The sequence below is a fragment of the Pseudonocardia kongjuensis genome, from assembly GCF_039526905.1.
Classification (GTDB): Bacteria; Actinomycetota; Actinomycetes; order Mycobacteriales; family Pseudonocardiaceae; genus Pseudonocardia; species Pseudonocardia kongjuensis.
Map to the genome: position 1 here is coordinate 1 of NZ_BAAAJK010000036.1, position 56,625 is coordinate 56,625.

Below are 56,625 nucleotides of genomic sequence, written 5' to 3' on the forward strand. Positions count from 1 at the left end.
ACGGTGCCGCCGCGGGCGACCCGCCCCGGCCCGGCGCGGCGGCGGTGCCGCCGGCCGGATTCCCGTGGCCCCCCGGACCCGGCCAGGGAGCGGCGGGCAACGGCGCGCCGCCGCCCACCCGGCCCGGCCACCCGGACGCGGCCGGCGGGGACGGCCCGCTCCCGCCGTCCGGCACCGGCACCGGCACCGGCACCGGCACCGGCACCGAGCCGGTACCGCCCGTCCGGAACCGGCGGCGGCTGCTCGCCGTCGCCGGTGTCGCGACGCTGGTGCTGCTGGCGGGCGTCGTCTTCTTCGGCACCGGCGGCTACGGCCTGCTGGTCCGGGAGAGCGAGGCGATCACCCCGGTGCCGCCGCAGTTCACCGGCACCACGGCGGCCGCCCTCCCGATCCCGACCATCGGCGAGACGATCCCGGCCGGGCAGACGTCGGGATTCGTCGCCGTGTCGCCGAACGGCAGGCTCGCCTACGTGGCGAACCGGGCCGCCGGGGTGGTGACCGTGCTGGACACCGCGGTGGACCGGGTCGTCGCGACGATCGAGGTCCCGGCCGGCCCGCCGCAGTACATCGCGTTCGCGCCGGACGGGCAGCACGTCTACGTCAGCGTGTTCGACGAGGCCCGCACGATCGCGGCGGTCGCCGTGCTGGACACCGGGACGAACTCGGTGGTCGCGACCGTCCCGGTGCGGACCCGCCCGTACGCGCTGGTCGTGACGCCGGACGCGAAGCGGGTCTACGTCCCCAACCACGACTCGGGGACCGTCTCGGTGATCGACACCGCGACCAACGAGGTGGAGTCGGAGATCACGGTCGCGCCGAACCCGCACTGGGTGGCGCTGTCCGCCGACGGGAGCCGGGCCTACACCGCAAACCACGAGTCGAACCTGATCAGCGTGCTGGACACGGCGACGAACGAGGTGATCGCGGAGGTCCCGGTCGGGATCAGCCCGCACAGCATCGCGGTGAACCCGGCCCGCCCGCTGGTGGCCAACGTCAACTACGACTCGGCCTCGGTGTCGATCACCGACACCGACACGAACACCGTGGTCGCGACCGTCCCGGTCGGCCGGAACCCGCAGGCCATCGCCTGGTCGCCGGACGGCCGGTTCGCCTACACCGCGAACGTCGAGGACGACACGGTCTCGGTGATCAGCGCCGACGCGAACGTGGTGACGGCGACGATCCCGGTCGGGGACGCCCCGACGAGTGTCGCGGTGCTGCCGTCGGGCGAGCGGGCCTACGTCAGCAACCTCAAGAGCGGGACCCTGACGGTGCTCGACATCGGCCGCTGAGTCCCGGCCGGTCGGCCCCGGTCAGCCGCCGGCGAACGGCGGCAGCACGTCCAGCACCGAGGCGTCGCGCAGGACGGTGGAGCGGTCGCGCACCGCGTACTCGTCGAGCAGGAAGCTGCAGCGGTCTAGCACGGTGCCGAGCTCCGGTCCGTGCGCCGACCGCAGCAGGGCGACGGCGTCGGCGACGGTCGCGTCCGGCGGGAGCGTGACGGTCTCCTCCGCGGTGCCCGCGGCGGCCTTGGCGGCGGCGAAGTAGCGCACGGTCAGCGTGCGGTGCGCCGCGGTGCCGTCGTCGTGGCTGCCGGTGCGGCCGGTGGTGCGGCTGTCGATGCCGGTGGTCATGCCGGTCATCCTCCGATCGAGCTCATCGGACGGGTGGGCTGCAGGAAGCCGGGATCGTCGATGCCGTGCCCCGCCTTCTTGCCCCACATGGCGTACCGCCAGGTGTCGGCGATCTCGGCGTCGGTCGCGCCGCCGCGCAGCATCGCCCGCAGGTCGGTCTCGCCGGTGGCGAACAGGCAGGTGCGGACCTGCCCGTCGGCGGTGAGCCGGGTGCGGTCGCAGGCACCGCAGAACGGCCGGGTCACCGAGGCGATCACGCCGACCGTCGGCGCGGTGTCCGGCGTGCCGGGGGTGCGCAGCGGTGCTCCGTCGCGCCGGCCCAGCACCTCGAACTTCTCGGCCGGGGCGCCGCCGCGGTCCTCGCCGGACTCCCGGAGCACGAACCGCTCCTCCAGCCGCGCCAGGATCTCCTCGGCGGTGATCATCTCGGAGCGCCGCCAGCCGTGCTGCGCGTCGAGCGGCATCTGCTCGATGAACCGCAGCTGGTAGCCGTGGGCCAGGGCGAACTCCAGCAGATCGGCGGCCTCGTCGTCGTTGACCCCGCGGAGCAGTACCGCGTTGATCTTCACCGGGCGCAGCCCGGCGGCGTGCGCGGCGGCCAGCCCGTCGAGCACGTCCTGCAGCCGGTCCCGCCGGGTGATCTCGGCGAACCGCTCGGGGCGCAGGGTGTCCATCGAGACGTTGAGCCGGTTCACCCCGGCGGCGGCCAGGGCCCCGGCGCGCCGGGCCAGGCCGATGCCGTTGGTGGTCAGCGAGATGTCCGGCCGGGGGTGCAGCGCCGACGCCGCGGACAGCACGTTCTCCAGGCCCTTGCGCAGCATCGGCTCGCCGCCGGTGAACCGCAGCTCCTCGATGCCGAGCTCGTGCACGGCGACCGCGATGAGCCGGTTGAGCTCGTCGTCGGTGAGCTGCTCGTCGCGCGGCATCCAGTCCAGGCCCTCGGCGGGCATGCAGTAGGTGCAGCGCAGGTTGCAGCGGTCGGTGAGCGAGATCCGCAGGTCCGTCGCGACCCGGCCGAACCCGTCGACGAGACGGGTGTCGGCGGGGCGGGACGGGTCCCGGGACGGGCCGCCGCGCAGCGTCGGCAGGCCGAGCTGGGTGGTCATGGGCCCGAGGCTAGCCCCCGTCGCGCCGACCGGCACAGCGCGGATTTCCGCAGCTCAACGCGGTGATCCGCAGCAGCGGGAGCGGTCCGGTGCGGCTCGTCGCAGGTGCGGAACTAGTCGCGCTGTACCTAGCCGAAAGGATAGGTACAGCGCGACTACTCCGGCCGGGACCGCTCGTCCGGTGAGCGCCTCAGGAGTGCGCGGCGAGCTCCTGCCGCGCGACCGAGCGGATGTGCACCTCGTCCGGGCCGTCGGCGAACCGCAGCGCCCGCGCCCAGGCGTAGAAGTAGGCGAGCGGGAAGTCGTCGCTCATCGCGCCGCCGCCGTGCACCTGCATCGCCCGGTCGATCACCGCGCAGGCCGTCCGCGGCACCACGACCTTGATCGCGGCGATCTCGGTGCGCGCGCCCTTGGCGCCGTGCTCGTCGATCAGCCAGGCCGTCTTGAGGGTCAGCAGCCGGGCCTGCTCGATCTCCATCCGGGACAGCGCGATCTGCTCGCGCACGACGCCCTGGTCGGCCAGCGGCCGCCCGAACGCGACCCGCGCCTGTGCCCGCTGCACCATCAGCGACAGCGCCCGCTCGGCCATCCCGATCAGCCGCATGCAGTGGTGGATCCGGCCGGGGCCGAGCCGGGCCTGGGCGATGGCGAACCCGCCGCCCTCCTCGCCCAGGATGTTCGACGCCGGCACCCGCACGCCGTCGAGCACCAGCTCGGAGTGGCCGTGCTGGTCCTGGTAGCCGAACGTCGGCAGGTGCCGCACGATCTGCAGGCCCGGGGTGTCCCGCGGGACCAGGATCATCGACTGCCTGCGGTGCGGCGAGACGGACCCGTCGGAGTCCGGGGAGGTCTTGCCCATCACGATGAAGATCCGGCAGCGCTCGTCGGCGGCGCCGGAGATCCACCACTTCCGGCCGTCGATCACGTAGTCGTCGCCGTCGCGCCGGATCCTGGTCTCGATGTTGGTCGCGTCCGAGGAGGCCACGTCCGGCTCGGTCATCGCGAACGCCGACCGGATCTCGCCGGCCAGCAGCGGCTCCAGCCACTCCTGCTTCTGCGCCTCGGTGCCGAACAGGTGCAGGGTCTCCATGTTGCCGGTGTCCGGGGCCTGGCAGTTGATCGCCTCCGGCGCGATCACCGGCGACCAGCCCGACACCTCGGCGACCGGCGCGTACTCCAGGTTCGACAGTCCCGACAGCGAGGGCAGGAACAGGTTCCACAGGCCGCGCCCGCGCGCCTCCTCCTTGAGCGACTCCACCACCGGTGGCAGGTCCCACTCCTGCGGCGTGCCCCGCCGCTGTGCGCGGAACGCGTCGTACTCGGCCTCCGCGGGCAGCACCCGCTCGTCGAGGAAGGCGCGCATCCGCGCGGTGTAGTCGGTCGCCGCTGCACTGGGTGCGAAGTCCACGGCGCGATCAGAACACACCGGCGCGGCCGGGGCGCGCACACGCCCGGCGGGAGCTGCGTGACATCCGCCGTGGCACCGCCGCAGGCGCGACCTTAGTATCCACGACGTGCCGCACTTCAGGATCTCCGAGGCCGCCCGCCTGCTCGGCGTCAGCGACGACACCGTCCGCCGCTGGGTGGACGCGGGGACGCTGCCGGTGCAGGCCGACGCGTCCAACCGCAAGGTCATCGACGGTGCGGCGCTCGCCGAGTTCGCGCGCGAGCACGCCTCCGCGCCGCCGGACCCCTCGGTCGTCCAGCGGTCCGCCCGCAACCGGATGGTCGGCCTCGTCACCTCGGTCGTCGCGGACACCGTGATGGCCCAGGTGGAGATGCAGTGCGGCCCGCACCGGGTGGTCTCCCTGATGAGCAGCGAGGCCGCCCGCGACCTCGGGCTGGAGCCCGGCGCGCTCGCCGTGGCGGTGATCAAGTCCACCAACGTCGTCGTGGAGACGCCGGGCGGCGCTCTGTGACCACGACCGCTCCCGCTCGCCGGGAGCGGGCGGCCGACCGGCACGGCACCGGCGTCGGGTTGCCGGTCTGGATGTGGATCCCGGCCGGGCTCGGCTTCCTGGTGATCGCGCTGCCGGTGTTCGGCCTGCTGTGGGAGGCCGACTGGGCGGCGATGCCGTCCCTGCTGACCAGCGACGCGGCGCTCTCGGCGCTGCGGCTGTCGCTGCTCACCGCAGGCGTCTCGACGACGCTGTGCCTGCTGCTGGGCGGTCCGCTCGCCGTGGTGCTGGCCCGCGGCCGGATCAACCGGCTGCCCCGGCTGATGCGTGCGGTCCGCTCGATCGTGCTGCTGCCGCTGGTGCTGCCGCCGGTCGTCGGCGGACTCGCCCTGCTGTTCCTGCTCGGTGCGAACGGCCTGGTCGGGCAGGGACTGGATGCCGCGTTCGGGATCTTCATCCCGTTCACCACGGTGGCGGTGATCCTGGCCCAGACGTTCGTGGCGATGCCGTTCCTGATCGTCTCGCTGGAGGGTGCGCTGCGGACGGCGGGGGAGCGCTACGAGGCGACGGCGGCGACCCTGGGCGCGTCCCCCGGGCTCGCCTTCCGCCGGGTGACGGTGCCGCTGGTGCTGCCCGGTCTGGCGTCCGGGCTGGTGCTCGCGTTCGCCCGCTGCATGGGCGAGTTCGGCGCCACGATCGCGTTCGCCGGGAGCCTGGAGGGCACCACCCGGACCCTGCCGCTGCTGGTCTACCTGCAGGGCGAGACCGACGTCGCGGGCGCGGTCGCGCTGTCGCTGCTGCTCGTCGTGGTGTCGCTGGTCGTGATCGTCGTCGGCCGCCCGCGCGGGATGGACGGCCGCGGATGAGTGGCGTCGAGCTGGCCGTCCGGCTGGAGCGCGACGGGTTCGCCCTCGACCTGGAGCTCGCCGTCGCCGACGGGGAGGTGCTGGCCGTGCTCGGGCCGAACGGGGCCGGGAAGTCGACCCTGCTCGGCGTCCTGTCCGGGTTGCTGCGGCCCGACCACGGCCGGTTGACGGTCGGCGGCCGGACCCTGCTGGACACCGGGACCGGCGGGTTCGTCCCGCCGTACCGGCGCGGGGTGGGCCTGCTCGCCCAGGAACCGCTGCTGTTCCCGCACCTGTCCGCGCTGGCGAACGTGGCGTTCGGCCCGCGGGCGCACGGGATGCCGCGGGCCGAGGCGGACGAGCGGGCCCGCGGGCTGCTGGCCGCGGTCGGCGTCGAGCAGCTCGCCGGCCGCCGCCCGGCGCAGCTGTCCGGCGGTCAGCAGCAGCGGGTCGCACTGGCCAGGGCGCTGGCCCCGCGGCCGGGCCTGCTGCTGCTCGACGAGCCGCTCGCCGCGCTGGACGTCGACGCCACCCCGGCGATGCGCTCGCTGCTCCGCCGGGTGATCGCCGACGGCGGGCAGACCGCGCTGCTGGTCACCCACGACGCGCTGGACGCGCTGGTGCTGGCCGACCGGGTCGTCGTGCTGGAGGCCGGCCGCATCGTCGAGCAGGGCCCGGCCCGGGAGGTGCTGGCCCGCCCGCGCAGCGCGTTCTCGGCCCGGATCGCCGGTCTGGACCTGGTGCCCGGCACCGCGGACGGCGCCGGCCTGCGCACCGACGACGGCGTGGAGCTGCACGGGCACGCGATCGAGGTCGCGATCGGCGAGCCTGCGGTCGCGGTGTTCCCGCCCGCCGCGGTGTCGGTGCACGCCCGCCGGCCGGAGGGCAGCCCGCGCAACGTCTTCCGGGTCCGGGTGGCGGCGCTGGAGCCGCGCGGCGACACCGTGCGGCTGCGGGCGGGCGCCCCCGACGGCGGGCCGGACTGGGTGGACGGGCTGGCCGCCGACGTCACCCCGGCCGCGGTCGCCGAGCTGGGGGTGGAGCCGGGGCACGAGCTGTGGTTCGCGGTGAAGGCCGCGGAGGTAGCGGTGCACGGGCGCCTGGGCTGATCCGGCGGCTACACATCCGTCACCCCACGAGTCACACGATTCACCCGGGCCACCATCGTGTCTCTCGCCCCACCGGCAACGCCCGCATATCGTCGCTTTCCGTGAGCCTCCACCGTTCCCGAGCCGCTGTCGCGGTCACAGCTGGTGCGATGACCGTCGCGCTCGGTGTTCTCCTCGCGCCGGTCGCGTCGGCCGCGCCGGACACCTCCGGCGCCGCGAGCAGCGCCGTCAGCAGCACCGGGAACAGCAGCACCGGCAACAGCAGCACCGGCAACAGCACTGCCGGGAACAGCACTGCCGTCGGGGCGGTCACCGGGTACCTGGTGCAGACCGCCACGGCCGGCCAGACCCGGGCCGCGGTGGAGGCGGTCGGCGCGGAGCCGAGCGTCACCTTCGACACGGTGCTGCACGGGTTCGCCGCCCCGCTCGACCCGGCGCAGGCGGCCGAGCTGCGTGACCGGCCGGGCGTCGTCGGGGTCGAGGAGGACCGCACCGTCACCCCGCTGGACCCGCAGGCCGCCCACCAGGCCGCCCCGCTGGACCCGGACGACCCGGACGGCGCCGCCACCGCCGAGCAGGCGCCCGGGAACTGGGGCCTCGACCGGATCGACCAGCCCGATCTGCCGCTGGACGGGCAGTACCGGCGTACCGCGTCCGGCGCCGGGGTGGACGTCTTCGTGCTCGACACCGGGGTGGACGCGCGGCATCCGGAGTTCGGCGGCCGGGCCCGGCTCGAGGTCAACACGATCGACGACCGCGACGAGGACTGCGACGGGCACGGCACCGTCGTCTCCGGCATCGCCGCGTCGAACAGCTACGGCGTGGCCCCCGGGGCGAACGTGCGCGGCGTGAAGGTGCTCGACTGCAACGGCACGGGCACGCTGTCGTCGCTGCTGGCCGGGCTGGACTGGGTGGTGCAGAACAAGCGCGGCCCGTCGGTCGCGGTCATGTCCTGGAGCTACGGCAGCTCGCCGATGCTGCGCCAGGCGGTGCAGCGGATGCTCGACGCCGGGGTGTTCGCCGCGTCGTCGGCCGGCAACACCGGCGGCGACGACTGCACCGCGTTGCCGCGGGCGGTGGACGGCGTGCTGGTGGTGGCGAACTCGACGATCGAGGACCGGCGGGCGTCGAACTCCTCGACCGGGCGCTGCGTGTCGCTCTACGCGCCGGGCACCCGGATCGTGGCGCCGGTGCCCGGCGGGGGCACCGCGTCCTACAGCGGGACGTCGATGGCCGCGCCGTTCGCGGCCGGCGTCGCGGCGCTGTACAAGCAGGCGCAGGGGGACCGGCCCAGCCCCGCCGTCAAGCAGTGGATCATCGACAACGCGGTCGGCGGCCGGATCGACGGCGGCTCCACCGGCAACACGCCGAACCGGCTGCTGCAGACCGGCGGCCTCTGAGCCGGCGGCCGTCTACCGTTCCGGTCATGCCAGGACAGCACGACATCCCGGCGGACCTGCCCGCGCTGGAGGCCGGCTACCTGGTCCCCGGCACCGCGGACTGCCCGACGTTCCGGGAGGACACCGAGTGGCGGGCGATCGTCGACGGCGTCGACTACTTCGCCCAGCTGTGCGAGCTGTTCGACCGGGCGGGCCCCGGCGACTCGGTGCTGATCACCGGACTGAACCTGCAGCCGGACATGGACCTCACCGGCGCCGAGCCCGGCGACGAGGACTACGAGGCGCTTTCCGACCGGCTGGCCCGGCTCGCCGACGACGGCGTGGACGTGCGGGTGCTGCTCACCGCAGCGGTGTTCTCCGGGTCGGTGCCGGGGGTCGCGATCGGGCCGTTCCGGGCGAACGCGTTCGCCGCGCTGGAGCTGCGCCGGCGGCCGTCGCTGCGCGGCCGGGTACTGCTCGACTGGTCCGGCTCCGGCATCGGCTGCCACCACCAGAAGATCGTGTTGGTGCACGTCGGGGGCACGCTGACCGCGTTCGTCGGCGGTCTCGACCTGTCGGCGAACCGGTTCGACGCCGAGCCGCACGACCGGCTCTCGATCGGTGACGAGCGCTGGGGCTGGCACGACGGCGCCGTCCGGCTGCGCGGCCCGGCCGCCGGCCGGGTGTGGGAGGTGTACCGGGCCCGCTGGGCGGAGGCCGCGACGCTGCCGCCGCGGTCGTTCTACCGCCCGCCGGCGCGCTGGGAGCCGATGAACCCGGAGCCGTTCGCGCCGCCGCTGCCGCCGTCGCCGCCGACCCCGGCCCGGGCCGCCCCCGGCACCGCGGTGCAGGTCCTGCGCTCGCTGCGGCCGTGGAAGATCGACCACTTCGGCACGCTCTACCGCCGGCACTGGACGGTGCTGCCGCGGCACGGCGTGCAGGAGGTGTTCCACGGGCTCGCCGCGGCGATCCGCGGCGCCCGGCACTACATCTACCTGGAGGACCAGTACTTCTTCGAGGTCCCGGGCGGCCGGCGGGCGTTCCGGCTCTACGGCCTGCTGCGCGACGCCGCCGCCCGCGGCGTGCGGATCGTGCTGGTCTGCTCCGGCCGCCGGGACCCGGCCGACGCCGGGATCAACACGTTCCGCCGCCGGGTCACCGGGGACGTGCAGCGCGGGGTCATCGACCAGCTGGCGCCGGCCGACCGCGGGAACGTGATCATGCACCGGATCGAGGGGCTCACCGTGCACACCAAGGTGATGCTGGTCGACGACGTGTACGCCGCCGTCGGGTCGGCCAACTTCTTCTCCCGCTCGATGCGCGGCACCGACACCGAGCTGAGCGCGGCGCTGGTGACGACCGGGGACCAGGTGCGCGACCTGCGGGTCCGGCTGTGGGCGGAGCACCTGCGGACCGAGCTGACCGACGAGCTGCGGCCCCGGCTGGAGGACCTGGACCTGGCGCTCGGGATGTGGCGCCCGGAGTGGCTGCCGCCGCAGGCGCCCGCCGGGACCTGGCGGGAGCCCGGCTACCCGGCCGGGTTCGACCCGGCCGAGCGCGTGCTCGTCCCGGTCGGGCCGTGGCCGGAGCCGTCCCCGCGGCCGCTGCGCCGGGCCGCCCGCGGGGCCCGCCGGGGCGCCGCCCGGGTGGCCGAGTCGGGCCGGCGCGCCGGGCGCAGGCTGTCCTCCTGAACCTCGGGTGCACTCCTTACGTGGGTAGCCGGGTGTTGGCAGCGGCCCGGTTCCGGGGACAGGATGTGACGGCCGCCTCCGGGCGCCGCACCGCGCCGAACTGCGCCGCACCCGGCGTCGTCACCAGCACTGCCGAGGAGAACATCGCCGTGACCTCCACCGCCGCCGGAGCCCCCGCCGTCCCGTCGTACGCGTCCGGGGTCTCGGACACCCCGCTGCTCGGCGACACGATCGGCGACAACTTCGACCGGACCGCCGCCGCGTTCGGCGACAACGACGCGCTGGTCGACGTGCCCACCGGCCGCCGCTGGACCTACACCCAGCTCCGCGAGGCCGTCGACAAGCTCGCCTGCGGCCTGCTCGCGGCCGGGGTGGCGACCGGGGACCGGCTCGGGATCTGGTCGCCGAACACCGCCGAGTGGACACTCGTCCAGTACGCCACCGCGAAGATCGGCGTCGTCCTGGTCAACATCAACCCGTCCTACCGGACGCACGAGCTGGAGTTCGTGCTCAAGCAGGCCGGGATCTCCACCCTGGTGTCGGCGTCGGAGTTCAAGACGTCGAACTACGAGAAGATGATCGCCGAGGTCCGGCCGAACTGCCCGGAGCTGGAGCGGGTCGTGATCGTCGGGTCGGACGAGTGGACCGCGCTGGCCGACGGCGGCGCGGCGCCGGACCGGGTCCGGCTGGCGCAGGTGCAGGCGTCGCTCGGCGCGGACGACCCGATCAACATCCAGTACACCTCGGGGACGACCGGCTTCCCGAAGGGCGCGACGCTGTCGCACCACAACATCCTGAACAACGGCTACTACGTCGGGAAGCTGTGCGGGTACACCGCGGCCGACCGGGTCTGCATCCCGGTGCCGTTCTACCACTGCTTCGGCATGGTGATGGGCAACCTGGGCTGCACCACCAACGGCGCCACGATGGTCATCCCGGCGCAGGGCTTCGATCCGAAGGCGACCCTGCGGGCCGTCGAGCAGGAGCGCTGCACCTCGCTCTACGGGGTCCCGACGATGTTCATCGCCGAGCTCAACGATCCCGACTTCGAGTCGTTCGACCTGTCCAGCCTGCGCACCGGGATCATGGCCGGCTCGCCGTGCCCGGTCGAGGTGATGAAGCAGGTCGTCGAGCGGATGGGGATGGGCGAGGTGACGATCTGTTACGGCATGACCGAGACGTCGCCGGTGTCCACCCAGACCCGCGCGGACGACTCGCTGGACCGCCGGGTCTCCACCGTCGGCCGGGTGCACCCGCACCTGGAGATCAAGGTCGTCGACCCGGAGACCGGGAAGACCGTGCCGCGCGGCGAGGCCGGGGAGCTGTGCACCCGCGGCTACTCGGTGATGCTGGGCTACTGGAACCAGCCGGACAAGACCGCCGAGTCGATCGACGCGGCCCGCTGGATGCACACCGGCGATCTCGCCGTGATGGACGACGACGGCTACCTCAACATCACCGGCCGGATCAAGGACATGGTCATCCGGGGCGGCGAGAACGTGTACCCGCGGGAGATCGAGGAGTTCCTCTACACCCATCCCGACGTGGTCGACGCCCAGGTCATCGGTGTTCCGGACGAGCGCTACGGCGAGGAGCTGTGCGCCTGGGTGATCCTGCGCGAGGGCGCGGCCGAGCTGACCGCGGACACGCTGAAGGAGTTCGCCACCGGCAGGCTCGCGCACTACAAGATCCCGCGCTACGTGCTCGTCGTCGAGGAGTTCCCGATGACGGTCACCGGCAAGGTCCGCAAGGTCGAGATGCGCGAGCGCTCGGTCGGCCTGCTCGACCTGGAGGCCGCGGCCGGCGTCCGAAACGCCTGACTCTGGCCGTCCGCGGACGGTACGATGGGCACCTGACGCGTCCGGGTGACCCGAGCACGGTTTGTCACGGTCCATCCGGGCGCGTTCGTCGTGCACGCAGCAATCGCAGTGAATCGAGGAGCACGGTGCCCACCGGCAGGGTGAAGTGGTACGACGCGGAGAAGGGCTTCGGCTTCCTCTCGCAGGACGGCGGCGAGGACGTCTACGTCCGCAAGGCGGCACTGCCGGCGGGGGTGGAGGCGCTCAAGTCCGGTCAGCGTGTCGAGTTCGGTATGGCCGAGGGGCGGCGCGGGCCACAGGCGCTGTCGGTCCGGCTGGTCGAGAAGCAGCCGTCCGCCGTCGAGAACACCCGGCGCCCCGCGGAGGAGCTGCACGGCCTGATCGAGGACATGATGCGGCTGCTGGACAACAAGATCCAGCCCGCGTTGCGGCACGGCCGCTATCCCGACCGCAAGACCTGCAAGCTGGCCGCCGAGGTGGTCCGCGCGGTCGCCCGCGACCTGGACGGCTGACGCCCGCCGGGCGCCCGGAAATGCCGGGCGCCGGCGCGGCGTTCCGGCAGGCGTGCGCCTGTCGTTGCTGGATCGTTCGCGGACCCGGGCCGGCGAGCCCGACTCGGCCGCGCTGCGGCACACCGTGGCGCGGGCCCGGCGTGCCGAGCAGCTCGGCTACCACCGGTTCTGGGTGGCCGAGCACCACGCGGTGCCCGGGATCGCGTCCGGCAGCCCGCCGGTGCTGATGGCGGCGGTGGCCGCGGCGACCGACCGGATCCGGGTCGGCTCCGGCGGCATCATGCTGCCCAACCACCAGCCGATCGTGGTCGCCGAGCAGGTCGCGATGCTCGCCGCGCTGTACCCGGGCCGGATCGATCTCGGCATCGGGCGGTCACCCGGCTTCACCGAGCCGGTCCGGCGGGCGCTGCGCGCCGCGGCCGCCGACGACGACACCTTCCGGGCCGAGCTCGCCGAGCTGCGCTCGTTCCTGGACGGCACCGGCCCGGTCACCGTCCGGCCGCGTCCGGAACGGTCGGTCCCGCTGTTCCTGCTGGCGACCGGCGCCGGACTGCGGCTCGCCGGGGAGCTCGGTCTGCCGGCCGTCGTCGGCGGGCCGGTGCTCGACGACCGCGCCGCGCTGGAGGGCTACCGCGAGCGGGCCGGCGACGCCGCGCACCTGGTCGTCTCGGCCGACGTCCTGGTCGGGCACCCCGATCTCGCGCTGTCCGAGGCGTGGGCGCTCGCCGCCGCCCGGACCACCGGCGAGTTCCCGCCGCTGGAGCCGCCCGACCCGGGCCGCCGGACCACCGCGCGGCAGCGGGACACCGTCGCCCGGTCGCTGGCCCGGACCCTGGCCGGGGATCCCGACACCGTCGCGGAGCTGCTCGACGACCTGGTGGCCCGGACCGGCGCGGACGAGCTGATGGTCAGCTCGTCGACCTGGGACCGGGAGGCGCTGGACGCGTCGGACGCGGCGCTGGCCCGGCTGCTGGTGGGTGGGCGGGCGCACGCCGGGCGCTGAGGGGATTCACGACCGGCGTCGCCCGAGGCCCCTCAGCCCGCCGGCTGCTCCCCGACCAGCACCCAGGTCGCCCGGACCGGGAACTCCAGCTCCTCGGTCTCCGGGTCGATCGCCGGCGCCGCGCCGAACAGCTGCACCTGCGCGGTGACCAGCCGGTCGGTCTCCGAGGGCAGGATCAGCGTGTACTCGCCGCGGCTGCCCGGGGTGGCGATGTCGCTGCGCTGCTCGATCGGGGCCGGGTCGTCGCCGCGGGTGAAGGCGTAGGCGACCTGCCACGGGCCCTCCGAGACCTCCTCCGGCACGGTGATCCGGATCGGGGTGCCGGGCGGCACGTCCGCGGTGACCCGGGAGTTCGGCTCGTCCGAGCAGTTCTCCATCCGGTTGTCGCAGAACTGGGTCGGCGCGGCGGTGAGCGAGGTGCCGTCGACGTCGAACGTGACGGTGGGCCGCGACGTCCCGCAGCCGGCGAGCAGGACGGCGGCGACGGCGAGCAGCCCGGCGAGCGCGCGGCCGGACCGGCGGGATCGGGTGATCACGGCGGCCAGCCTACGTACCGCGGCCGGGCGCCCGATCCGCGACGTCAGCGCACCGCGGCGGCCGCCGGTGGCGCCGCGCGCGGCGCCAGGCCGGGGACCAGGGTGCTGCCGCGGCGGACCATCGCCGCCTGCAGCGCGAACACCGCGATCACGCAGGCGGCGATCACGAAACCGGTCCGGAAGGTGTCGTGCGGGGCCAGCACGCCGATCGCGCCGCCCAGCACCCAGGCCAGCTGCAGCACCGTCTCGGACCGGCCGAACGCGGACGCCCTGGCGTGCTCGGGCAGGTCGCGCTGGATCACCGCGTCCAGGCAGACCTTCGCCAGCGCGCTCGCCGTGGACGCGATCAGCGCCACCACCACCGCCGCCGGGACCCCGGGCACCAGCGCCGCGCCGGCCGCGGCCAGCACGGCCGCACCGGCCGCGGCGAGCACCACCGGCTCGACCCGGCCGAACCGGCTGCGCGCACCGACCGCGTTGCCGAGGAACAGGCCGGCGCCCGCGGCCGTGCCGACCACGCCGATCACGATCACCTGCCGGGCCGGGTCGCCGCCGGCCTGCTCGGTGCCCGCCTTGACGACGAACGCGACGAACAGCGTCAGGAAGCCGGTCAGCACCCGGACCGCGCCGGTGCCCCACAGCGCCACCAGCACCGAGCGGGTCGCCGGCACCCTGGCGCGCCGGGTCCCGGGCCGGGCGGCCGGCACCGCTGCCGGGACCTCGCCCGCGGTCGACTCCACCCAGCGCGGGATGCGCAGGCACAGCACCGCGCCGGCGACGCCGAGCGCTGCCGTCCACCACAGTGCGCCCGGCGAGCCGAACGCCCAGGCGGCGCCGGCGGCCACCGCGCCGGCGACGCCGCCCGCGGCCATCCCGAACGTGGTGAGCCGGGAGTTCGTGGTGGCCAGGGTGATCGTCGACGGCAGCACCCGCGGGGTCACCGCGGCCTTCAGCACCAGGAACGACTTGCTCAGCACCAGGATCCCGAGCGCCGCCGGGTACAGCACCCAGGTGTCCAGGTGGAACACCAGCGCCACGGCGAGCACCGCCCGCCCGGCGCAGGACACCGCCATCGCGATCCGCCTGCCCCGCTGCAGCCGGTCCAGCATCGGCCCGATCACCGGCGCGACCAGCGCGAACGGGGCGACCGTGATCGCCAGGTAGAGGGCGACGTTGGCGGTCGACTCGGCGGTCGCCGCCGCGAAGAACAGGGTGTTCGCCAGCGCCACGGCGACCGCCGCGTCGAGCGCGTAGGTGAACATCGTGGCGTAGGTCAGCGCGGTCAATCCGGAACCGTCGGCGCCGTCCGCGGTCGCGGCCCGGCGGAACAGGCCCACGGCGCGCCCGGTCAGCTCCCGGGTGCGGTGCACCGCGACCCGGGTGACGGTCAGCTTCCGCGGGCCGGTGCGGGCGTCGCCGGCCGGCCCGCGCAGCGACGGGTCCGAGGCGATCGGCGTGGTGCGCGGATCCGGCCGCGCGACCCGCCCGGTGCGCCCGCCGGAGCTGTCGGGACCCGCGGTGCGGTCGCGGCGGCGCCGGAACGGGTTCGGGGCCATGGCCCCATTGTGCGCCGCGGCACCGACGGTTTCGCCGTCCCCGGGCGGTCCCGGCGCGCCGTCACCCGGCCGGACGCACCGGGCTCAGGCCGGCGGCACCAGCCGCACCCGGAACGTCGCTGGCCACAGCTTCCCGGTGATCAGGTACTCGTCCCCGGCGACGTGCGCGATCCCGTTCAGCACGTCGGCGTCCCGGCCGCGGGCCCGGTCGAGCAGCCCGGAGGCGTCCACCACCAGGTCCACCGTGCCGGTGGCCGGGTCGATCCGGACGATCTCGTCGCTCTGCCACACGTTCGCCCACACCCGGTCGCCGACGCACTCCAGCTCGTTGAGCAGCTGCTGCGGCGAGCCGTCCCGGGTGACGGCGACCGAACCGGTCTCGGCGAGATCGTCCGGATCGTGGAAGCGCAGCCGGTCGGTGCCGTCGGAGCGGACGACGCGGCCGTCGTCGGCCAGGCACAGGCCCCAGCCCTCGCCGTCGACCGGGACCTCGCGGCGCAGCGCCAGGGTGTCCCGGTCCCACTCCAGGGCGACGCCGTCGCGCCAGGTGAGCTGCCAGATCGCGTCCCCGACCACGGTGATCCCCTCGCCGAAGTAGGCGGGCGGCAGCGGGGTGGCCGCGCGCAGCGCCCCGGTGTCCGGGTCCAGGGCCCGGATCTCGGACTCGCCGACCCGGCCGGTGCCCTCGTAGAGCACGCCGTCGTGCAGCTCCAGGCCCTGGGTGAACGCCGTCGGGTCGTGCGGGATCTCGGCCAGCACCTCCGGGCGGACCACCGGTGCGGATCCGGGTGCCGGTGCGGCGGCGCCGCACGCCGCGAGCACGAGGACGAGGGGGAGCAGCAGCGCAACGGGCACCGGCCCAGGATGCCCGGAGCCGGGTGGCACACTGGTGAGGTGACTGCTGGTGACGACACCTCCTACCCCGAGGGGGCCACGGTGCCGGAGGCGCCCGCACCGGGTGCAGCGCCGGGGGCGCCCGCACCGCTTGCAGAGCCGGGGGCGCCCGCACCGGGTGCAGCGCCGGGGGCGCCCGCACCGCTTGCAGAGCCGGGGGCGCCCGCACCGCTTGCAGCGCCGGAGGCGCGGGTCGCGCCGCCGGAGCTGTTCGACGCCGTCGAGGTCGCCCGGGCCGCCGCCGTCGAGGAGGCGGCCTACGAGCTGGGCCGCGCGGACGCCGTCGCCGCGGTGGGCCTGCACCTGGGCGCCGACGCCGAGGACGACGGCTCGGTGACGCACTCGTTCGTCGCGGAGCTGCCCGGCTACCGCGGCTGGCGTTGGGCCGTCACGGTCGCCAGTGCCGGGCCGCACGAGCCGGCGACGGTCTCGGAGTCGGTGCTGCTGCCCGGTGACACCGCCATCGTCGCGCCCAGCTGGGTGCCGTGGGACCAGCGGGTCCGGCCCGGCGATCTCAAGCCGGGCGACCTGCTGCCGCCGCCGGCCGACGACCCGCGGCTGGTGCCCGGCTACGTCGACAGCGGCGATCCGGCGTTCGAGGAGCTGGCCCACGAGGTCGGGCTCGGCCGGGAGCGGGTGCTGTCCGCGGACGGCCGCGCCGCGGCCGCCGAGCGCTGGCAGCACGGCGAGCGCGGCCCGGCCGCCGACCTGGCCAAGGCGGCGCCCGCGTCCTGCGGGACCTGCGGGTTCATGCTGCCGATCGCCGGTTCGCTGCGCGGGGTGTTCGGCGTGTGCGCCAACGGCTCGGCCCCGGCGGACGGGCAGGTCGTCGCGGTCGGTTTCGGCTGCGGCGCGCACTCGTCGGTGACCGAGCCGGCCGGGTCGCCGGTGTACGTCTCGGCCCTGGTCTACGACGACGGCGTGGACCTCGAACCGGTCGGTTCCCGCTGAGCGGACCTCCCGCCGACCCGTTCGGCACCGCGGCGCTGCGGGCCGGGGTGCTCGCGGCGTGGTCGTCGTCGCCGACCCGGTTCCGGGAGGACGTCAACGCCGAGGACGACCTGCGCCGCGGCGGGTACGCCCGGACCTGGGCCGCCGAGCTGCTGCAGAACGCCTCGGATGCGGCCGTCGCCGCCGGGGTGCCGGGCCGGGTGCTCGCCCGGGTGCACGACGGCGAGCTGCGGATCGCGAACACCGGCGCCCCGCTGGACGCCGCCGGGGTCGCCGCGCTGGCGGCGCTGCGCGCGTCGGCGAAGCGCGACGCCGCGGGCGCGACCGGCCGGTTCGGCGTCGGGTTCGCCGCGGTGTCCGCGATCTGCGCGCAGCCGCGGCTGGTCACCGCGGACGGCGGGATCGCGTTCTCCGCGGAGCGCACGGCCGCCGAGGTGGCGGCGCTGGGCGGTGCCGCGGCCGAGGAGCTGGCCCGCGATCCGCGGGTGCCGGTGCTGCGGCTGTGCTGGCCCACGGACGAGGAGCCGCCGCCGGTCGGTTACGCCACCGAGGTCCGGCTGCGGCCCGACGCCGCCGATCCGGCGACGCTGCTCGCCGAGCTCGCCGGGCTCGCGGCCGATCTGATGCTCGCGCTGCCCGCGCTGGGTGAGGTGGTCGCCGGGGACACCACGCTGATCCGCACCGAGCGCGGCGCCGGGCGGGTCCGGATCGGTGACCGCGAGCTGCTGCTCGCCGGTGATCCGGCGCGCTGGGCCCTCCCGTACGACGACGACGGCCGCCCGGTCCCGTACCCGCCGGACGCCGGCGAGGTGCTGCACGCCCCCACCCCCAGCGCGGAGCAGCTGTCGCTGCCGGCCCGGTTGCTCGCGCCGTTCCCGCTGGACCCGGACCGCCGCCGGATCCGCGCCGACGACCCGGCCACCGGCGAGCTCGTCGGGCAGGCCGCCCGGGCCTACGCCGAGCTCGTCGGTGCGGTCGGGCCGGAGTTCCGGACGGCCCTGGTGCCCGAGCCGGGCTTCCCGCGCTCCCCGCTGGACGGGCTGCTGCGCACCGCGATCGACGCCGAGCTCGGCTCCACGCCGTGGCTGCCCGCGGCGGCCGGTGGCGGGCCGCTTGCCCCGGACCGCGCCGAGTACCTCGATCTCGGCGGCGACACCCCGGCCGGCCTGCCGGAGCTGCTCGCCGCCGCCGGTCCGGCGTTCGACCGGCTGGTCGCCTCCGGCGTCGTCCCGCCACCCGGCCTGCACGTCGACCGGCTGGGCCCGGCGGGCCTGGCCGAGCGGCTGACCGGGATCGACACGGCGCCGGCCTGGTGGCGGGAGCTCTACGCGGCGCTCGCCCCGGCCGTCGACCGGATCCCCGGCCTCGCCGCGGAGCTGGGCGCGCTGCCGGTCCCGCTGGCCGACGGCCGCCTGGTGCCCGGCCCGGCGTCGGTGCTGCTGGCCGACGCCGCCACCCCGGAGCTGCCGGAGCTGCGGATCGCCCATCCCGATGCCGCGCACCCGCTGCTGCGCAGGCTCGGCGCCGCCGACGCCGACCGCGAGACGCTGCTGGCCGCGCCCGCGTTGCTCGACGCCGTGGAGCGCTCGGTCGACGACGCCGAGGCCGGCCTGGACACCGAGCCGCTGGCCCGGGCGGTGCTCGCGCTGCTGGACACGCCGTCCGCGGCGCGCGATCCGCGGTTCGGCGCGCTCGCCCTCACCGCCGACGACGGCGCCCCGGCCCGGGCCGACGAGCTGGTGCTCCCCGACGCGCCGCTGCGCGCGCTGCTCGACCCGGACGCCCCGGTCGGGATCCTGGACTCCCGCTGGCTGGACGCCGGCCGGGACGCGCTGGTCGCGGCCGGCGTGCTGGACCGGTTCGCGGTGGTCGACTTCGATCCCGCGGTGCTGCACGACGCCGACCGCTACGACGGCGGCGGCTACGAAGCCGACCGCTACGACGGCGGCGGCGCCGGCGGGGCCGGCGGGGCCGGCGGGGCCGTGGGCCCCGCCGTCCGGGATCTCGATCTCGTCGACGACGACGCCTGGCCGGCCGCACTGGCCCTGCTCGCCGCCGACCGGGACACCCGGGCCGCGATGCTCACCGGGTACACCGCGTGGTGGCTGTCCCGGCACGTGCGGATCGGCGGGCGGCTGCCGTCGACCTGGCGGCTGCCCTCGGCGTCCACGCTGGCCGGTCTCTACGATCCGCTCCCGCCGCTGGACGGTCTCGGCGGTCCCGCCGACGACGCCGTCCTCACCGCGATCGGCGTCCGGGCCGGGATCGTGATCGGCGGCGCCGACGAGGCGGTGGAGCTGCTGGACCGGCTCGCCGACCCGGCCCGCCCGGTCACCGGCGACGTCGCCGGGATCGCGCACACCGCGCTGGCCGCGGCGCTGCGTGCCGGTGTGTTCGAGCTCGACGATCTGGACCCGCCCGATCAGGTCCGGACGCTGACCGGCGCGGTCGTCCCGGCCGATCGCGCGGTCGTCGCGGACACGCCGTGGGTGCTGCCCGCGCTCGGCGACGTCCCGGCCGTCCCCGGCGGCGACGACCCGGACGCGCTCGCCGAGCTGCTCGACCTGCCGGTCGCCTCGGCCCGGGTGACCGGCACCGTCCGCGGCGCGGGCGAGCCGCTCGGCTGGACCGCGGACGCCGAGATCGTGCTGGCCTGCCGGGCGATCGGCGCCGACCCGCCGGACGGGGAGCTGCGGCGGCACGACCGGCTGGTCGTCGATCTGGACGGCGGCGGTGCGGTCACCGTCCCGGCCTGGCCGGGGCCGGACGGCGGGTGGCACGCGTCGGACCCGCTGCGGGCGCTGGTGGCCGCGCTCGCCGAGCGGCGGCGTGTCAGGATGATGCCGTGACGTCAGAGCTTCCGCGCCGGGTCGCGGTGCTCTCGGTACACACCTCCCCGACCGAGCAGCCCGGCACCGGCGACGCAGGCGGCATGAACGTCTACGTCGCGCAGACCGCGATCCGGATGGCCCGGCGCGGGGTCGAGGTGGAGATCTTCACCCGCGCGACGTCGTCGGAGCAGCCGCCGACGGTCGAGCTCGCCCCGGGTGCGACCGTCCGGTTCGTCGCCGCGGGCCCGTTCGAGGGGCTCGGCAAGGACGACCTGCCCGCCCAGCTGTGCGCGTTCACCGCGGGCGTGCTGCGGGCCGAGGCCCGGCACGATCCCGGCTGGTACGACGTCGTGCACTCGCACTACTGGCTGTCCGGCCAGGTCGGGTGGCTGGCCCGGGACCGGTGGGGGGTGCCGCTGGTGCACACCGCGCACACCCTCGCGAAGGTGAAGAACGCCGCGCTGGCCGCCGGGGACACCCCCGAGCCGCGGGTCCGGCTGATCGGCGAGGACCAGGTCGTCGCCGAGGCGGACCGGCTGGTCGCGAACACCGAGATCGAGGCCAAGCAGCTGATCGACCTCTACGACGCCGATCCGCGGCGCACCGTCACGATCCCGCCGGGTGTCGACACCGACCGGTTCCGGCCGGGTGACCGGGCCGCCGCCCGGGCCGCGCTGGACCTCCCGGCGGACGCCGTGGTGCTCGCGTTCGTCGGGCGGATCCAGCGGCTCAAGGCGCCGGACGTGCTGCTGCGGGCCGCCGCCGAGCTGCTCGCGCGGACCCCGTCGCTGCGGGACCGGCTGGTGGTGCTGGTCGCGGGCGGGCCGTCCGGGTCGGGGCTGGCCGAGCCGACGTCGCTGCAGGAGCTGGCCGCCGAGCTGGGCGTGACCGACGTCGTCCGGTTCCTGCCGCCGCGCGGCGGCGAGGAGCTGGTCACCGTCTACCGGGCCGCGGACGTGGTGGCGGTGCCCAGCTACAACGAGTCGTTCGGGCTGGTCGCGCTGGAGGCGCAGGCCTGCGGCACGCCGGTGGTCGCGACCCGGGTGGGCGGGCTGCCGGTGGCCGTCGCCGAGGGCCGGTCCGGGCTGCTGGTCAGCGGGCACGACATCTCCGACTGGGCGGACGCGCTCGGTGAGCTGGCCCTGGACCGGGCCCGCCGCGAGCGGATGGCGGACGTCGCGGCCGGGCACGCCCGCCGGTTCTCCTGGGACCGCACGACCGAGGCCCTGCTGGGCGCCTACGACGAGGCCCGCGCCGAGTTCCAGGTGCGGGAGGGGGGCAGGCGATGACCGATCTCGATCCGGTGGTGGCCGACGCGCTGTCCGGGATGGGCGTCGAGCACGTCCACCGCGGGCCCGGGCAGTGGCTGGTGACGCTGCCCGGCGAGGCCCGGCTGCAGACCCAGACCTGGCTGCTGGTGCGCGAGCAGACCGTCGGGGTGCAGGCGTTCGTCTGTCGTCGTCCTGACGAGAACGCCGAGGGCGTCTACCGGTTCATGCTGCTGCGCAACGCCCGGCTCTACGGCGTGCACTACTGCCTGGACCGGGCCGGCGACATCCACCTGGTCGGCAGGCTGCCGCTGCACGCGGTCACCGCCGAGGAGATCGACCGGGTGCTCGGCCAGGTGCTGCAGGCCGCCGACGGCGACTTCAACACCTTCCTGGAGCTGGGGTTCGCCTCCTCGATCCGGCGTGAGTACGCCTGGCGCAGCGAGCACGGCGAGTCGACCGCGAACCTGGCGGCGTTCGCGCACCTGATCGACGGATAGCCCCGAGGGGCCAGTACCGCCCCGACCGCTCAGTACGGCACCGGGTCGCGCAGCAGCGGGCAGGTCATGCAGTGCCCGCCGCCGCGGCCGCGGCCCAGCTCGGACCCGACGATGGTGTGCACGGTGACCCCGGCCCGGCGCAGGATCTCGTTGGTCTGGGTGTTGCGGTCGTAGGCGAACACCACGCCCGGCTCGACGGCGACCACGTTGTTGCCGGAGTCCCACTGCTGGCGCTCGCTGGCGTACACGTCGCCGCCGGTGGGCAGCACCCGCAGCTCGGGCAGGCCGAGCGCGTCGGCGACGACGTCGACGAACGGCTCCTTCTCCTCGGTCGCCTCCGGCCCGCGGTCGCCGGGGCGCAGCGAGAAGGTGCGGATGCCGTCGACGATGCCGCCGTAGGCGGTGGCGACGTCCCGGTCGGCGAAGGTGAACACGGTGTCCAGGTGCATCGCGGCGCGCAGCTTCGGCATCCCGGCGACCACCACCCGGGTGGCCGCGCCCGCGTCGAACAGTGCGGCGGCCAGCTGGGTGATCGCCTGCCGGGAGGTGCGCTCGCCCATCCCGACCAGGACGGCGCCGTTCCCGACCGGCATCACGTCGCCGCCCTCGATCGACGCGGCACCCCAGCCGAGCTCCGGATCGCCCCACCACACGCGGGCGCCGGTGAACTCCGGGTGGAACGTGTAGACGGCCTTCATCAGCAGCGTCTCGCCGTGCCGGGCCGGCCAGAACAGCGGGTTCAGGGTGACGCCGCCGTAGATCCAGCAGGTGGTGTCGCGGGTGTAGAGGGTGTTCGGCAGCGGCGGCATCAGGTACTCGGGCGGGCCGCCGGTGCCGCCGGCGAGCGCGATCCACGGCGAGCTGAGGTCGCCGGGCAGGTCCGTGGTGGACAGCCCGCCGATCAGGAACCCGGCCAGCTCGCGATCGGTCAGGCCGTCCAGGAACGCCCTGGTCTCGGCGAGCAGCCCGAGCCCGACCTGGTTCGGGACGATCTTGCGGTCGAGCAGCCAGGCCCGCGCGCCGGGCACGGCGAGGGTCTCGGCGAGCACGTCGTGCAGCTCCAGCACCTCGACGCCGAGCCCGCGCATGGCGGACACGAACGCGGCGTGGTCGCGCCGGGCGTTCTGCACCCACATGACGTCGTCGAACAGCAGCGCGTCGGAGTTGGACGGGGTGAGCCGCTCGTGCGCCCGGCCGGGCGAGCAGACCAGGACGCGCCGCAGCCGTCCCACCTCGGAGTGCACACCGAACCCGGACACCGGCATCAGCTCCTCGAACTCAGGTGCGGCAGGACCAGCACCGGCACCGGTGCGGCCCGGATCAGCCTGGACGCCCGCGAGCCGAGGAACACCCTGGCCAGCGGGCCGGAGTCCGACGATCCCACGACGAGCAGCTCGTCGGGGCGCCAGTCGACGGCGGCGACCGCCTCGTCCCAGCCGGTGCCGGTGCCGATCACACAGGGCACGCCGTCGTCGACGGTGCCGTCGGCGACCAGCCTGTGCTGCGCCTCGGCGGCCTGGTCGGCCCACGACTCGAGGATCGAGTCCTCGGCGTGCAGGCCGACCTCGGGCGGGTACATCGTGGCGTTGCGGACGCCGAAGCTCGCCACCCGCAGCGGGGTGCCGAGCCGGGCGGCGAGATCGGCGGCGGCGGCGACGGTGCGCACCGAGGAGTCGCTGTCGGAGAAGGCGACGGTGAGCCGGCCGAACGGCGCGTCACCGGGATCGGGGGAGTCTGGTGAGCCGCCGCCGCGCGGGGCCAGCGCGACGCCGACCGGCGCGGCGTGCAGCAGCTTCTGCGCGGTCGTGCCGAGCCCGATCCGGCCGTCCGGCCCGCCGGCCGCGGAACCGACGACGAGCACCGTCCCGCCGGCGTCCTGCACCACGTCCACCAGGGTGGAGGCGACGGACCGGCCGGGCACCGCGCGGTGGCCGACGGGCACGGTGGTCCCGGCGAGGTGCGCGCGGGCGGCGGCGGTCGCCTCCTCGCCGACCCGCCGGGCGTACTCGCCGAACTCGGCGTCCACCTTCGCCGGTGACGGCGTGGACCACTGCCGCGGCACGACCGTCACCACCAGCATCGGTTCGCCGCGGGCGCGGGCGAGGCGGAGCCCGAGATCGAGCGCCCCGGGCCCGCCGCGGTGCGGGAGGTACCCGACGACGACCGTCATGCGTTCTCCCGGGCCAGTGCCGAGTGCCGGCGTCCGTACAGGGCGTAGAGCAGCAGGAACAGCGCGACCCAGGCCGCGAACACCAGCCAGGTGATCCAGTGCAGGCTGATCAGGATGTAGCCGCAGACCAGCACCGACAGCACCGGGACCACCGGGTAGCCGGGCACGGTGAAGCCGCGCGGCAGGTCCGGCTCGCGGCGGCGCAGCACGATGACGCCGACCGAGACCACGATGAACGCGGTCAGGGTGCCGATCGAGACCAGGTCGACCAGATGGTCCAGCGGGACGAACGCGGCCAGCAGCGCGACCACCGCGCAGACGATGACGGTGTTCTGCACCGGCGTCCGGGTCCGCGGGCTGACCCGGGAGAACACCGGTGGCAGCATCCCGTCGCGGCCCATCGCGAACAGGATGCGGGTCTGCCCGTAGAGCACCACCAGGGTCACCGAGAAGATCGAGATGACCGCGCCGACGGCCAGCACGGTGCCCCACACGGTGGAGCCGGTGACGTTGTTCAGGATCTGCGACAGCCCGGCCTCGGACTGGCCCTCGAAGTCCTGCCAGGGCTGGGTGCCGACCGCGGAGACCGCGACCAGCACGTAGAACGTGATCACGACGGCGAGCGCGATCAGCAGCGCCCGCGGCATCGTGCGCTGCGGGTCGCGCACCTCGTCGCCCGCGGTGGACACCGCGTCCAGGCCGATGAAGGAGAAGAAGATGACCCCGGCGGCGGTCGCCACCCCGGCGGTGCCGAACGGTGCGAAGTCGGCGAAGTTGTCGGCGTCGAACGCGGTGAAGGCGATGACCACGAACATCGCCAGCACGGCCAGCTTGATCGCCACCATGATCGCGTTCAGCCGGGCGGACTCGCTGGCCCCGCGGATCAGCAGCACCATGCACAGCCCGACCAGGACGACGGCCGGCAGGTTGACCACGCCGGGATCGTCGTCCCAGGGGGCGGCCAGGATCGCCTGCGGCAGCTCGATGCCGGTGATGTTGACCAGGGCCTCGTTCAGGTAGCCGCTCCAGCCGACCGCGACGGCCGCCGCGGAGACGCCGTACTCCAGCAGCAGGCAGGCGGCGACGCCCATCGCCACCACCTCGCCGAGCGTGGCGTAGGCGTAGGAGTAGGTGCTGCCCGACACCGGGACGGCCGAGGCCATCTCGGCGTAGCAGAGCGCGGAGAGCCCGGCCGCGACCCCGGCGAGCACGAACGAGAGCACCACGGCGGGCCCGGCGTCCGGGACGGCGGAGGAGAGCACGAAGAAGATGCCGGTGCCGACGGTGGCGCCGATGCCGAACGCGGCGAGCTGGAAGGTGCCGATCGTGCGGCGCAGCTCGTCCGGCCCCGATCCGCTGCTCGGCGGCCGGATCGGCTTGCGGCGCAGCAGCTCCGCCCGGAGCGTGGACGGCTCGCGCGGTGTCGTCATGCGTGCCGCCTCGGGATCGGGGACCGTTGTGTCCTGACATGGTGGCCGACGCCGCGCGATTCGTCACCGGCCGCGCCGGGTCCCGCGGTGACTCGTGGGTAACTTTTTCCGACCGCGCGGCGGCGGGGACGGCCGGCAGTGCCTAGCATGTTGCGGAACACCGGGCGCGCCTCCCGCCGCCCGGCTTCCCGATGGACCTCGCGAAGGAGCGACGCCTTGTCGATGCGCAGCCCGTACCCGGACGTCGAGATCCCGGATGTCTCGCTGACCGAGTTCCTGTTCGCCGACGGATTCGGGGACCGGGCCGACGCGCCCGCGTTCCTCGACGGCACCACCGGCGACCAGCTGACCTTCACCGAGTTCCACGGCCTGGTCGAGAAGATCGCCGGCGGGCTGGCCGCCCGCGGGATCGGCAAGGGCGACGTGGTCGCGCTGTTCGCGCCGAACCTGCCCCAGTGGGCGGCCCTGTTCCACGGCATCCTGCGTGCGAACGGCATCGTGACCAGCGCGAACTCGATGTACACCGGCGGCGAGCTGGCGCACCAGCTCACGGACTCGGGTGCGACGACGCTGATCACGGTGTCGCCGTTCCTGGACCGGGCGCTGGCCGGGGCGAAGGAGGCGGGCCTGTCCGCCGACGCCGTGCTGACCATCGACAAGGTCGAGGGGCACGACTCGCTGGCCGATCTCGTCGCGTCCGGGGCGCCCGCCCCCGAGCTCACCACGACCGCGACCGACACCGCGGTGCTGCCCTACTCGTCCGGCACGACCGGCCTCGCCAAGGGCGTCGTCCTGACCCACCGCAACCTGGTCGCGAACCTGCTCCAGGTGCAGGTCATGGGCGAGGTGACCGACCAGACCAAGATCATGGCGTTCCTGCCGTTCTTCCACATCTACGGCATGACCGTGATGATGAACCAGGGCCTGCACGCCCGCGCCACGGTCGTCACGATGCCGAAGTTCGATCTCGAGCAGTTCCTGTCGATCACCCAGAAGTACTCGGTCGACCGGCTCTACATCGCCCCGCCGGTCGCGGTCGCGCTGGCGAAGCACCCGATCGTCGACTCCTTCGACCTGTCCTGCGTGAAGACGATCTTCTCCGGTGCGGCGCCGCTGGACGGCGAGCTCGGCCGCGCGGTCGCGAAGCGGCTCGGCTGCACGGTGCTGCAGGGCTACGGGATGACCGAGCTCTCGCCGGTCAGCCACTGCATGCCCGACGACCGCGGCGATCTCGATCTCAACTCGTCCGGCTTCGCGCTGCCCAACATCGAGTGCAAGCTGGTCGATCCGGAGTCCGGCCAGGAGGTCGGCGTCGGCGAGCGCGGCGAGCTGTGGGTGAAGGGCCCGAACGTGATGGTCGGGTACCTGAACAACTCCGACGCCACCGACGCCACCAAGGACGCCGACGGCTACCTGCACACCGGTGACATCGCCGTCGTCGACGACGAGGGCGTGTACTCGATCGTCGACCGGGTCAAGGAACTGATCAAGTACAAGGGCTACCAGGTGCCGCCCGCCGAGCTGGAGGCGCTGCTGCTGACCCACGACAAGATCGCCGACACCGCGGTGATCGGCGTCAAGGACGCCGAGGGCGAGGAGGTGCCGAAGGCGTTCGTGGTGAAGCAGGCGTCCGGCGCGGACCTCACCGAGGACGAGGTGATGGCCTTCGTCGCGGAGAAGGTCGCGCCGCACAAGAAGGTGCGGGTCGTCGAGTTCATCGAGCAGATCCCGAAGTCGGCCTCCGGGAAGATCCTGCGCAAGGACCTGCGGGCCCGGGAGAACGCCGCGGGCTGAGGTTCCGCCACGGCCGGGACGGCGTCGTGACCTGCAGCGATGCAGGGACGGCGCCGTCTCGTCGTCTGTGGGGGTGCGGGTCGTGCCGGGCGATCCGGGGGGTCCACGGAACGATCATGAACGTTCGTCTCCACTGTGGACGATGATCGGGTCGTGACCCGAGCAGCCCGGAGATCCGGTCGTGGTAGGTGTCCTGCTGGTCGGCGAGGCACTGGGCGTGGACCGGGAGCAGCACCGTGACCGGGTTGTCCGCGCGGGTGGCGACCTCGGTGGGTGGCACCCCGGCGGCCGGCCAGCTCGACAGCGCCGCGTGTCGGAGGTCGTAGGGCCGACGGGCCAGCGGTGAGGCCACGCTCCCACCGCTCTCGACGGCGACGCACAGCCCTCCGTCCGGGGCCGGCGGATACGCGTCGAGGTGTGCGCGCAGGATCCCGACGAGGGCCGGCGGGACCGGACGGACTTCCTCCGCGCTGCGCCGCTTCAACGGCCGGTCCTGGTACCGGGCGCCGGACCGGGCGTAGGACGACGCGCTGACCTCGGTCCGCGAGCCCGAGAGCAGCAGGCGACCCCACCCCTCGGGGTGGAAGATCGAGGTCGTTCGTCCGGAGGTTCTGCGCCTCGCCGGGCCGTGGACCCCCGTAGTACAGGCAGGCGGAGTACGCCGGCAGACGGGCTCCGCGGTCCCGGCGTCGACGACCGCCCACGTAGGTCACCGCAGCGAGGAGCTGCCGGGCCTGCGCCGGGTTGACCACCACGCGCGGATCGATCGGCCGATGACTCCGCACGATTCGAGCGGTCGACCCTCACATGACCACTGCACACAAGCCGGGCCACAGCCGCACGCTCGTGATCGCCGGACCGGTCTACGTCGACCCAGGTCAACAGCAAGCCTTCGTCGACGCCCACAAGGACCTCATCACTGCGGCCCGGGCCTTCCAGGGTTGTCTGGACATCGCCGTCACGCCCGACCCCGTCGATCCCGCCCGGGTCTATCTCTTCGAGCTGTGGGAGTCGGACGAGCGACTGCAGGAATGGCGGGCAATGGCGCCTGTGCCGGCCGACGTGCCCCCCATCGTCCGCGACGAGGTGCAGCTGCACCAGATCTCAGCGTCCGGGGCGCCGTTCTGAACCTGTGGGCTGCGCCCACACCCGACACCGCTCGGAGATCACCAGCAGACCAGGTGCGGGGGAAACCCCCGCCGGTGCAGCTCACGGACGATACGCGGACGCGGGCGGGTGGGTGCCTGCGCGAGCTGCCTCGTTCTCGCAGGTCAGGGCCATGAGTCGCACTCGGGCTGGAGATCCTGCGCGAGGACCTGCGGGCCCGGGAGAGAAGACCGCGGGCCGAGGTTCCGGCTGCGGGGCGGTCCCGGCTCTGCCCGGCAGCACGGGTCAGGGCCGATCCGGGAGCTGCTGGTCGGACCGCCTGAGCGACGACGGTCCCCAGGTCAGCGCCTCCAGAACAGGTGGTGGACGACCCCGCTCGGGCTGGGCACGACGTCGAGGTGGAAGCGGTCACGCAGCTCGTCGGGGGACTCCCAGAGCCGCGTCCCGGAGCCGAGTGTCACCGGCGCGACCGCGACGTGCAGCGTGTCGACCAGGTCCGCGTCGAGGAACTGGCGGACCACGGAGGCGCCGCCGCCGAGCCGGACGTCCTTGCCGCCCGCGGCCTGCCGTGCCCGGTCGAGGATCGCGGCCGGTTCGCCGCCCACGAAGTGGAACGTCGTGTCGCCGAGGGTGAACGAAGGACGGTCATGGTGGGTCAGCACGAACACCGGGGTGTGGAACGGCGGTTCGTCGCCCCACCAGCCGCGCCATTCCAGGTCCGGCCAGGGACCGCGCTGGGGCCCGAACTTGTTGCGTCCCATGATCTCGGCGCCGATGTTGTGGGTGAAGTCGCGGGTGAGGTGGTCGTCGATCCCGCGGCTCCCGCCCGGGTCGGTGCGGCCGGGCCAGCTCGCCGTGGCGAAGGCCCACGCGAACAGCTCGCCCGGGTCGGCGTGGCCGAACGGCCGTTCCAGGGTCTGGTCCGCGCCGGCGCCGAAGCCGTCGGACGAGACGGTGAAGTTCTGCACTCGCAGTAGCGGGGCCACACCATGGAGACCCGGCGGCGGTCGCGAACTCATCGCTCACCCGCCGCCGATGAGTTCGGGGCGTCCGCGGAGTCGTCACCGGTATGTCGGATGCGGGCAAGGTCGTGGTGAACCGGGCGATGTCACTGGACGGCTTCATCGCCGGACCGGGTGACGCGATGGAGCGGATCGTCGGCTACGGGACGCAGTTCTCGTTCCCCGAGGTCGAGCAGGCCACCGGCGCCATGCTGGTGGGCCGGCGCACCTACGAGGTGGGCCGGCGGATGTCCACCGGGGACGCCGCCGCCTACGACGGCGGTCCGGTGTTCGTCCTGACCCACCGCCCGCCGGACGAGCCGGACCGCACGGTCACGTTCCTGCACGGTGACCTCGCCGAGGCCGTCGACACGGCGGGCGCCGCCGCGGGCGGGAAGAGCCTGGAGATCCTCGGCGCCGACCTGGCCGCGCAGTGCCTGCAGCGCGGGCTGGTCGACGAGATCCTGGTGTACGTGCTGCCGCTGCTGCTCGGCGACGGCGTCCGCTTCTCGGCGCCGGGCCTCGATCCGGTCGAGCTGGAGCCGCTCGGCAGCTCGCGATCGGGCCCGGTGACCATGCTCCGCTACCGGGTACGGAGGTAGGTCGCGGCGGCGGAAGCGTCCGGCGGCCGTTCCGGCGGCGACGCTCTGGCGGCGTCGTCCGGCGGTGGGGCGGCGGTATCCGGCGGCCGGGCCGCGTCGTCCGGTGGCGGGGCGGCGGATGCCGATGAGCCGCACCCCTGGTGCGTCGGCGCACCGGGTGGAGCCGGTGCGGGGCCGGTCACGGGGTGCGGGGCCGTCCCCGGGACGGGCGGCCGTGGTGTCGCACCCCTGGCGCGTCGGCGCACCGGCTCCACCTGGTGCGAGGTCGGTGGTGGGGTGCGGGGCGGGTCGCGGGGTGCGGTGTGCCGGTCGGGCACGGGGGGCCGTGGGTGTCGCACCCCTGGCGCGTCGGCGCACCGGCTCCACCTGGTGCGAGGTCGGTGGTGGGGTGCGGGGCGAGTCCCGGGGTGCGGTGTGCCGGTGTTGGGCACGGGCGGCCGTGGTGTCGCACCCCTGGCGCGTCGGCGCACCGGCTCCACCTGGTGCGAGGTCGGTGGTGGGGTGCGGGGCGGGTCGCGGGGTGCGGCGTGCCGGTCGGGCACGGGTTGCCGCGGTGTCGCACCCTGGGCGCGTCGGCGCACCGGGTGGAGCCGGTGCGAGATCGGGTCCGGGGTGCGGGGCCGGCCCGGGGCGCGCCGCCGGACGGCGACCGCACCGCATCGCACCGCTCGCGGGCCCGAGGATCAGGCCGGGTCGCGCACCGCGGCCACGGCCTCGATCTCGACCAGCTGGTCGTCGTAGCCGAGCACGGTGACACCGAACAGGGTGCTCGGCGGGTCGTGCTCGCCGAACCGGTCCCGGACCGCCTCCCAGGCCGCGACGAGATCCGCCTGCCGGGACGAGGCGACCAGCACCCGGGTGCTGATCACGTCGTCGACGGCGGCGCCGGCGTTGGCGAGCGCGGTGCGCATCGTGTCGAAGGCGACCCGGGCCTGACCGGCGTAGTCACCGGCCGCGGCGGTGCTGCCGTCCGGGTTCAGCGGGCACGCTCCGGCGAGGAAGATCAGCCGCGCGTCGCTCGGGGCGGTCGCGGCGTAGGCGTACTCGGCGACGTCGGACAGGGTGGCGGAACGGATCAGGGTGACGGTCTTCGGCATCGGACCGGACGCTACCGGCGTCGTACCCGTTGTCGACCCGGTTCCGGCCGGACCGTCAGCCGCTCCGGCCGGTCGCCGCGACGCCGATCCCCAGCCCGACGAGCATCAGGCCACCGGCACCGCCGGTGGCCCGGAGCCGGCCCGGGGACCGGGCGAACCAGTCGCGGGCGGCCCCCGCGCCGAGCGCCCACCCGACGTCCACGACGGACGCCAGTGCGCAGAACAGCAGGCCGAGGACGAGCATCTGCCCGGTCGTCGTGCCCTGCGTGGGATCGACGAACTGGGGCAGGACGGCCGCGAAGAACACGATCGCCTTCGGGTTCGTCACCCCCACGACCAGCCCCTCCCGGAACACCCGCCGCCCGGCGCCCGCCGCGACGACCCCGGTCGGCCCGGGCCGGTCGCCGCGGTGCCGCCAGGCCCGCACGCCGAGCACGACCAGGTATGCCGCTCCGGCGAACTTCAGCACGGTCAGCACGACGGCGGAGCGCTCGACGACCGTGCCGATCCCGAGGGCGACCAGCACGACGATCACGAGAACGCCGGCGAGGTTCCCGGCCACCGTCACCAGGGCGGCACGACGCCCGAGCGCGACCGCCCGGCCGACGATGAACAGCACGCTCGGGCCCGGCATGACGACGAAGACGAGGCTCCCGAGCAGGAATGCGACCGTCGTCGCAGCGCTGGGCACGCCGGCGACGGTACGGATCGGGGCCGCCGGTGTCCGCGGGTTTCCGGTGCCGCCGGAGTAGCGTCCGGGCTCGTGGACGGCCCGGCCGGCCGGTGGGGGGACGTGGGTGCTCGATCCGAACTGGGTGTTCGTGAGCGCGGCCCTCGGGATGGTCGGCTGCGTCCGGTACGCGATCGCCACGCTCACCGGTTCGGCCCGGCCGAACCTCGTCACCTGGACACTGTGGGCGGCGGCCCCGCTGATCGCGTTCGCCGCCCAGGTCGACGCCGGCGCCGGATTGCCCGCGGTGCTCACCCTGGCGGCCGGGGCCGGGCCGCTGCTCGTCGTCGCCGCGGGACTGCTCACCCGGCACGACCGGGTCCGGATCGGGGCGTTCGACGTCGCCTGCGGGACCGTCGCCGTCGTCGCGCTGGCGGTCTGGCTGGTGTTCGACGCGGCGCCGCTCGCCGTGTTCGTCGCCGTCGGGGCCGACGCCGCGGCCGCCGCGCCGACGGTCCGCAAGGCGTGGCGGGATCCCGGCTCGGAGAACCTGCTGTTCTACGTCCTGGTCGGTCTGGGCGCGATCCTCACCCTGCTCACCGTGACCACCTGGGATCCGGTGGCCTGGGCGTTCGCCGCCTACATGCTGGCGCTGTGCGGGCTGGTCGTCGCGGTGGTCGCCCTGCGCCGGTGAGCCGGCGAGCCGGGGCGCAACGGCTCAGCGGAACGTGACCATCGCGCCGAGCCAGACGAGGGCGACCAGGACGACCAGGTTCACGATCCGGTGCTCGACCAGGATCGCGACGAACTCGCGGATGGTGGCGCTGGGCCAGTAGTAGGCGGCCGTCCGCGAGCCGACCACCTGGCCGTCGACGCCCGCCTTGCGGGTCATCAGCGCGGCGCGGAAGGCGTGGAAGTTGTTGGTGACGACGACGCACCGGTAGCCGGGCCGCCGCTCCGTCATGATCGCGTGGCTGTTGCCGAGGTTCTCCAGCGTCGTCATCGAGCGGTCCTCGCGCACCACCGAGTCCGCCGGGACACCCGCCGACACCAGGTGGTCGGCCATCGCGTGCGCCTCGGGCACCGGTTCGTCCGGCCCCTGCCCGCCGGAGGTGACGATCAGCGGTGCGTTGCCCCGCTCGGTCTCGGCCCGCCACAGCGCGGCGGCCCGGTCCAGCCGGCTCGCGAGCAGCGGCGGTACCCGGCCGCCGATCAGCCGCGAGCCGAGCACCACGACGAAGTCGAAGCCGGGCCGGGGCCGGATCCGGCCGTACAGCCAGCTGTAGCCGAGGTAGCAGCAGAACAGGAACCCGAGGTAGGTGACGACGAGCAGCGCGGCGAGGGCGGCGGCCACCCCCAGGGTGTTCTCCTCCAGGTACGCCCCGATCAGCGGCAGGAACGGGACGGGGAGGCAGGCCAGCCCGGCCAGCAGCGAGAGCAGGTTCCCGAGTCTGCGCCCCTCCCGCCGGACCATCACCAGGCCGTTGAGGATCAGGAAGATCGCGAGGACCAGCACGACCAGCGCCGGGGTGCCGAGCAGGATGAACTGGAAGAGGTCGAACGCGACCGGGCCCAGCCGGTACGCCTCCCCGATCAGCCCGAGCCCCACGCAGACCGCGGTGAGGCCGAGCAGCACGGCGTTGCGGAACCGGCGCCGGTCCCGGACGACCCCGATCACGAACGCCAGGCCGAAGCAGGCGGCGACGACGTAGAAGACCCACATGCCGCTCAGCCGTCCCCGATGGCGGCCGTGGCGTGTGCCCGGCCGTGCGTGCCGTCCATGTCCCACCCGTCCGTCGTCTGTGGACGCGGACGGTAGCGAGAGGCGGCGCTCCGGCCGGGCATCCCGGGCCGGTCGGCTCGGAGCGTGCCCCGTTCGATACCGCGGGGCGGACCCGGGCGGCGGCAGCCGGGCCGGCCGGTTGTCAGTCCGTGAGGGCGGCGAGCCAGCGGAGCGAGTGTCGCTCGATGTACGTGGTGTTCCGGGCCCAGACGTCACCGTGCCCGGTGGCCCACAGCGATGCCCACGGTTCTCGGCCGGTCGCGGCACCGTCCGCGAGCAGGTCGGCCATCGCCCGTGTCCGCCGGGGGAGCAGCTGCACGAGCGCGTGGCGGTCGCTCTCGTCGAGGCCGTACGCGTCCACCAGTACTCGTAACCGACGGTCGGTGTCGGGCCTGGTCCACTCGGGCGCGGCGGACAGCGGGACGAGACTGTGGACGGCGTAGGCGAGATCCCACAGCCGGGTACCGGGTGCGGCGGTGTCCCAGTCGATCAGCCCCCATCCGGCGGCCGGGTCCGCGACCAGGTTCCATGCGGCGAGATCGTGGTGGACCACGAGGTCGGCCCCGACGTCGGGGATGACCACCTGCCACCGTGCATCGGGGGGAGGGACGAAACCGGCGGTCGCGTCGTGGAACTCCCGGATCATCCGGCCCACCGTGCGCAGCGCGCCGAGGGAGTCGAGAAGATCGTGGTTGTCGGGATGGACGGTGACCCCGGGTACGAAGCTCAGCACCGCTCGGCCGCGGGCGTCGATCCCGAGCGGGCGCGGCACCTGGTGGAAGCCGACGTCGTGCAGGTGCGTGAGCAGGGCGTGGACGGCCGGAGTGTGTGGTCCGGCAGGCTTCCGGACGGTGTCCCCGATCCGGACGACGCCGTGATCGACGTTGCCTCCGCGTAGCGGTACCCCGTCGTCGTCCATCTGCACGATCATCCCGGCGCCGGGACGGCAGCGCAGTCCGACACCGTGCCGTAGCGGCACGGTCACGAGCCGTGCCCCGTCCGCCGCGGTTCAGGCGGCGCCGGCCGGCCGGGGGCTGCCGCGTGGCCGCTGGCGCGGGTCGATCCACCGGGGCGGGATGAACTCGGGCAGCCCGTGCCGGACCCGGATGATCCATTCCGAATGGTGCACCAGGCGGTGGTGGACCTTGCAGAGCATCACGCAGTTGTCCAGCGCGGTGGCGCCGCCGGTCTCCCACGGCACGATGTGGTGGACCTCGCACCAGGACGGCGGCCGGTCGCAGCCGGGATGGGCGCAGCCGCGGTCGCGGGCGGTGACGGCGCGGCGCAGCCCGTCCGGGACGCTGCGCCGGGTGCGGCCCACGTCGAGCGGCTGCCCCCGGCCGTTCATCACGATCGGGACGATGCCCGCGTCGCAGGCCAGCATCCGCAGGCTCTCCGGGGTGGTGGTCCCGCCGAAGTCGAGCACCGCGGCGCGGGCCCGGCGCTGCAGGTCGTCGAGCCCGATCAGCACGCTGACGACGGGCCGGCGGCCGCCGGTGTCGGGCACGGCGCCGCGATCGAGCGCGTGCCCGCAGATCTCCGCGAGGGCCTCGGCCCGGCGCTCCTCCGGGCGGCGCTCGTCGAGCGCGTCGCGCGGGGCGGCCAGCGCGTCGACGGCGGTGGCGATCGCGTCGAACAGGGCTGCGTCGTCGTACCGGCCGGTGATCCGGCCCCCGGCGCCGCCCCGGCGCGGCACGACCGCGAGGGTATTGAGCTGCGGGGGTGGTGCGTCGTCGGGCTCGGGGCCGTCGTCGTCGAGTGCCTCGACCAGCCGGGTCGCCCAGGTGCGCAGCTCCGCCGGGTTGTGGACGGTGGCGTGCTCGGCGATCCGGGCCTCGGCCGCGGCGAGCCGCTCGGGATCGATCCGGCGGGCGGCGTGGCTGCCCAGCACCGTGGCGATCACGTGCACGTGCCCGAGCCCGATCCGCCCGTCGGCGAAGCGCTCGGCGGTGGCGGGCAGCGCGGCCGGGAGCACCGTGCCGTCGGCTGCGGTGCGGGGATGGACGTGCCCGGCGGCGACCGTGCGGCGGCGCGCCTGTGCGTGGTCCCAGTTCAGCAGGTCGGCGAGGGCGGGCTCGGGGGACCGGTAGCCGCGCTCGGCGAAGGTGCCCCGCCGGTCCAGGGTCGCGATGGTGGCGACGGCGGCCCGGTCGAGGCGGCGGGTCGTCTCCTCGCAGAGGGTCAGCACCGACAGCAGGTCGCCGGCATCGGCGGCCGGATCGGCGGCGGACTCCAGCGCGGCGACCGCCTCGGTGAGGAGGCGGCGCACGGTACCGAGCCGGCCGGTGGGCATGCGTCCACTGTAGTCGAACTGATGTTCGAGCACAACCGTAGTCCCAGGTCAGAGCGACAGCTTGTACCCCAGGTGGCTCGCCTCGAACCCCAGCCGCTGGTAGAACCGGTGCGCCTCGGTCCGGCGGGCGTCCGAGGTCAGCTGCACCAGCGCGCACCCGCGGCGCCGGGCCTCGTCCACCGCCCAGCGCAGCAGCGTCTCGCCGAGCCCGGCGCCCCGGGCCGTCCCGGCGACCCGGACCCCCTCGATCTGCGCCCGCAGCGCACCCCGGCGGGACAGCCCGGGCAGCAGCGACAGCTGGAGCGTCCCGACGACCGCGCCGTCCCGTTCGGCGACGACCAGCAGCTCCGACGGGTCGGCGTCGACCGCCGCGAACGCGGCCAGGTAGGGCGCGAGATCGTCGGCGGACTCGCGGCCGGCGCCGATGCCGTCGTCGGCCAGCAGTGCCGCGACGGCCGCGACGTCGGCCTCGACGGCCCGGCGGATCACGGTGCCGGTCACGACCGCTCCCCGCCGGCGGCGATCTCACGCAGCGCCAGGATGTGCGCGCTCACCTGCTCCCGGCCGTCCCCGGTCAGCCGGACCCAGGACTTGCGCGCGGACCCGGTCGGCTCCCGCCACGACTCGACCAGCCCGGCCGTGGCGAGCGCCTTGAGCTGCTTGGACAGCGCCGAGTCGGACAGGCCGACCCGGTCCCGGACGAAGCCGAACTCGACCTCGCCGGCGGCGACCAGGGTGGCCGCGATCCGCAGCCGGGTCGGGTCCAGCAGCAGCGGGACGAGCCGGGTGTCCGGGCCCGGTTCAGGCATCCCGGCCCGCCCGCGGCAGCATCCTGGTGACGGCCAGGTACCCGGCCGGCCGGGACACCGCGAGCACCAGCCCGGCGACCGTGTTGGGCCGGGTCAGCCGGCTCCGCCGGATCAGGTGCACGGCGACCCGCTCGGCGGCGTACCAGCCCAGGCCGACGCCGGCGATCTTCCCCGCGAGGGCGGGCTGCGGGCCGTCGCCCGGTGCGTACGGGTTGACCTGGCTCCCGCGCATCTCCAGCGCGGAGACCCCCAGCAGTGCCGCCTGGATCACGGCCGAGGCGACCATCCGCCGGCGCGGGCCGGTGATCTCGTCCTTGGCGGCGAAGTCGAGGAAGGTCAGGACGGACGTGGCGGCCAGCATGATCGGCACGTTCCGCCGGTGCGCGGTGTCGACGGCGCGCCGGGCCGCGTCGACCTCGGCCACGGCCGCCGCGGCGTCCTCGGGTGTGGGTCGGGTGGGCACAGGACAGTGCTACCAGACTACTTTCCTATAGGGCAACTAGGATCCGGTCCGCGGTGCCGGTCGACCGAGGCGCGGGCCTGGTCGGCCAGGTCCCGCAGCCGGACGACCGTGCGCTGCGCCTCGGGCGTCAGGGTCGCGAGGTCGGTGCCCTCCAGCAGCAGCTCGACGGCGTCGAGCACCCGGGACAGCTGCAGGCCGTAGCTGCCGACGTCGCCGAGCACCCGTCGTTCCAGGTCGGCGTCCCGGGAGTTCCAGTTGACGGTGACGAAGTCGCTGAACCAGCTGGTCGTGGGCCGGTAGTCCCAGCGCTTGAGGAAGTTCGCGAACGGGCCGAGCAGGTCGCCGAGCATCGGGAGCCCTCTCTGGTGCGGCACGGCCGCCGACCGGCGGCCACCGGTGATCGTCGCCCGCGGCACCGTCCGCCCTCGTCGGCCCGATTGACGATCCGCCTCAGCCGGCCGCCCGCCCCGGCTCGGCCACCTCCGCCACGGCCGAGCGCCGCACGTGCGACCGGGCGTGCGCGACGGCGTCGCCGAGATCGTCGATCAGGTGCGCCGGATGGCGCAGCGCATCGATCGCACCGACCCGTCGCAGCATCGTCCGGTGATCCCCCTGCACGCCCTTGACCAGCACGGTCAGCCCGGACGCCTCCAGATCGCCGATCAGCTCGCCGAGCGCCCGGGCACCGGTGGCGTCCAGCATCCCGATCCGGGACAGCCGCAGGATCACCACCAGCACGCCGTCCTCGACGGCGCGTTCGGTGACGGTGCCGAACACCCGCTCGGCGGCACCGAAGAACAGCGCGCCCTCCAGCCGGAACAGCGCGATCCGCTCGTCGCCCGGCTCGGCCGGCCCGGGCAGCGGCTCGCGGTGCACGTCGGTGGACCGCGCCACGTGCCGCAGCGCCAGGAACGCGGCCACCAGGATGCCGACCTGGATCGCCTGCACCAGGTCGAGCGCGACCGTGACCACCGCCGTCACCGTGAACGTCAGCGCCGCGCCGCGCCCGGCCCCGAGCACCGCCCGGACCGTCGCCGCCGGGATCATCCGGACGCTGGTCACCAGCAGCACCCCGGCGAGCGCGGCGAGCGGGATCGCCGACGCCGGCCCGGTCGCCAGGTAGAGCACCGCCAGGATCACCACGGCGTGCACGACGGCGGCCAGCCTGGTCCGCGCGCCGGACCGCACGTTCACCGCGGTGCGCGCGATCGCCCCGGTGGCCGGCATCCCGCCGAACAGCCCGCTCGCGACCGAGGCGAGCCCCTGGCCGACCAGCTCGCGGTCCGGATGGTGCGCGGTGCGCGTCATCGAGGTGGCGACCCGGGCCGAGAGCAGCGACTCGATCGCGGCCAGCGCGGCCACCGCGAGGGCCGCCCCGGCGAGCTCGCGCAGCACACCGGGATCGATCGCCGGGATCGACGGCAGCGGCAGCGAGTCCGGCAGCGCCCCGATCCGGGCGACCGGGGCGCCGGTGAGCTCGGCGATCAGGGTCACGACGGCGACCGCGACCAGGGACGCCGGGATCGCCGCGTGCAACCGCGGCAGCAGCACCATCGCGGCGGCGACCAGCGCGACCGTGCCGAGCGTCCACAGGGTGGGGGTGAGGTCGGCGGCGGTCAACGCCCGTCCGGCCGCGTCGACCGCGGTGACCAGCGTGTTGCCGCCGGGTTCGATCCGGACCGCGAGCAGGGCGGGCACCTGCTGCAGCGCGATGATGCAGGCGATGCCGAGGGTGAAGCCCTCCACCACCGGCCACGGCAGGACGGTCACCACCCGGCCCAGCCGGGCCAGGCCGGCGACGAGCACGAGCACCCCGGCGAGCACGGCGACCACGGCCACCGCCCCCGGGCCGTGCGCCGCGACGATCGGGGCGAGCACCACCGCCATCGCGCCGGTGGGCCCGGAGACCTGCACGTTCGAGCCGCCGAACACGGCCGCGACGATCCCGGCGACGACCGCGGTGACCAGACCGGCCGCCGGCCCGACCCCGGCGCTCGCGCCGAACGCCAGCGCGAGCGGCAGCGCGACGACGCCGACGGTCAGCCCGGCGGCCAGGTCGGCGCGCAGCGTGCGCGGGCGCAGGTCGTAGTCGGCACGGGCGGGCAGTAGTCCGCGCAGGCCGCTCACCGGCCGTGCTCGGCGGTCGCGTCGAGCAGGGTCTCCGGGGTCGCGCCCGGCAGCGGGGGCAGCGCCCGGGCGGCCTCCAGCCGGGCCTCGTCGCGGGTCAGGCTGGACAGCAGGAACGCCCGCGCGACGACCAGCAGCTCGGCGACCAGCGGTTCGGCCAGCCGGTAGTCGACCGCGTTGCCGGTCCGGGCCGAGGTGACCACGCCGGCCCGGCGCAGCACGGCGAGGTGCTGGGAGAGCTGGGACGCCTCGCAGCCGGTGATCTCCAGCAGCCGGGTGACCCCGACGCCGTCCGGGCCGGCCGCGGCGAGCTCCTCGAGCACCTGGATCCGGGCCGGGTGGGCCAGGCACTTGAACAGGTCGGCCTTGATCCGGTAGAGCGGTTCGGTGCTGCGCAGGCGTGCAGGCATTCGCCGTCGACCTCCTTGTTTGATGGAAATCTTAATCCATCAAACCGGGTCACGAGCGGGCGGTCTGCTCCGGGGTCTCGCCGAACTCGCGGGCGAAGGCGATCCGGAACCGTCCGAGGTGGGTGAAGCCCCAGCGGGCGGCGATCCGGGCGGGATCGGGCCGGTCGCCGTCGAGCAGGTCCCGGTGGGCGCCGTGCAGCCTGGTGTGCCAGAGCAGCAGCGCCGGATCGACACCGGCCCGGTGCAGGCTCGCCAGCGCGGTGCGGGCCGGCATCCCGGTCAGTGCGGCGAGATCCGCCGGGCCGATCGGTACGTCCGCGTGCGCGCACAGGTAGTCGGCCACCCGGGAGACGACGCCCCGGTCCAGCCGGGGCACCGGCCGCCTGGCCCGTTCGGCCGCGCCGTCGAGCACGGTGTTCGGGAAGGTCGCCAGGAAGGTGACGGCGAGCCGGTGGAAGGCGGCGTCCAGGACGACCGGGTTGTCGAGCAGCATCGGGTTGCCCAGCACCCGGTCGCGGACGTGCACGAGGGTGGCCTCCCACCACCGGGCCGCCGACTCGGACACCGGCCGCAGCCCGGTCAGCGCGAACCGCTCGGCCGGGATCCCGTGCACCTGCTCGGCGAACTCGGCGACCCGGCGCGCGTCCAGCGCGGCGACGTCGAGATCGATGTCCTCGACGACGTCCCGGAACCGGCCCTGCACCGGCATCACCGCGACGTCCCCGGCGCCGAGCCGGATCGAGCCGTACGCCTCGGTGTCCCACTCCATCCGGCCGTCGCAGACGGTGTCCACCACGTACCGGTTCTCCACCGGGTCCACCTGGGCGTCGATCCCCAGGGTGACCCACAGCTGGCTCAGCTCCAGGCCGGGGACGACCAGGGTGTCGTGGCCCATCTCGAACGCGCGCCCGCTCTCGGCGGGGCGCACCGAGGTGGCCGCGTAGTGCTCGGCGGCGAACTGCTCCACGACGGCGGGCTCGCTGGAGCGGAAGCTGATCCGGCCGACGCCGGTTCCGGGAACGCCATCGGCCACGTCGTCCTCCGTGCGGGTCGCCCGGGTGGGCGGTTTCCGGAACGTACCCCCGCCCGGCCCGGTGCGCGACCCGACCTGGCCCCCTGGTCAGCGGGTCTGCGCGACCACCCACGACAGGTAGTCGGCGCTGCCGCCGGTGACCGGCGCGGCGATGATCTCGGGGACGTCGTAGGAGTGCCGTTCCCGCAGGTGGTCGGTGAGGGCGTCGACCCGGTCGGCGGCGGTCTTGACCTCCACCCGCCACTCCGCCTCGGTCTGCACCGCACCGTCCCAGCGGAACACGCTGGTGACCGGGCCGGCGACCTGCGCGCAGGCACCGAGCCGGGCCGCCACCGCGCCCGCCGCCAGGTCGCGTGCGGCCGCCTCGCTGTCGGTGGTGGTCACGACGGTGCACACGGCGGCCCGGTTCTCACTCATGCCGGGCACCGTAGTGCGCGGGTTCTCCACATGTGGATCAGCTGTGGACAGCCGGCCCGGCCAGCGCCGCGACGTCGTCCGCGCAGCCCCAGGACAGCGTGATCCCGGACCCGCCGTGGCCGTAGTCGTGGATGACCCGCGGCCGGTCGGCGGTCGCCGGCTCGGCCTCCAGCCGGACCTCCGGGCGGGCCGGGCGCAGCCCGGCCACGTGCTCCAGCACCCGGGTCCCGCGCAGCGCGGGGGCGATGTCCACGCAGCGTTCGACGATGGCCGCGCCGACCGCCGGATCGGGGGTGGCGTCCCAGGCGCCCTCGTCGAGGGTGCCGCCGAGGATGCAGTCGTGCTCGCGGGGGTGCACGTAGGCGCGGCCGGCCGGGTGCGCCTCGTCGCGCACCGACAGGACCAGCCCGGGATTCGGGACCCGGACGATCTGCCCGCGGACCGGGATCACCGAGGTGTCGCCGGCCAGGGTGCGCGCGCCGAGCCCGGCGCAGTGCACGACCAGGTCGGCGTCCGCACCGGCCTCGGTCAGCGACGCCACCCGGCGTCGTTCCAGCGTGACGCCCCGGCGCCGGGCCTCGCCGGCCAGCCACGGCAGGTACACCGGCATCTCGACCAGCGGCACCGCGAAGCGCAGGCCGTGCCGGTAGCCGGGCGGCAGCTCGTCCGGGCGCGCGGGGCGGACCGGCCCGACCGCGGCCGCCCACCACTGCGGCTCCGGCTCGTGCCGGTAGAGGGTCAGCGACTCGCGCATCACCACGCCGGGCACGCCGTCGGCGGCCTGCGCGGCCAGCGTGCCGAACGTGCGGCGGCCCCAGTCGAGCACCTTGTCCCGCGGCCCGGAGCGGGTCGGGAACCACACCGCGGCCGCCAGGTGCGAGGTGGACTCGTGCACCGCGACGTCGGACAGCACCCGGACCGACCAGCCCCGCTCGCGCAGCCGGACCGCACAGCTCAGCCCGGCGATCCCGGCACCGACGACGACGGCCCGGCCGGTCATGCGGGTCAGACCTCGTAGGCGGCGTCGAAGAAGGCCAGCTCCAGGTCGACCGCGCGGACGAACAGCGCGGCCACCCGGTCCCGCCGCTGCGGGTCGAGACCGTCGGCGACCCGGTCCAGCTCGGCGCGCAGGAATGCCACCCACTCCTCGAACTCGACGCCGCGGTGCAGCTCGATCCACTCCCGGCAGATCGCGTCGTCCGGGAGCGCGGTGCCGGGCCGGGACGCCCAGTCCAGGTACAGCCACTCGGCGACCACCAGCACGGCGAGCGCCTCCGGGTACCCGTCGGTGCGCGCGGAGTCCATCAGCTCCAGGAACCCGACGGTGGGCGCGGCCCGCACCGGTGTGCTGCTGCCGTCGAGCTCGCCCAGCGAGCGTTCGAAGTAGTCGTTCTCCGGGCCGGCGACCAGCCCGAGCTGGCGGGCCAGCCGGACCCGGGGGACCGGCCGGTCGGCGTTCGCCACCGCCGCGCCGAGCAGCGCGACGAACGCGTCGACGAACTGGAGGTCCTGCTCCAGGTAGTGCCGCAGGACGGCGCGGTCCACCTTCCCGGTCCACAGCTCGTCGACGAAGCGGTGCCCGACCGCCGCGTCCCACACCGTCGTGCTCGACTCCCGCAGCTGCCCGCTGAACGACATGCCACCCACCGTAGGGCCCCGTCCGGGTCGGTCGCCTACGGTTGACCGATCATCGACCCGGAACGGGAGTGCGGACATGGCTGGGCGATCGCTGGTCCGCGGCGACGGGACGCCGCTGTGGCAGCAGCTGCTGGCCGATCTCCGCAGGCGGCTGGAGGACGGCGAGTTCGCGGCGGCGCTGCCCGGCGAGTTCGCGCTCGCCGCCGAGTACGCGGTGAGCCGCTACACCGTCCGCGAGGCGCTGCGCCGGATGCGGGAGGACGGCGCCGTCGTCGCCAGCCGCGGCCGGGTCGCCCGCCCGGCCGGTCCGGCCGCGATCGAGCAGCCGCTCGACGAGCCGTACTCGCTCTACGTCGCCGTCGAGGCGGCCGGCCGGACGCAGCGCAGCGTGGTCCGGACGTTCGAGGTGCGGGCCGACGGCGTCGTCGCCGCCCGGATGGGGCTGGAGGAGTCCACCCCGCTGGTGCACCTGGAGCGGCTGCGCCTGGCCGACGCCGAGCCGCTCGCCGTCGACCGGGTGTGGCTGCCCGAGGACCTGGCCGCACCGCTGCTGGACGTCGACTTCTCGCACACCGGTCTCTATCCCGAGTACCGGCGGCGCTGCGGGATCCGGGTGGACGGCGGCAGCGAGAACATCCGGGCGGTGATCCCCGGCCGCGGCGAGCAGGAGCTGCTGGGGATCGACGACGGCGTCGCCGCGCTGTCCATCGAGCGGCTCGGCCTGGCCGGCGGCCGGCCCGTCGAGTGGCGGCACACCCTCGTCCGCGGTGACCGGTTCTCGGTCACCGCGCAGTTCTCCGCCCGCGCCGGGTACCGGGTGGACCTCTCCGAGCCCACGGCGGACCGCCCGGCCGGCCGGTAGCGGCCGGCCGGACCGGCCCCCGTGCTCAGCGCGGGGACAGCCAGGTCGACGCGGCCACCAGCAGCGCGGCGGCGGCCCGCTCCAGGGTCGGCTCCACCCCGGTCGGCACGAACTGCGGCGAGTGCCCGCCCGGCGCCAGCCCGGCCGCGACGGCGGGCTGCGGGCGCTCCGGCCCGTCCGGGTAGAGGTCCGGATCGAACCCGCCGAAGTTCCAGAACACCGACGGCACCCCGGCCGCCGTCCCGAAGCAGCCGAAGTCCTCGCTGCCCGGCTTGGCCGGCGTCGGGTGCACCTGGTCGGCCCCGAAGTGCTCGGTGAACGCGCCGACCAGCGCGGTGGTGGCGGTCTCGTCGTTGACCAGCAGCGGGAAGTCGTTGATCGGCGCGATCTCCGGGGTGCGCGGGGCGCCCGCGGCGGCCGCCTCGGCGTCGACGATCCGGCGGATCGCGGCCAGCACGGTCTCCCGGACGTCCGGATCGAAGGTGCGGACGTTGAGCTTCAGCTCGGCCCGGTCCGGGATCACGTTCTCCTTCGACCCGGCCCGGATCGCGCCGACCGTCACCACGGCCACGTCGGACGCGGCGATCTCCCGGGACACGATCGTCTGCAGGCGCAGCACGATCGACGCGGCGATCACGATCGGGTCGACGGTGGTCTGCGGTGCGGAGCCGTGCCCGCCGCGGCCGAACACGGTCACCCGCAGGCTGTCCGCCGCGGCCATGAACACCCCGGGCCGGGCGTAGAGGTGCCCGCGCGGTGCGGAGGTGATGTGCTGGCCGAGCGCGACGTCGTAGCGCGGGAACCGCTCGGCGAACCCGTCGTCGAGCATCGCCCGGGCGCCGGCGCCGATCTCCTCGGCGGGCTGGAACACCGCGAGCACGGTGCCCGACCAGCGGTCCCGGTGCGCGGCGAGCCGCTCGGCGGCGCCGAGCAGCGCGGTGACGTGCGTGTCGTGCCCGCAGGCGTGCATGACCGGCGTGGTCTCGCCGTCCGGGCCGGTGCCGGTGGCGGTGCTCCGGTACGGCACGGCGGCCGCTTCGGCGACCGGGAGGGCGTCCATGTCGGCGCGCAGCAGCACCGAGGTCCCGTCGCCGTTGCGCAGCACCCCGACGACGCCGGTGCCGCCGACCCCGGTCGTCACGTCGTAGCCCGCGGCGGTGAGCCGGTCGGCGACGATCCCGGCGGTCCGTTCCTCGGCGAACGACAGCTCCGGGTGTTCGTGCAGGTCCCGGTACAGCGCGGCCAGATCGTCGATCCGGCCGGGCAGGCCGTCGGTGAGTGCCGCGGCCAGGCCGGCGGACGGGGTCGGGACGGCGGAAGCGGTCATTGGCTCCTTCTCTCCTGGTGGGTCGGTCGTGCTCACCCGGTTCACAGCGGCGCCCCGGGCGGCGGCGCCGGCAGCTCGGCCGGGTGCTCGTGGGCGGCCCGTTCGATCGCCGCCCAGCGGGCCCGCACCGCGGCCCGCGTCGTGTCGCGCCACCACGGCCCGGCGGCGACCGTCTCGACGGCGGCGATCCGGGCGTGCTGGTACAGCGCGGGATCGGCGAGGGTGGTCTCGAACCGGCGGAGCAGGGTCCAGCCGACCGTCTCGGTGCACGGGTCGCCGGTGTCCGCGCCGAGCAGCCCGATCGCGTGGCCGGCGGTGACGGCGAGCAGCTCGGTGAGCACCGCGCGGTCGCCGGGGGCCTCGGCGACCCGGTTCAGCCGGGCCGGGGCGAGCAGCGGTCCGGCGACCACGTCGACGGCCGCGACGACGGCGGCGGTGGCGTCGAACGCGTCCGCGGTGCGCCGGGCGAACCGGCCGTCGCGGGCGGGCCGCCCGGCGGCCGGCCCGGGCAGCGGCCGGACGTGCGCGGGCACCCGGACCTGCCCGGGATCCAGCAGCGGGGCCAGCGCGGCGAGCGCGGCCAGCTGCTCGTCGTCGCCGACCGGGGTGACGGCGCCGTCGAACCCGGCGGTGGTGGTGTCGGCGTAGCGGCGGCGGGTGCCGCCGACCAGCTTCGCGACGGCGGTCGCCTGGTGCCGGTGCAGCAGCTGCAGCAGCAGGAACCGGCGTTCCAGTTCCTGCGGGTCGCTGCCCGGCGGCACCACGGCCGGGGAGAACCGGCGCAGCGCGGCGGACCGGACCGCGAGCACCTCGGCGAGCGCGCCGAGCGGTTCACCGGGCACGACCCAGGTGGCGCCGCAGGCGTCGGCGGCGTCGTCGGTCCGCGCGTCGGCGTCGGTGACCCAGGTCGGCGCGGTGTCCGGCGGCGGCTCCTGGCTGCCGCCGTAGAGCCGGGCCACCTGGTGGTGGTCCCACGGTCCCAGCTGCTCGGCGTAGGGGAGGTGGGCGACGGGGCGGTCGCCGTCGACGGTGAACCGCGGCGCCGGGTAGTCCATCACCGACGGCACGGAGTGGGTGTGCGAGGCGAAGTTGTGCGCGAAGCCGAGGCCGTGCCCGATCTCGTGCGCGGCGAGCTGCCGCAACCGGGCGGCGACGACGGCCTCGACGGCGGCCGGGCCGTCCGGCCCGCCGGTGTAGGGGGCGAGCACCGCCTCGGCGAGCGCGCGGACCTGCTCGATCCGGTGCGACCCGAGCCGGACGACGGCGCGCAGCACCTCCCCGGTCCGCGGGTCGAGCTGGGTGAGGCCCATCGACCAGCCGCGATCGGCCCGGTGCACCCAGTAGACGACGTTGCGGCGCGGATCGTCGAGATCGGCCCCGGCCGGCAGCGGCTCGACCCGGAACATCTCCGGCAGGCCGGCCGCGGCGAACGCCTCGGCCCAGCGGTTCCCGCCGGTGAGCACGGCGTCGCGCACCGCGTCCGGCATCGCCGGGTCCAGTGTGAACACGATCGGCCGGCCGGGCCGGAAGCGGGCGGCGAGGGTGACCGGGGCGTCCCGCAGGTGGATCCGGTCGTACCGGTGCACGGTCAGCCGGGCGGTCGCGCCGGAGCCGGGATCCAGCTCGACCGGCCGGTAGCCCGGTTCCGGCGGCGGGCGCAGGGTGACCTGCTGGTGCACGGTGACGGTGTCCGCCGGTGCGGGTGCCAGTGGCGGGTGCGGCGGGCCGAAGCGGGGCTGCGGCGCGTCCGGCTCGACCGGGCGGGGCACCCGGAAGGTGAGCGCGGCCTCGATCGCGGTCACCTCGCCGTAGCGGCGCACCGCGACCACCCGGGACAGCGCCGGATCCGGCTCGACCGCGGTCCCGGCCGCGACGGCGAGCCGGCGCGCGGCACCGACCAGATCGACCAGCCCGAGCGGGGCCGGATCGAACGCGCCGTCGCCGGCGGCCGGGCAGACGGCGAGGGTCGATCCGGCGAACGAGCGGTCGGCGGCCGACCGTTCCTCGGGTGTCGTCCCGGATCCGCCGTACGCGGTGTTCGCGCAGACCACGGCGTGCCCGTCCGGTCCGGCCGGTGCGGTGCGGCAGAGCAGCGACGGGCCGATCTCGCCGCGGTCGAGCCCGGTGGCGGCCAGCCCGAGCCCGCCGACGACGGTGGCGTGCACGAGCAGATCGGTGCCGGTGGGCACAGCAGACACAGCAGACACAGGGGGCACAGCGGGCGGCACCGTGGGTACAGGGGGTACAGGGGGTACAGGGGGTACAGGGGGCGGCACCGTGGGGCTCACCCGGCGCTCCCGGCGGCGGCCCGCCTGCGGCCGGGGACGGCGGTGAGCAGTGCGCGGGTGTGCTCGGCGACCGGGTCGGCGAACACCTCGGCGACCGGGCCGGTCTCGACCAGCCGGCCGTGGTGCAGCACGGCGACGTCGTCGCACACCTGCTCGATCACGGCCAGGTCGTGCGAGATGAACAGCACGGTGAGGCCGCGCTCGGCGTGCAGCCGGTCCAGCAGGTCGAGCACCCCGGCCTGCACCGAGACGTCCAGCGCGGAGGTGATCTCGTCGGCCACCACCAGGTCGGGCCGGGTGACCAGGGCGCGCGCGATCGCGATCCGCTGCCGCTGGCCGCCGGAGAACTGGTGCGGGTAGCGGTCGGCGGCATCGGCCGGCAGGGCCACCTCGGCCAGCGCCTCGACGATCGCCGCGCGATGGGCGCGGACCCGGGCGCGGGCCGGGTCGAGGGCCTCGGCGAGGGTCTGCGCGACGGTGCGCCGCGGGTTCAGCGAGAAGTAGGGGTCCTGCGGGACGAGCTGCATCCGCCGCCGTTCCCGGCGGCCCAGGCCCGCGGTGTCCCGGCCGTCGAGCAGTACCCGGCCCGCGGCCGGGCGGATCGCGCCGAGGATCGTGCGGGCCAGCGTCGACTTGCCGGAGCCGGACTCGCCGACCAGGCCGACCGTGCGTCCGGTCCGCACCCGCAGGTCGATCCCGTGCAGCACCGGCACCGCCCGGGCGCCGCGGCCGAACCGGACGGACAGGTCCTCGACACGGAGCAGGTCCGGGCCGCTCACCGCTGCACCTGCCCGGCCGAGAGCCGGGGCACCGCGTCGAGCAGCATCCGGGTGTAGGGGTGCCGCGCCTCGCCGGCGCGCAGGGTGTCCCGGTCGAGCTCCTCCACGATCCTTCCCTCCTTCATCACCAGCACCCGGTCGCACAGCTCCTCGACGACGCCGAGATCGTGCGAGATGAACAGCACGGCGGCGCCGGTCTCGTCGCGGACCCGTTCGATCTCGCGCAGGATCCCGGCGGCGACGGTGGTGTCCAGCGCGGTGGTCGGTTCGTCGGCGATCAGCAGCGCCGGCCGGGCGGACAGCGCCGCGGCGATCATCGAGCGCTGCCGCATCCCGCCGGACAGCTCGTAGGGCCGGGCCCGCAGCAGCCGCTGCGGATCGACGATGTGCACCCGTTCCAGCAGCTCCGACATCTCCGCGGTGGCCCGGTCGCGGTCGTGGCCGCGGTGCACCCGCAGCACCGAGGTCAGCTGGCCCGCCATCCGGCGGGTGGGCGAGAAGGTGGTGCCCGGATCCTGGTAGACGACGGCCGCGGCGTCGACCAGCTCGCGGGCGGACGGGGCGCCGAGCAGGTCGGTCCGGTCGATCCGCAGCTCCGCGGCCTCGGCGGTGAGCCCGTCGGGCAGCAGCCGGGCCAGCGACAGCGCGGTGAGCGACTTCCCGCTGCCGGACTCGCCGACCAGCCCGAGCACCTCGCCGCGGCCGATGCCGAACGACACGCCGTCGACCAGCGCGGTGCCGTCCGGCCGCCGGACCCGCAGGTCCCGCACCGAGACCACGTGCGGATCGGCCGGATCGGCCGGGGCCGGGTCGGTCGGGGTGGCCGGGGTGGCCGGGGTGGCCGGGGTGCTCGCCGCCTGGTCGGCCGGGGCGGGATCGGCCGGGGTGCCGGCACCGGCCGTCGCGGGGGGACCGGCGACCGCCCGCTGCGCACCCCCGCGCGGGGCCGCGGCACGCGGGTCGGCGGCGGCGGCCAGCCCGTCGCCGACGAGCATCGCGCCGACCGAGATCAGCACGATCATCAGGGTGGGCCCGACGACCTCGATCGGCCGGGTGTAGATCGCCGGCAGCCCGTCGGCGAGCAGCCGGCCCAGGTCGTAGTCGGGGGTCTGCACGCCGAGCCCCACGAACGACAGCGCGGACATCGCGACCAGCGCGGTGGAGAAGGTCGCGGCCAGCTGGATGAGCAGCGGCTCGGCGGTGTTCGGCAGCAGGTGCCGGGTGATCAGCGCCCGCCGGCCGACCCCGGCCATCCGGGCGGTGGTCACGTAGTCGCGCTGGTACACCGAGGCGGCGAGGTTGGCGGCCAGCCGGGCGATGGCCGGGATGTTCGCCAGCGCCACCGCGGTGACCAGCTGCCAGCGCCCGGCGCCGAGGATCGCCGCGATGACGATGGCGATCAGCAGCTCCGGATAGGACACGGTGATCTCGATGCCGCGCCGGACGAGCTCGCGGGCCCGCCGCGGCAGCGTCCACACGCCGATGCCGATCAGCACGCCCGCGGTGGTCGACACCGCGGTGGCGACCAGCGCCATGAGCAGGCTGGCCTCCGCCCCGATCAGCGCGCGGGCCAGCAGGTCGTGGCCGAAGTCGTCGGTGCCGAGCCAGTGCGCGGCCGAGGGCGGCGCGGCGACGTCGGACCCGAGCCGTTCGGCGGCCGGGCGCAGGGTCAGCGACGCGACGGCGACGACCGCGACCGTCACCCCGAGGATCGCGGTTCCCGCGACCAGGGTGGGGGTCCAGCGCAGCCGCCGCGGCGCGACCGGCGCCGCAGGTGCGGCCGGGGTGGTCGTCGGGTCAGCCATGGTCGTCTCCTCGCACCCGCGGGTCGACGGCGCCCAGCACGACGTCGACCGCGGTCGTCATCAGGGCGGACAGCACGGCGAGCACCAGCACGATGCCCTGGATGAGCGGGTAGTCCTTGGTGGCGACGGCGTTGACCACGCCGAGGCCGAGCCCCGGCCAGCCGAACACGGTCTCCACGCTGATCGCGCCGCCGAGCATGCCGACCAGCACGATCCCGCTGAGCGTCAGCGTGCTGGTGAGCAGGTTCGGCAGCACGTAGCCGAGTGCGGTGCGGGCGGTGCCCAGCCGCCAGCCGCGTGCGGTCCGGACGAAGTCCTGTTCCAGCACCACCGCGGTCTCCCGGCGCACCACCCGGGAGATCAGGCAGATCGAGGGCAGGCTCAGCGCGAGTGCGGGCAGCAGGATCGACGCACCCGGGTTCGACCGGGTGTAGGCGGGTGGCAGCAGTTGCAGTGACACCGCGAAGACCAGCACCAGCAGGGTGGCCATCACGTACGGCGGGATCGCGGCGACGAACGCGGTGCCGTGCGAGAACGCGGTGTCCAGCCGGCGGCGCCGTCCGCCGCGGGTGAGCGCCCCGACGGCCATCCCGAGCGGGACGGCGACCAGGAGCACCACGATGAGCGCGAGCACCGACAGCGCCGCGGTGAAGGGCAGCCGCCGCAGCACCACCTCGGCGACCGGCGCGTTCAGCGAGAACGAGTGCCCGAGATCGCCGCGCAGCAGCCCGCCGAGGTAGGCGAGGAACTGCTCGGTCAGCGGGCGGTCCAGCCCGAGCTGGGCCCGGATCCGTTCGATCTGCTCGGTGGTGGCGTCCGGGCCCGCCGCGCTGACCGCCGGATCGCCGGGGATCAGCGGCACGATCACGAAGGTCAGCACGACCGCGATCACGACGGTCCCGGCGAGCCCGCCGAGCCTGCGCAGCGCGAACGGGCCCCAGGAGGCGCCGTCCCGGCGGCGGGTGGGCGTCGCGGCGGTCACGGCGCACCCACCCGCAGCGTGGCCAGGTCGACGTAGTCGTCGAACACCGACACGGTGACGTCCGGGCCGGTCACGAAGGTGTTCGGGTTGCCGGCCAGCGGCACCACGTCGGTGCGCTCGAACAGGGTCTCCTGGGCCCGCTGGAACGCGGCGCAGCGACCGGCGTCGTCGGCGGCGGCGAGGCCGGCGGCCAGCGCCGCCTCGCCCTCGGGATTGACCGAGGCGCTGTAGTTGCGCCCGCCGTCCTCGACGCCGGTGCCGATCACCCGGTCCAGCGAGGCGCTGATCGCGCCGACCGAGTTGAGGTCGCCGAGGAACACCATGTCCCAGTCGGCGCCCCCCTCGGCGATCGTGGACCAGAACGTGGCGTTGTCGACCTTGTCCATCCGTACCTCCGCACCGGCGTCCCGGACCGCCTGGAACAGGTAGTCGGCGCCGCCGCTGAACTGCCGGTTCGCCGTGTTTCCGATGATCGTGATCGGGCCCGCACCGGTGAGCGCGGCGGCCGCGGCCGCCGGGTCGTGCGGTTGCAGCAGCGACCGGTCGGTGCTGGTGCAGGCGAAGCTGGCCGGGGTGACCGAGGTCAGCAGCTCCGCGGTGCCCTTGCTGAACACCTGGTTGAACGCCCGCTGGTCGATCGCCGCGGCGACCCCGCGACGCAGGTCCGGCCGGTCGGCGAACACCCGCCCGGGGCGCTGGTTGAACACCACGTACGCGGTCGAGGAGGTCACCCGGTACTGGTGCAGGTCGGGCTGCGCGGCGAACCGGGCGACGGCGGCCGGATCGGCGAACTGGCCGAGATCGAGGTCGCCGGCCAGGATCTGGTTGGCGACCGTGGACTGGTCGGTGGTGATGCCGGCCTCGATCCGGCGCGGCGGGGTGCCGCGCAGCGGTTCGGCGAACTCCGGCCAGGCGTCGTAGCCGGGCCGCAGGTCGAAGGCGTAGGAGAGCCCCTGCTGGGCCTGCGCGAGCACGTACGGCCCGGAGTAGGCGCCGGGCACGGTGCCGGCGTCGAGCCCCTCGGGATCGGCGATCCCGGCCGGGCAGACGATCCCGGCCTGGGCGATCGCCAGGCCCTGCGGGAGCGTGGTGAACGGCTCGGAGAGGGTGACCTGCACCCGTCCGGCGGCGTCGTCGGCGGTGACCTGCACGTCGCCCGGCCCGAACACCAGGTTCTTCCAGGTGGACCCCAGCTCCGGATCGGCCAGCCGGGCGAGCGACCCGGCGACCACCGACGCGGTGATCGGGGTGCCGTCCGCGCAGTCGGCGCCGGACCGGATGTCGAAGGTGTACGACGCGGCCGACTCGCTGCTCCAGCCGGTGGCGAGCCCGCCGACCAGCTGCCCGCCGTCGTCGCGGCGGAGCAGGGTGTCGTAGAGCAGTCCGGCGACCTGGAAGGTCTGCTGGCCCTGCGCCTGGGCGGGATCGAAGCCGGACGGGTCGCTGTTGAGGACGGTGCGGACGGTGCCGGTCTCGGCGGGTCCCGCGGCCGGGCCGGCGCAGCCGGCGAGCAGCGTGGCGCCGAGCGCGAGCGCCCCGGCGAGCCGGGCCGGGCGCCTCACGGCAGGACCTTCCCGTCCGGCCCGAGCCGCAGCCAGGCCCGTTTCAGGGTGTGCGCCTGCAGCGTCATGTCCGCGGAGTGCACGCCGGGCAGCGCGCCGACCACCCGGGTCAGGTACTCGTAGAGGTCGCCGTAGCCGGGCAGCGAGCCGTGCAGGCAGAGATTGAACCGGCCGGTCGTCGCGCTGACGTAGCGGGTGGACGGCTCCTTCGCGAGCCGCCTGCCGACCTCCTCCAGCTCGGCCGGCTCGACGGCCAGCCACTGCAGGAAGTTCACGTCGAAGCCGAGCACCGGCGGCTCGAACATGGTGCGGAAGCGCAGGCAGCCGCGGGCGACCAGGGACTCGACCCGGCGGGCGGCGGTGGACTCGCCGATCCCGGTGTGCGCGGCGATCCGGGAGTAGGTGGCGCGGCCGTCCCTGGCGAGCAGCCGGGCGATCGCGAACTCCTGCTCGGTGAGCTGCTCGGTCTGCTGCCAGCGGGTGTGCTCGGGGATCGCGGCGGCCGGGCGCAGCGCGGCGACCGCGGCCGGGTCGAGCAGCCCGGTGTCCCACTCCTCGAAGGCCAGGAACTTCCGGACGACGACCATCGACTCGGTCTCGGCGATGTCGTCCGGCCGGGGCAGCTCGTCGACCAGCACGGTCGCGACGTCCTCGTGCCGGCGGACGACGATCTCGGCCGCGACGTCCGCGCTGCCGGACAGCACGGTGGCGAACCGGGTGACCGGCAGGTCGGCGAGCGCGGCGGCGACCGCGTTCGCCCGGCCCGGCCGGCAGCGCACCCGCAGCAGCAGCGAGATGCCGAGCCCGCAGCGCAGGTCGTCGAGCAGGCCGGTCACCTTGACGGTGCGGGACTCCAGCAGCTGCTGGCCGCGCCGGGCCACGGTCGTCTCGGGCGCGCCGATGGCCTCGGCGACCGCGGTCCACGACGCGCGGCCGTTGGCCTGCAAGGCGGCGACGATACGGCGGTCCAGCTCGTCGAGCTTGGCGAAATCACCCACAAGCTCACTCTGTGGTGGGGGATATCTCCAAGTCAACCGTCAGCGATGGTGGAAACCACCGCTTAACCCAGGGTCATCTGCACGCTACGCCGGGACGGACACGCCGATCCCGCCCGGGGTGTCCGCGCCGTAGCGGGCGATCTCGGCGGGCAGGTCGAGCCGGTCGGTGCGCATGTCGGTGTCGTCGCCGAGCAGTGCGGCGGGCACCAGCCAGCACACCTCGAACTCCAGCCCGTCCGGGTCGTGCGCGTAGAGCGCCTTGGTGGAGCCGTGATCGGAGGCGCCGACCAGGGCGCCGGCCCCGCGCAGCCGCTGCTCGACGGCGGCCAGCTCGCCGAGGGTGTCGACCTCCCAGGCCAGGTGGTAGAGCCCGACGGTGGACCGGCCGGCCTGCGAGGCCCCGGCCCGGTCGCCGAGCGCGAACACGGCGAGATCGTGGTCGTTGGTCGAGCCGGCCGCCTGCAGGAAGGCGCCGCGCCCGCCGGGGAGCTCGACGACCGTGCGGAAGCCGAGCACGTCGCGGTAGAAGGCGACGCTGCGGGCGGCGTCGCGGACGTAGAGCACGGCGTGGTTGAGGCGCTGGACGGGCATGGTCGCTCCCAAAAAGTTGAACTCTCAACTTGAACGGTACGCCCGGCGGTCCGGAAGTTCAACGGATGCGAGGTCTTGTCCGTTTCGTCAACCCCCTTTAATCTCTGTGCACAAGACGCACTTCAGTTGCATATGTTGCACACCCAGGGTGGCGAGGTCGCCGCTCGAGGAAGGACGAGGATGTCCGTACCGAACCTGCGGGCCCGCCTGCTCGTCGCGCTGACCGCGACCGCTGCGCTGGTGCTCACCGGATGTGCCGACCGCTCGGGCGGCGGCGCCGCCGCCGGGGACGACTTCCCCACGGGCACGATCACGATGTTCACCCCGACCTCGGCGGGCGGCGCGACCGACCTCACCGCGCGCACCCTCGCCACCGAGATGGAGGCCGATCTCGGCACGTCCATCGTGGTCGACAACCGGCCCGGCGGATCCGGCTCGGTGGGCATGGCCCATCTCGCCGGCCTGGCGCCGGACGGCTACTCGATCGCCGTCCTGCCGGTCGAGGTGAGCATGCTCGGCCACCAGGGCTACGACACCGATCCCGCCGACTACGACTTCCTCGGCCAGGCCAACACCCAGCCCGGCACCGTCGCGGTGCCGGCGTCCAGCCCGTACACCACGCTCGACGAGCTGCTCGCCGCCGCCGGCGCCGAGCCGGGCCGGGTCACCGTTTCCAACGCCGGTCCCGGATCGAGCTGGGAGGCCGCGTCGAAGGAGCTGGCCCGCACCGCGGGCGTCGAGTTCCAGGGCGTCCCGTTCGACGGCGGCGCCCCCGCGGTGGCCGCCGCGGTCGGCGGGCAGGTCGACGCCGTCGTCGCCGGCATCGGCGAGACCGCACCCGCGCACGACGACGGCCGGCTCCGCGTGCTCGCCGTCTTCACCCCGGAGCGGGCGCCCGCCCTGCCCGACGTGCCCACCGCGACCGAGCTCGGGCACGACGTCGTCACCGGCAGCTGGGCCGTCCTGGCCGCACCGGCCGGCCTGCCCACCGAGGTCCGCGACCGGCTGGAGGCCGCCGTGCGCACCGCCGTCGACGCCGAGGGCTACCGGGAGCTGATCACCAGCGGCGGGAACCTGGTCGAGTACCGCTCCGCCGCCGACACCACCGCCTTCGTGCAGGAGGAGCACCAGCGGTTCGGGGAGCTCGCCGAGGCCGGGCAGTGACGGCCGCGACCACCGGGACGACGGCCGTGACCACCGGCGAACCGCAGGCCGGCACCGGGACCGCTCCGGGGCCGCGCGCCCGGCTCCGCGAGCTCGCCGTCGCCGGAGTGGTGGCCGGCGTCGCGGTGGTCGTGCTGGTCGCCGCCGCCGGCATCACCTCCTCGGTCGACGGCGGCGCGCTCGGCCCCCGCTGGTGGCCGAGCGTGCTCGGGGCGCTGCTGCTCGCCGGTGCGGTCGCCGTCGCGGCGACCGGCCTGCTCCGCCCGCGCCCGGCCGAGGGCGAGCCGACCCTGGGTGGGCTGCTCCGGCTCGCCCTGGTGCTGGCGCTCGTCGCCGGTTTCGGGCTCGCCTGGTACCGGCTGCACTTCCTGCTGGTGATGCCGTTCCTGCTGGCCGGCCTGGTCGCCGTCGGCGGCGGCCGCGGCCTGCGTGACCTGCTGCTCGTGCCCGCCCTCGCGACCGCCGTCCTCTACGGCGTGTTCGGCCTGCTGCTGCGGGTCCCGCTGTGACCGCGCTGCTGGACGGCGTCGGCGCGCTGCTCGACCCGACGATCGGGCTGTGCCTGCTGATCGGCGTGCTGCTCGGGACGCTGGTCGGCGCCGTCCCCGGGGTGACCGCGACGATGGCGGTCGCGCTGGCCGCCGGGTTCACCCTCACCCTGGAGCCGCTGCAGGGCCTCGCCGTGCTGCTGTCGATCTACGTCGCGGCCCAGTTCGGCGACCGGGTGCCGGCCATCCTGATCAACACGCCGGGCACCCCCGCGTCGATCGCGACCACCTTCGACGGCTACCCGATGGCGAAGCAGGGCCGGGCCGGGATCGCGCTGACCAGCTCCGCGCTGGTCTCCGCGGTCGGCTCGGTGGTCGGCATCGCGATCCTGCTGCTGGCCGCCCGCCCGCTCGCCGACCTGGCGCTCGGGTTCGGCCCGCCGGAGCTGTTCGCGCTGGTCGTGTTCGGGCTGACGATGATGATCGGGGTCGCGGCCGGGAAGGTCACCAAGGGCCTCGTCGCCGGTGTCGCCGGGCTGCTGCTCGGCACCGTCGGCCGGGACCCGATCACCGGCGACGCTCGGTTCACCCTCGGCGTCGACGAGCTCAGCAGCGGCATCCCGTTCATCGCCGCGATCGTCGGCCTGTTCGGCGTCGCCGAGGTGCTGCACCAGGTCCTCTGCTCGCGCACCGGGGACCGGCCCGCGCCGATCACCCAGCTCGGGCAGTGGTGGCCGAGCCGGGAGGACCGCCGCACGCTGCGCCGGCCGACCGCGATCGGGGCCGGGGTCGGCGCCGTCGTCGGGATCGTCCCGGGCGCCGGCGGCGACATCGCCGGGGTGATCGGCTGGGACCGGGCCCGGCGCGCGTCGCGCCGCCCGCAGGACTTCGGCCGGGGCTCGCTGGAGGGCGTGGCCGCCGCGGACACCGCGAGCACCGCGACGATGGGCGGCTCGGTCACCACCACCCTGGCGATCGGTGTGCCCGGCGACTCGGTGATGGCCGTGATGCTCGGCTCGATGATCATCTGGGGGTTGCAGCCCGGCCCGTCGCTGTTCGTCAACTCGCCGGACCTGGTGTGGAGCATCGGGACGATCATGCTGCTGGCCACCGCCGGTGCGCTGGCGCTGGCACTGGTCCGGATGCGCGGCGTGGTCAAGCTGCTCGCGCTGCCGCAGCACCACCTGTGGGCGGTGATCCTCACCTTCTGCATGGTCGGGACCTTCGCCGTGCAGAACAGCGTGTTCGACGTCGGCCTGATGATGGTCTTCGGCCTGATCGGGCTGTTCATGCGCCAGTTCGGCTTCCCGCCGGGACCGCTGGTGCTCGGCCTGATCCTCGGCCCGCTGGCCGAGAGCAGCCTGCGCCGCGCACTGCTCATCGACGGCGCCGCCGCGATCTA

At 75.1% G+C, this 56,625-nt stretch carries 54 protein-coding genes (1 of these 54 only partly in view); 21 read left to right on the forward strand and 33 right to left on the reverse strand.

The window, feature by feature from the left end; all coding sequences use genetic code 11:
- Positions 1-1,292, forward strand: a 1,292-nt coding sequence (locus tag ABD160_RS25535; protein WP_344026874.1) for a YncE family protein, incomplete at its 5' end; no start/stop codon positions are given.
- A 21-nt stretch (positions 1,293-1,313) separates the two neighbouring features.
- On the opposite strand, the gene ABD160_RS25540 is transcribed toward ABD160_RS25535, so the two are convergent.
- The 3 genes from ABD160_RS25540 to ABD160_RS25550 all read right to left on the reverse strand — a co-directional run bounded on the left by ABD160_RS25540 (position 1,314) and on the right by ABD160_RS25550 (position 4,148).
- Positions 1,314-1,622 (reverse strand): MoaD/ThiS family protein, encoded by a 309-nt coding sequence (locus tag ABD160_RS25540; RefSeq protein WP_425563664.1) that lies wholly within the window; start codon positions 1,620-1,622, stop codon positions 1,314-1,316.
- 17 nt (positions 1,623-1,639) lie between these two features.
- Positions 1,640-2,740, reverse strand: a complete 1,101-nt coding sequence (gene moaA, locus ABD160_RS25545) for a GTP 3',8-cyclase MoaA (RefSeq protein ID WP_344026879.1) — start codon at positions 2,738-2,740, stop codon at positions 1,640-1,642.
- A 190-nt stretch (positions 2,741-2,930) separates the two neighbouring features.
- Positions 2,931-4,148, reverse strand: a complete 1,218-nt coding sequence (locus ABD160_RS25550; RefSeq protein ID WP_344026881.1) for an acyl-CoA dehydrogenase family protein — start codon at positions 4,146-4,148, stop codon at positions 2,931-2,933.
- A gap of 106 nt (positions 4,149-4,254) precedes the next feature.
- Between ABD160_RS25550 and ABD160_RS25555 the strand changes: the two genes are divergently transcribed.
- The 8 genes from ABD160_RS25555 (at position 4,255) to ABD160_RS25590 (ending at position 12,997) form a co-directional block, all read left to right on the forward strand.
- The gene (locus ABD160_RS25555) at positions 4,255-4,659 is read left to right on the forward strand and encodes a TOBE domain-containing protein (RefSeq protein WP_344026883.1); all 405 of its coding nucleotides are present in this window, start codon (positions 4,255-4,257) and stop codon (positions 4,657-4,659) included.
- Between the two features lie 71 nt (positions 4,660-4,730).
- Positions 4,731-5,504, forward strand: a complete 774-nt coding sequence (locus tag ABD160_RS25560; protein WP_344027144.1) for an ABC transporter permease — start codon at positions 4,731-4,733, stop codon at positions 5,502-5,504.
- Positions 5,501-6,592, forward strand: coding sequence for a sulfate/molybdate ABC transporter ATP-binding protein (locus ABD160_RS25565; protein WP_344026885.1), 1,092 nt, complete (start codon positions 5,501-5,503; stop codon positions 6,590-6,592). The genes ABD160_RS25560 and ABD160_RS25565 overlap by 4 nt, the downstream gene beginning before the upstream one ends.
- Before the next feature lie 149 nt (positions 6,593-6,741).
- Entirely contained in the window at positions 6,742-7,992 is a 1,251-nt protein-coding gene (locus ABD160_RS25570; protein ID WP_344026887.1) for a S8 family peptidase, read from the forward strand.
- A 26-nt stretch (positions 7,993-8,018) separates the two neighbouring features.
- The gene (locus ABD160_RS25575; protein WP_344026889.1) at positions 8,019-9,662 is read left to right on the forward strand and encodes a phospholipase D-like domain-containing protein; all 1,644 of its coding nucleotides are present in this window, start codon (positions 8,019-8,021) and stop codon (positions 9,660-9,662) included.
- A gap of 149 nt (positions 9,663-9,811) precedes the next feature.
- Complete coding sequence (locus ABD160_RS25580; RefSeq protein ID WP_344027146.1) at positions 9,812-11,482, forward strand: AMP-binding protein; 1,671 nt, start codon at positions 9,812-9,814, stop codon at positions 11,480-11,482.
- 125 nt (positions 11,483-11,607) lie between these two features.
- A complete protein-coding gene (locus ABD160_RS25585; protein ID WP_344026891.1) occupies positions 11,608-11,994 on the forward strand; it encodes a cold-shock protein in 387 nt (128 codons plus the stop codon).
- Positions 11,995-12,058: 64 nt separating this feature from the next.
- Positions 12,059-12,997: an MsnO8 family LLM class oxidoreductase gene (locus tag ABD160_RS25590; RefSeq protein WP_344026893.1), complete on the forward strand. Its 939-nt coding sequence runs from the start codon at positions 12,059-12,061 to the stop codon at positions 12,995-12,997.
- Between the two features lie 32 nt (positions 12,998-13,029).
- On the opposite strand, the gene ABD160_RS25595 is transcribed toward ABD160_RS25590, so the two are convergent.
- From ABD160_RS25595 to ABD160_RS25605, 3 genes are all read right to left on the reverse strand, one after another.
- The gene (locus ABD160_RS25595; RefSeq protein WP_344026895.1) at positions 13,030-13,533 is read right to left on the reverse strand and encodes a DUF2771 family protein; all 504 of its coding nucleotides are present in this window, start codon (positions 13,531-13,533) and stop codon (positions 13,030-13,032) included.
- Between the two features lie 44 nt (positions 13,534-13,577).
- Positions 13,578-15,089 carry an MFS transporter gene (locus tag ABD160_RS25600; RefSeq protein ID WP_344026897.1) on the reverse strand — a complete coding sequence of 504 codons (1,512 nt, stop codon included), beginning with the start codon at positions 15,087-15,089 and terminating at the stop codon, positions 13,578-13,580.
- Between the two features lie 84 nt (positions 15,090-15,173).
- Positions 15,174-15,944 carry a glutaminyl-peptide cyclotransferase gene (locus ABD160_RS25605; RefSeq protein WP_344026899.1) on the reverse strand — a complete coding sequence of 257 codons (771 nt, stop codon included), beginning with the start codon at positions 15,942-15,944 and terminating at the stop codon, positions 15,174-15,176.
- A gap of 39 nt (positions 15,945-15,983) precedes the next feature.
- Between ABD160_RS25605 and ABD160_RS25610 the strand changes: the two genes are divergently transcribed.
- From ABD160_RS25610 to ABD160_RS25625, 4 genes are read left to right on the forward strand one after another with little or no spacing between them, the layout of a single operon-like run.
- Positions 15,984-16,934: a DUF3027 domain-containing protein gene (locus ABD160_RS25610; RefSeq protein ID WP_344026901.1), complete on the forward strand. Its 951-nt coding sequence runs from the start codon at positions 15,984-15,986 to the stop codon at positions 16,932-16,934.
- 47 nt (positions 16,935-16,981) lie between these two features.
- Entirely contained in the window at positions 16,982-19,783 is a 2,802-nt protein-coding gene (locus tag ABD160_RS25615) for a sacsin N-terminal ATP-binding-like domain-containing protein (protein WP_344026903.1), read from the forward strand.
- Positions 19,780-21,054, forward strand: coding sequence for a D-inositol-3-phosphate glycosyltransferase (gene mshA, locus ABD160_RS25620; RefSeq protein ID WP_344026905.1), 1,275 nt, complete (start codon positions 19,780-19,782; stop codon positions 21,052-21,054). Before ABD160_RS25615 ends, mshA begins: the two co-directional genes overlap by 4 nt.
- Entirely contained in the window at positions 21,051-21,533 is a 483-nt protein-coding gene (locus ABD160_RS25625) for a type III secretion system chaperone family protein (RefSeq protein WP_344026907.1), read from the forward strand. Before mshA ends, ABD160_RS25625 begins: the two co-directional genes overlap by 4 nt.
- 29 nt (positions 21,534-21,562) lie before the next feature.
- On the opposite strand, the gene ABD160_RS25630 is transcribed toward ABD160_RS25625, so the two are convergent.
- Genes ABD160_RS25630 through ABD160_RS25640 form a run of 3 tightly spaced genes read right to left on the reverse strand, consistent with a single transcriptional unit; the run spans position 21,563 to position 25,133 of the window.
- Positions 21,563-22,792, reverse strand: a complete 1,230-nt coding sequence (locus ABD160_RS25630; protein WP_344026909.1) for an arginine deiminase — start codon at positions 22,790-22,792, stop codon at positions 21,563-21,565.
- Positions 22,793-22,797: 5 nt separating this feature from the next.
- Positions 22,798-23,703 (reverse strand): universal stress protein, encoded by a 906-nt coding sequence (locus tag ABD160_RS25635; RefSeq protein WP_344026911.1) that lies wholly within the window; start codon positions 23,701-23,703, stop codon positions 22,798-22,800.
- Positions 23,700-25,133, reverse strand: coding sequence for an amino acid permease (locus ABD160_RS25640; protein WP_344026913.1), 1,434 nt, complete (start codon positions 25,131-25,133; stop codon positions 23,700-23,702). Before ABD160_RS25640 ends, ABD160_RS25635 begins: the two co-directional genes overlap by 4 nt.
- Before the next feature lie 222 nt (positions 25,134-25,355).
- Between ABD160_RS25640 and ABD160_RS25645 the strand changes: the two genes are divergently transcribed.
- Positions 25,356-26,927 (forward strand): AMP-binding protein, encoded by a 1,572-nt coding sequence (locus ABD160_RS25645; protein WP_344026915.1) that lies wholly within the window; start codon positions 25,356-25,358, stop codon positions 26,925-26,927.
- Between the two features lie 807 nt (positions 26,928-27,734).
- Positions 27,735-28,055, forward strand: a complete 321-nt coding sequence (locus ABD160_RS25650) for a putative quinol monooxygenase (RefSeq protein WP_344026917.1) — start codon at positions 27,735-27,737, stop codon at positions 28,053-28,055.
- A 320-nt stretch (positions 28,056-28,375) separates the two neighbouring features.
- On the opposite strand, the gene ABD160_RS25655 is transcribed toward ABD160_RS25650, so the two are convergent.
- Positions 28,376-29,020, reverse strand: a complete 645-nt coding sequence (locus ABD160_RS25655; protein ID WP_344026919.1) for a dihydrofolate reductase family protein — start codon at positions 29,018-29,020, stop codon at positions 28,376-28,378.
- 83 nt (positions 29,021-29,103) lie between these two features.
- Between ABD160_RS25655 and ABD160_RS25660 the strand changes: the two genes are divergently transcribed.
- Positions 29,104-29,637, forward strand: coding sequence for a dihydrofolate reductase family protein (locus ABD160_RS25660; protein ID WP_344026921.1), 534 nt, complete (start codon positions 29,104-29,106; stop codon positions 29,635-29,637).
- A 683-nt stretch (positions 29,638-30,320) separates the two neighbouring features.
- Here ABD160_RS25660 and ABD160_RS25665 read toward each other — a convergent pair.
- Together ABD160_RS25665 and ABD160_RS25670 are read right to left on the reverse strand one after the other, a co-directional pair.
- On the reverse strand, positions 30,321-30,734 hold the full coding sequence (locus tag ABD160_RS25665; protein WP_344026923.1) for a RidA family protein: 414 nt from the start codon (positions 30,732-30,734) through the stop codon (positions 30,321-30,323).
- A 55-nt stretch (positions 30,735-30,789) separates the two neighbouring features.
- Positions 30,790-31,425, reverse strand: coding sequence for a LysE family translocator (locus tag ABD160_RS25670; protein ID WP_344026925.1), 636 nt, complete (start codon positions 31,423-31,425; stop codon positions 30,790-30,792).
- A 106-nt stretch (positions 31,426-31,531) separates the two neighbouring features.
- Between ABD160_RS25670 and ABD160_RS25675 the strand changes: the two genes are divergently transcribed.
- Positions 31,532-32,098, forward strand: a complete 567-nt coding sequence (locus tag ABD160_RS25675; protein WP_344026927.1) for a hypothetical protein — start codon at positions 31,532-31,534, stop codon at positions 32,096-32,098.
- A 24-nt stretch (positions 32,099-32,122) separates the two neighbouring features.
- Here ABD160_RS25675 and ABD160_RS25680 read toward each other — a convergent pair whose 3' ends face one another.
- The 13 genes from ABD160_RS25680 to ABD160_RS25740 form a co-directional block, all read right to left on the reverse strand.
- Positions 32,123-33,127 (reverse strand): YdcF family protein, encoded by a 1,005-nt coding sequence (locus ABD160_RS25680; protein WP_344026929.1) that lies wholly within the window; start codon positions 33,125-33,127, stop codon positions 32,123-32,125.
- A 202-nt stretch (positions 33,128-33,329) separates the two neighbouring features.
- Entirely contained in the window at positions 33,330-34,106 is a 777-nt protein-coding gene (locus tag ABD160_RS25685; RefSeq protein WP_344026931.1) for a phosphotransferase enzyme family protein, read from the reverse strand.
- Between the two features lie 90 nt (positions 34,107-34,196).
- Positions 34,197-35,480: an HNH endonuclease signature motif containing protein gene (locus ABD160_RS25690; RefSeq protein WP_344026933.1), complete on the reverse strand. Its 1,284-nt coding sequence runs from the start codon at positions 35,478-35,480 to the stop codon at positions 34,197-34,199.
- A gap of 48 nt (positions 35,481-35,528) precedes the next feature.
- The gene (locus ABD160_RS25695; RefSeq protein ID WP_344026935.1) at positions 35,529-35,981 is read right to left on the reverse strand and encodes a GNAT family N-acetyltransferase; all 453 of its coding nucleotides are present in this window, start codon (positions 35,979-35,981) and stop codon (positions 35,529-35,531) included.
- Positions 35,978-36,289 carry a transcriptional regulator gene (locus tag ABD160_RS25700; RefSeq protein WP_344026937.1) on the reverse strand — a complete coding sequence of 104 codons (312 nt, stop codon included), beginning with the start codon at positions 36,287-36,289 and terminating at the stop codon, positions 35,978-35,980. The genes ABD160_RS25695 and ABD160_RS25700 overlap by 4 nt, the downstream gene beginning before the upstream one ends.
- Positions 36,282-36,752 (reverse strand): hypothetical protein, encoded by a 471-nt coding sequence (locus ABD160_RS25705; protein ID WP_344026939.1) that lies wholly within the window; start codon positions 36,750-36,752, stop codon positions 36,282-36,284. The genes ABD160_RS25700 and ABD160_RS25705 overlap by 8 nt, the downstream gene beginning before the upstream one ends.
- 17 nt (positions 36,753-36,769) lie before the next feature.
- Positions 36,770-37,126, reverse strand: coding sequence for a hypothetical protein (locus tag ABD160_RS25710; RefSeq protein ID WP_344026941.1), 357 nt, complete (start codon positions 37,124-37,126; stop codon positions 36,770-36,772).
- A 76-nt stretch (positions 37,127-37,202) separates the two neighbouring features.
- Entirely contained in the window at positions 37,203-38,879 is a 1,677-nt protein-coding gene (locus ABD160_RS25715) for a SulP family inorganic anion transporter (RefSeq protein WP_344026943.1), read from the reverse strand.
- Positions 38,876-39,289: an ArsR/SmtB family transcription factor gene (locus ABD160_RS25720; protein WP_344026945.1), complete on the reverse strand. Its 414-nt coding sequence runs from the start codon at positions 39,287-39,289 to the stop codon at positions 38,876-38,878. The genes ABD160_RS25715 and ABD160_RS25720 overlap by 4 nt, the downstream gene beginning before the upstream one ends.
- Before the next feature lie 49 nt (positions 39,290-39,338).
- The gene (locus tag ABD160_RS25725) at positions 39,339-40,322 is read right to left on the reverse strand and encodes a helix-turn-helix domain-containing protein (RefSeq protein WP_344026947.1); all 984 of its coding nucleotides are present in this window, start codon (positions 40,320-40,322) and stop codon (positions 39,339-39,341) included.
- Positions 40,323-40,409: 87 nt separating this feature from the next.
- A complete protein-coding gene (gene cutA, locus ABD160_RS25730; RefSeq protein ID WP_344026949.1) occupies positions 40,410-40,739 on the reverse strand; it encodes a divalent-cation tolerance protein CutA in 330 nt (109 codons plus the stop codon).
- Between the two features lie 37 nt (positions 40,740-40,776).
- Positions 40,777-41,739 carry an FAD-dependent oxidoreductase gene (locus tag ABD160_RS25735; protein WP_344026951.1) on the reverse strand — a complete coding sequence of 321 codons (963 nt, stop codon included), beginning with the start codon at positions 41,737-41,739 and terminating at the stop codon, positions 40,777-40,779.
- A gap of 5 nt (positions 41,740-41,744) precedes the next feature.
- The gene (locus ABD160_RS25740; RefSeq protein ID WP_344026953.1) at positions 41,745-42,377 is read right to left on the reverse strand and encodes a TenA family protein; all 633 of its coding nucleotides are present in this window, start codon (positions 42,375-42,377) and stop codon (positions 41,745-41,747) included.
- Positions 42,378-42,453: 76 nt separating this feature from the next.
- Here ABD160_RS25740 and ABD160_RS25745 point away from each other — a divergent pair, with 76 nt between their 5' ends.
- Entirely contained in the window at positions 42,454-43,239 is a 786-nt protein-coding gene (locus ABD160_RS25745) for a GntR family transcriptional regulator (RefSeq protein WP_344026955.1), read from the forward strand.
- Positions 43,240-43,264: 25 nt separating this feature from the next.
- Here ABD160_RS25745 and ABD160_RS25750 read toward each other — a convergent pair whose 3' ends face one another.
- From ABD160_RS25750 to ABD160_RS25785, 8 genes are all read right to left on the reverse strand, one after another.
- On the reverse strand, positions 43,265-44,566 hold the full coding sequence (locus tag ABD160_RS25750) for an amidohydrolase (protein WP_344026957.1): 1,302 nt from the start codon (positions 44,564-44,566) through the stop codon (positions 43,265-43,267).
- Between the two features lie 41 nt (positions 44,567-44,607).
- Positions 44,608-46,755 carry a zinc-dependent metalloprotease gene (locus ABD160_RS25755; protein WP_344026959.1) on the reverse strand — a complete coding sequence of 716 codons (2,148 nt, stop codon included), beginning with the start codon at positions 46,753-46,755 and terminating at the stop codon, positions 44,608-44,610.
- A 95-nt stretch (positions 46,756-46,850) separates the two neighbouring features.
- Complete coding sequence (locus ABD160_RS25760; protein WP_344026961.1) at positions 46,851-47,633, reverse strand: ABC transporter ATP-binding protein; 783 nt, start codon at positions 47,631-47,633, stop codon at positions 46,851-46,853.
- Positions 47,630-49,438: a dipeptide/oligopeptide/nickel ABC transporter permease/ATP-binding protein gene (locus ABD160_RS25765; RefSeq protein ID WP_344026963.1), complete on the reverse strand. Its 1,809-nt coding sequence runs from the start codon at positions 49,436-49,438 to the stop codon at positions 47,630-47,632. Before ABD160_RS25765 ends, ABD160_RS25760 begins: the two co-directional genes overlap by 4 nt.
- The gene (locus ABD160_RS25770; RefSeq protein ID WP_344026965.1) at positions 49,431-50,420 is read right to left on the reverse strand and encodes an ABC transporter permease; all 990 of its coding nucleotides are present in this window, start codon (positions 50,418-50,420) and stop codon (positions 49,431-49,433) included. Before ABD160_RS25770 ends, ABD160_RS25765 begins: the two co-directional genes overlap by 8 nt.
- Positions 50,417-51,982: an ABC transporter substrate-binding protein gene (locus ABD160_RS25775; protein WP_344026967.1), complete on the reverse strand. Its 1,566-nt coding sequence runs from the start codon at positions 51,980-51,982 to the stop codon at positions 50,417-50,419. The genes ABD160_RS25770 and ABD160_RS25775 overlap by 4 nt, the downstream gene beginning before the upstream one ends.
- Positions 51,979-52,980, reverse strand: coding sequence for an Lrp/AsnC family transcriptional regulator (locus tag ABD160_RS25780; RefSeq protein ID WP_344026969.1), 1,002 nt, complete (start codon positions 52,978-52,980; stop codon positions 51,979-51,981). The genes ABD160_RS25775 and ABD160_RS25780 overlap by 4 nt, the downstream gene beginning before the upstream one ends.
- An 84-nt stretch (positions 52,981-53,064) precedes the next feature.
- Positions 53,065-53,571, reverse strand: coding sequence for a VOC family protein (locus tag ABD160_RS25785; RefSeq protein ID WP_344026971.1), 507 nt, complete (start codon positions 53,569-53,571; stop codon positions 53,065-53,067).
- 180 nt (positions 53,572-53,751) lie between these two features.
- Here ABD160_RS25785 and ABD160_RS25790 point away from each other — a divergent pair, with 180 nt between their 5' ends.
- The 3 genes in view from ABD160_RS25790 to ABD160_RS25800 are tightly spaced (at most 26 nt apart) and all read left to right on the forward strand, a layout consistent with a single transcriptional unit that may run on beyond the window.
- Positions 53,752-54,735 carry a Bug family tripartite tricarboxylate transporter substrate binding protein gene (locus tag ABD160_RS25790; protein WP_344026973.1) on the forward strand — a complete coding sequence of 328 codons (984 nt, stop codon included), beginning with the start codon at positions 53,752-53,754 and terminating at the stop codon, positions 54,733-54,735.
- A gap of 26 nt (positions 54,736-54,761) precedes the next feature.
- Positions 54,762-55,244, forward strand: coding sequence for a tripartite tricarboxylate transporter TctB family protein (locus tag ABD160_RS25795; protein ID WP_344026975.1), 483 nt, complete (start codon positions 54,762-54,764; stop codon positions 55,242-55,244).
- Positions 55,241-56,625, forward strand: the 5' portion of a protein-coding gene (locus ABD160_RS25800; RefSeq protein WP_344026977.1) for a tripartite tricarboxylate transporter permease. The gene runs 124 nt beyond the window's last position; 1,385 of the gene's 1,509 nt are visible here — the first part of the coding sequence; the start codon lies at positions 55,241-55,243; the stop codon falls past the right edge of the window. The genes ABD160_RS25795 and ABD160_RS25800 overlap by 4 nt, the downstream gene beginning before the upstream one ends.

Bases quoted from the DNA above. Each gene is read 5' to 3' on its own strand.
- moaA (WP_344026879.1), bottom strand. From the start codon at position 2,740: ATGACCACCCAGCTCGGCCTGCCGACGCTGCGCGGCGGCCCGTCCCGG.
- ABD160_RS25560 (WP_344027144.1), top strand. From the start codon at position 4,731: ATGTGGATCCCGGCCGGGCTCGGCTTCCTGGTGATCGCGCTGCCGGTG.
- ABD160_RS25565 (WP_344026885.1), top strand. From the start codon at position 5,501: ATGAGTGGCGTCGAGCTGGCCGTCCGGCTGGAGCGCGACGGGTTCGCC.
- ABD160_RS25570 (WP_344026887.1), top strand. From the start codon at position 6,742: ATGACCGTCGCGCTCGGTGTTCTCCTCGCGCCGGTCGCGTCGGCCGCG.
- ABD160_RS25575 (WP_344026889.1), top strand. From the start codon at position 8,019: ATGCCAGGACAGCACGACATCCCGGCGGACCTGCCCGCGCTGGAGGCC.
- ABD160_RS25600 (WP_344026897.1), bottom strand. From the start codon at position 15,089: ATGGCCCCGAACCCGTTCCGGCGCCGCCGCGACCGCACCGCGGGTCCC.
- ABD160_RS25625 (WP_344026907.1), top strand. From the start codon at position 21,051: ATGACCGATCTCGATCCGGTGGTGGCCGACGCGCTGTCCGGGATGGGC.
- ABD160_RS25635 (WP_344026911.1), bottom strand. From the start codon at position 23,703: ATGACGGTCGTCGTCGGGTACCTCCCGCACCGCGGCGGGCCCGGGGCG.
- ABD160_RS25640 (WP_344026913.1), bottom strand. From the start codon at position 25,133: ATGACGACACCGCGCGAGCCGTCCACGCTCCGGGCGGAGCTGCTGCGC.
- ABD160_RS25645 (WP_344026915.1), top strand. From the start codon at position 25,356: ATGCGCAGCCCGTACCCGGACGTCGAGATCCCGGATGTCTCGCTGACC.
- ABD160_RS25650 (WP_344026917.1), top strand. From the start codon at position 27,735: ATGACCACTGCACACAAGCCGGGCCACAGCCGCACGCTCGTGATCGCC.
- ABD160_RS25660 (WP_344026921.1), top strand. From the start codon at position 29,104: ATGTCGGATGCGGGCAAGGTCGTGGTGAACCGGGCGATGTCACTGGAC.
- ABD160_RS25665 (WP_344026923.1), bottom strand. From the start codon at position 30,734: ATGCCGAAGACCGTCACCCTGATCCGTTCCGCCACCCTGTCCGACGTC.
- ABD160_RS25680 (WP_344026929.1), bottom strand. From the start codon at position 33,127: ATGTGGGTCTTCTACGTCGTCGCCGCCTGCTTCGGCCTGGCGTTCGTG.
- ABD160_RS25685 (WP_344026931.1), bottom strand. From the start codon at position 34,106: ATGGACGACGACGGGGTACCGCTACGCGGAGGCAACGTCGATCACGGC.
- ABD160_RS25690 (WP_344026933.1), bottom strand. From the start codon at position 35,480: ATGCCCACCGGCCGGCTCGGTACCGTGCGCCGCCTCCTCACCGAGGCG.
- ABD160_RS25700 (WP_344026937.1), bottom strand. From the start codon at position 36,289: ATGCCTGAACCGGGCCCGGACACCCGGCTCGTCCCGCTGCTGCTGGAC.
- ABD160_RS25720 (WP_344026945.1), bottom strand. From the start codon at position 39,289: ATGCCTGCACGCCTGCGCAGCACCGAACCGCTCTACCGGATCAAGGCC.
- cutA (WP_344026949.1), bottom strand. From the start codon at position 40,739: ATGAGTGAGAACCGGGCCGCCGTGTGCACCGTCGTGACCACCACCGAC.
- ABD160_RS25735 (WP_344026951.1), bottom strand. From the start codon at position 41,739: ATGACCGGCCGGGCCGTCGTCGTCGGTGCCGGGATCGCCGGGCTGAGC.
- ABD160_RS25740 (WP_344026953.1), bottom strand. From the start codon at position 42,377: ATGTCGTTCAGCGGGCAGCTGCGGGAGTCGAGCACGACGGTGTGGGAC.
- ABD160_RS25745 (WP_344026955.1), top strand. From the start codon at position 42,454: ATGGCTGGGCGATCGCTGGTCCGCGGCGACGGGACGCCGCTGTGGCAG.
- ABD160_RS25750 (WP_344026957.1), bottom strand. From the start codon at position 44,566: ATGACCGCTTCCGCCGTCCCGACCCCGTCCGCCGGCCTGGCCGCGGCA.
- ABD160_RS25765 (WP_344026963.1), bottom strand. From the start codon at position 49,438: ATGGCTGACCCGACGACCACCCCGGCCGCACCTGCGGCGCCGGTCGCG.
- ABD160_RS25785 (WP_344026971.1), bottom strand. From the start codon at position 53,571: ATGCCCGTCCAGCGCCTCAACCACGCCGTGCTCTACGTCCGCGACGCC.
- ABD160_RS25790 (WP_344026973.1), top strand. From the start codon at position 53,752: ATGTCCGTACCGAACCTGCGGGCCCGCCTGCTCGTCGCGCTGACCGCG.